Here is a 56,258-nt window from a genome sequence, read left to right as displayed (position 1 = left end):
ATGCGGCGCAAAGTTCTTCTGGCATTTTCCCAGCAAGTTCCCGATATTCATCCGTACCGACAACATCGCACGCAAAAACGGCTCCTGACGTGATGCTCGTGCACGCGCCCGCGTGCCGCGGCGTCAGAAGGCGCGCGATACGGCCCAAGCAGCGTACCCATGACTCAAAATTCACTTTGGCAACCGAGCGACATAATGAACGCAGAAACCGGGTCCGAACCGGAGGCTCCGAAGAAGCGCGGACGAATCCCCCAGTCGGCGTGGCCGCAGATTCTTGAGCGTTACCGTTCCGGCGCAACCCTGTCGGCAATCGCGCGTGAATTCGAATGCACGCCGAGCGCCATTTCCTACATCATCCGCAAGGCCGAGGCGGCCAACGAAAAGGATGCGCCGATCGAGGAGGGCGCCGCCACCGACGCCACCTCCGAGGCCGCCGCGGAAGCGCCGGCCGGAGATGCGCTGGCGGAGGAACCGCCACCTGCTCCGGAAGCTCCGGTCCCAGCCAAGCCGGCGCGGCGCAGCGCGGCACCTGCTCCGGCCCAGCCCCCCCAGTCCACGGCTCCGGCTGCAACTCCGACGACGGCGGCTCCCCAGCCCACACCGGCTCAACCCGCCGCTCCGGCTCAGACCGAGACGCTGCGCCTCAACCGTCCGGAGCCGCAGCCGGCTCCTCAGCCTGCCCCCGTCGCGCCGGCGGCGGCTGCCGCCCAGCCCGTTCCGCAGCCCGCCGCGGCGGATGGAAGCCGGTCGGCCGGCACCAACCCTCCGCCGGTCGATGCCGTCGAGGCACGGCTGCGCGACACCGCACGCGGTTGCCTGAACGCCTATCGCGGTTGGCGCCAACAGCCGGGTGAGGCGTCGATCCAGCTTCTGTCGGAAGCCGTGCACGAACTGCGCAAGGCTCTGGCCCGCATCGAGATCGATATGTCGGCCAGCCGCCGCGAAGAACAGGCGATCCGGCCCATTCCGATCCCGGCGCACCGCACCGCACGCCGCACGCCGTAAGTCAGGTCCGGTCAGAACGGGTCTTTGCGACGTTGCTTGGGTCATTGAAAAGCCCTTCCCCACGACCGGGGAAGGGCTTTTTTCATGGCCACCGGACCTTCGATCTAGGCCGTCGGAGGGCACGGCCTACCTCCAACGTCACCGGAAAAAGCCCTACGAACATCAGTGGAATAGCAGTTATAATGGAGGCAACAAAACAAGCATAATCCCGGAGGAACGCCCCATGACCTTCCGCAGGAACACCGAGCTGCCCGATTCGGTAAAGCGGTGCCTGCCGCTGCCGGCGCAGGATATTTACCGATCGGCCTTCAATCACACTTGGCAGGGCTGCCGGTCGCCGGAGGCTCGCCACGCCATGCAGCGCGAGTTGCTGGCCCATAAGGTCGCCTGGGCCGCGGTCCGGCGGCGTTACGAACCGGACGGCAGCGGGTGGCGCCCCAAGCATTGAGGCGCCACAGCCATTAGGGCGCCCGTCACCATTGCCCGGCGGGCCGCAGCAAACACCGTTATTCCTTCTCCACCACGGTGAAGCTGCTGAGGTCGCCCTTTGCCCGTTCCTCGGACGGCAGACGCCCCTGAACGATGTAACAGATGTTTTCGGCCACGTTCGTGGCGTGGTCCCCGGCCCGCTCGATGGACTTCGCCACGAACAGCAGATGGGTGCAGCCGGTGATCTGCGCCGGCGACTCCATCATGTAGGTCAGGAATTCGCGGAACAGGCTGGTGTACGCCGCATCGACCTGCCCGTCCCGATTGCGAACGGCCATCGCGCGCTCGGCATCCTGACCATCATAGGCCGCCACCACGTCGCGGATCATGCCGAGCACCGTCTCGCCCATCCAGGACAGCGAAGCGACGGGCGGCTCCACGGGCAAACCCGCCAACGTGACCGCGCGCTTGGCGACCGAACCCGCGAAATCGCCCATGCGCTCAAGATTCGAGGCGATCTTGAGCGCCGACACGATGTCCCGCAAATCCTTCGCCATCGGCTGACGCAGAGCCAGCAACCGCACGCTCAACGCCTCCAACTCAAGTTCCAGCCGGTCGATCTCGGCATCGCCCTCGATCACCCTTGCGGCCTTGCCGGCGTCCCGCTCCGCGATGGCCTGCAGCGCGGCGGCGAACTGCTCCTCCACCCGCCGTCCCATGATCACGATGATCTGGTGCAGGCGTGCCAGTTCGGCGTCGAAGGCCGCCACCGTATGTCCGCCGGTCATTCCGAGCCCTTCCCTTTGTTCCTTCGCCGTATCGCACCGGTTCAGCTTCGCGTCGCACACGGCTGCGGAACGTCATGTTAACAATTAAACCAGATTATCTTATCACACTGTCAAAGCGCTGGAGTAACCGCGCCCATCCCTTGCGCTGCGCCGGGAGCGGGCCGATCGTCGGACGGGGTCATGACGCCACATGAGTTGGTCGCCGTGCTGGAAAAGCACGAGCGTTGGCTGAAGAACCGGTCGGGCGGCAATCGCGCCAACCTGACCATGACCAACCTGGAGGGATCAAATCTCGCCGGGGTGGAGCTGACGCAAGGCAAGCTGTCGGGGGCCAACATGGCCCATTGCGACCTGTCCAACGCGAATCTCAGCCACGCCGACCTGTTTGCCGCTCATCTGACCAAGGCCGACCTGACCGGCTGCAACCTCTACCGGGCGGATCTGCGCGGCGCCCACATGCGCGGCGCCAAGCTGAAGCGGGCGATCCTGAAGGAAGCCGACCTGCGCGGCGGCGCTCTGCTGTACGGCGGGAACGGGGCGAACGGCGGCAAGGGCCTGGACTTCGTACGGTCGGATCTGTCCGGCAGCGACATGGACGACGCGATGATGTCGAACGCCAACCTGTCCGGCGCCGACCTGACCGACGTGTCGATGAACGGGGCGGACTGCGAAGGCGCGTTGATGGCCGGGGCCACGCTGATGCGCTCGACCATGAAGAACTGCAATCTTGCCCGTGCCGACCTGCGGGGCTGCAACCTGTCCGGCGTCAACCTCCAGGGCGCAATATTGCGCGACGCCAACCTGAACGGCGCGGTGCTCGCCGGCGCCAATCTGCGCAACGCCGATCTTCAGGGCGCGAAGATGGAAGGGGCCGATCTTGCCGGGGCGGACACCACCGGCGCCAATATGGCGCGCTCGGCCGAGAATTTCTCGATCCAGATCCAGGAGGCGCTGCACAACCATTACACTTGGATCAACACCAACGGCGCCATGGGATCGCGCGCCGACCTCAGCGGAGCGGACCTGTCGCACATCGACCTTCACGGCGTGAATCTGTCCGGCGCGAACCTGCGCGGGGTGCGGTTGGTCGGCGCCAAGATGCGCGATTCGCTGCTCATCATGTGCGATATCTCCGCCGCCGACCTGACCGACAGCGACTTCAGCGGCGCCATCCTTGACGGGGCCACGCTTCGCGGCGCCAACCTGTCCGGTGCCCGTTTCGACGGGGCGGGCATCGGCTGGGTCGACATAAAGGGTCCGGACGGCCGACCGACCGGGCGGCTGTGGGCAGCCAATCTGACCGGCAGCAACTTCACCGGAGCCTCCTGCATCCGCACCAACATGCGTGGGGCAAATCTGGCCGGCTGCGACTTTTCCAGCGCCGACCTGACCGGGGCGATTCTCAGCGACGCGAACATCCGCGACGCGCGCTTCACCGGCGCCAACCTGACCGGCGCCAGCCTGCCGCCGCCTCCCGATCTGGACGACTGAGCGGAGCGACCGGCGTGGGGCTCGTTCGACCGCCACGCACCCCCTACCCCAGATCGTCGTCCCCGCCGGCCGGCGGCATGCCGCCGAGATTGGCGGACACGCGGCGCAGTACGCTGACGGTCAGTTCCAATTCGCTCGGAGCGATGCCCTGGGTTGCCGCTTCCTCGATCTCCTCCACGTTGGGCAGGATGTCGGCCCGCAGCGCCTTTCCCTTTGGCGTCAGGTAGATGTTCACCTTGCGCCGGTCGTACGGGTTGCGCACCCGCTGAACGAGATCACAGCGTTCCAGGTTGTTCAGTGCGGTCACCGTGGTGGGTTCCATCATGCCGACCCGCTGGCTCAATTCGCGCTGGGTCAGTCCGTCTTCCTCCCACAGGGCGCGAAGAAAGTACCACTGCCCCATGCTGACACCATGGTCGACGATGCGGATCTGAAGTGCGCGCGCGATGGCACGATGCACCTCCCGCACGGCCCGCGGCAAGGTCACGCCGGATGGGAGGAGTGCGTCGGCACCCTCCCCTTGCGGCTCAGAGAGTATGGATTCCTGTCTCTTGAAACGGCCAACCATGACGACGATCTCTCGGCAGGCGTCCGTCAGGCCGTGGTGCGGTGCGGCGGACGAAATCAACTTGTCCGATCATATCCACTCTCGAAAAAATCGCAAAACAATTGCGGATTTAAATTTCTTGTGCATGCAATAATATGTCGCATTACCATCGCGCGATCCTTGGTGAGCGTTTTTCATATTTATGCGTATGACTATTGAGTTCTGCGACTCTCCACCGGTAATGGCTGGACCATGAAACCGCCCGGATCGGCAACGCTGATGATTCTGAAAGGTTTGTGACAGGGCGGAGATGGGGTTGCACGCCCGACCATCCGCCGACTAACACGGCACGGCACCAGGCAAGAACACAGGAGCACCAGCCTATGCGCCCCACCACCGGACGCACCGTCACCGTCGCTGCGACCCAGATGGCCTGCGGTTGGGACCGCGACGCCAATGTGAACGGCGTCGAACGCCTCGTGCGCGACGCGGCGGCGCGCGGCGCCCAGATCATCCTGCCGCAGGAATTGTTCGAAACACCTTATTTCTGCAAGGACCAGAAGCAGGATCTGTTCGCCCTCGCCCACCCGATCGAGGATCACCCGGTGATCGCGCGCATGAGCGCGCTCGCCCGCGAACTGTCCGTGGTCATCCCCACCAGCTTCTTCGAACGGGCGCGAAACGCCTATTACAATTCCTTGGCGATGATCGATGCGGACGGCACGGTTCTGGGCGTCTACCGCAAGTCCCACATTCCGGACGGTCCCGGCTATCAGGAAAAATACTACTTCAACCCCGGCGACACCGGCTTCCAGGTCTACAAGACCCGCTACGCCGCCATCGGCTGCGCGATCTGCTGGGACCAGTGGTTCCCGGAATCGGCCCGCGCCATGGCGCTGAAGGGTGCGGAGATCCTGTTCTATCCCACCGCCATCGGGTCCGAGCCACAAGACGGCGCGCTGGACAGCCAAGCCCACTGGACGCGGGTCATGCAGGGCCATGCCGGAGCCAACCTGATGCCGCTGGTCGCCTCCAACCGCATCGGCCGGGAAGAGGGTGAGACTTGCGGAATCACCTTCTATGGCTCCTCTTTCATCGCCGGACCGACCGGGGAACTGGTCGCGCAGGCCGACCGTGACAGCGAGGCGGTCCTGACCGCCAGTTTTGATCTTGACCGCATCGCCGCTCAGCGCGCGTCCTGGGGCATCTTCCGCGACCGGCGGCCGGAGCTTTATGGCCCGCTGCTGACCCTTGACGGCGAGACCCCCGTCCGCCGCTGAGAATCGGAACCGGACCGTCCGGCATCACACCATGATGCCGGCGGTGCCGCTCCGCTGGCCAATGCCGAAGGCCGACGCATAAGCCGCCGCGCCACGCGCCGCAAGGGCCGGCGCGGCGGTGTCGCTTGGCCTCGCGCCGTCATCCCCGCTGTCCCGCCCATCGGGCGCATCGCCGTTCCGCGCGCCCGCCGGCTCCGCCCCCTTCCGCCGCAACTCCTGCTGCGCCTGGATTTTCATGGCGTCAGCCTGCTGGGCGACGCGAAGGTCCTGGGCCGAGGGGTCGGACGGCGCCAAGGCTGCCGCCTTGACCGTGTCCATCTTGCGGACGGTGGCTTCGGGGTCGCTTTCCGCGCCGGCATCCACCTGCACTTCCCCGGCGGTCGCGTAGTTCTTGCCGTCCGGTCCGCGGGTGAAGGTGAAGGAGGCGCCGCCCGCATGAGGGCCGCCTGCCGCCTGATGCGCCGCCTCGTGTTGGCGGACGCTGGCGTCGATGCGCTTGAGGTCCTGGACTTGCCGCTGCTGATCGTCGGTCAGCGCGCCGGGCTGGACGGTGGCGTCCCGTTCCTTGCTTTCCTGACCGGCACTTTTCCGGCTGGTGTCCTGAACACCGTCCGGACTGCGGTCGCGCGCCGACTGGCCGGGCCGCAGGAGCGGCACGCCATAAACGCCACTGGATGATATACCCGCAACCATCGGCCGCGGCTCCTGCGCGTTCAACCCGATGTGCGCAGTCTACACGCGGCGTGACGGCGCGGCAACGCAGCTTGGCCGTTGCCTTTTCAGGTTTATGCACGCAATAGTATTCATAACTCCCGGATTTTAGTGCCGGTCGGGAACCGGGATGCGGCAAAACCACAATCCTCGTGTGACTCCTTGCGCATATTTCTCACTCTTTTGGTGCCGTTGACGGCGCTGACCGTCTGGGGGTTCGTCGTATCGGCAGCGGAACCGGCATCCCCGGCGCTCAATGCCCGCACTCCGGCGGTGGCGCCTCAAGCGAAACCCGCGCCGACCGCAGAAACTCTGTCGTCAATCGAGTCGGCATACAGCGAGCGGGCGGGCTCCGTCCTTCTCCAGTTCGGCTACGACCAGTTCGGCGAGGAGCCGCCACGGCGGGATGGATCGGGCGGCGTGCAGGCTGATTACACGCTGGGTCCGGGCGATGAGCTTCTGGTGACCCTGCGTGGCCAGAAATCCTCCAGCAAACGCCACGTCATCGACGCAACCGGGCTGCTGACCGCGGACGACGTTCGACCCGTCGTGGCGCAAGGCCTGACCCTGGCGGACTTGCGTGCCCAACTGGCGAACGCCGTGACCGCCTCCTTTCCGGACACCGAGGTGTATGTTTCGGTGACCGAAATCCGACGGATCGGTGTTCTGGTGACCGGCGCCGTGGCCCGTCCTGGGCGGCAGGAGGTCGGAGCCTTCGCCACGCTGATCGACGCGCTGACCGCCGCTGGCGGCGTCACCCGCGCTGGATCGCTGCGCCGCATCCGTCTGTTCCATGCCCACGCCGCCGGAGGAACCGTCACCGGAGGCGCCCCATCCAATGGGCTGCCCATCGACCTGTACGATCTGTTCATGACCGGGGACGGCGCGAACGCAGGTATCCGGTTGCGCGACGGCGACCGGGTCTTCGTGCCCCCGCTTGGTCCCACCGTGGCGCTCGCCGGTCCTTTTAAGCGCCCTGGTGTCTACGAGCTTCCACCCGGCGAGGATCGCCTGCCGGTCGCCGTCGCGACAGAGATGGCCGGAGGCCTTCTGCGGCCCGGCTCGCATCGGGCGCTTCGCTACGCAATCGGTCCGAACGGCGAGGAGCGGGTGGAGGAACTGGCTGAGACGGACGCCCCCCCATTGACTGACGGCGACCTGCTGCTGCTGGCCCCCCGCCGCGAGAACCGGAGCGGCGGCCTGCGCCTGGACGGCCATGTCCTGCGCCCCGGCCCAAGGGCGCTGGAGCGAACCCCGACCATCGCGACCCTGGTTACGGCGGCGGATCTGGGGCCGGCGCCCTATCTCCCCTTCGCGGTGCTGGCCTCGACCAGCCCGGACAGCCGCGCGCGCGTTCTCCGGCCAATCGACCTGAGGGCCGTGCTCAACGGCCGTGACCGCCGTCCCCTGGCCGAGAGCGACACTCTCTACGTGCTGGGCGCGGACGAGGTGGATTTCCTGACCTCCGAACCGGTGCTGGACCTGTTGCGCGGCGCGCGCGAGCCGGCTGCGAACGCGTGCCGTGGTCTGGTGGTGCTGGCCCGCGCGTTGACGGCGCAGCCGGATGGTCCGCTTGCCAACGGCCCCCAGGCCCGGGCAGCGGCTGGGCTCACCGGCGGGCGCACACCTTGCCCTCCCCTGTTTGAAGCCGTTCCCGACCTGCTCGTCTTCGCGCTGGAGCATTCCAGCCTGCTGATGGGTGGAGTGGCCCGCCCCGGCTTTTACCCCTCCGCCGCACGAGGAAGCGCCGCGGCACTGGCGCTTGCCGCCGGCGGGCCGGCGTCCGGACCTTACGACGACATACCCATGGTTGGCGGCGCAACGCAGCGCCGTCCGGCGGTGGCCGGAGCCATTCTGGAACCGGACGTCCCCGTCTACGAGTTGACCGGCCATGCCCGCCGTCCCGGCGTCCGCCCCCTGGCCGGAGGCGCCACGCTGCGCGATGCGCTGGCCGGAGGCGACGCCCTGAAGCGGGATGTCTATCCCCTGCTGGGCGTCATCGAACGCTTCGACCGGCGCACCCTCGCCCATCGTCTGTTTCCTTTCTCACCGCGGGAGGTCGCCTCCGGACAGGCCAACCGCGCGCTCGCCGACGGCGATCGGGTGTGGCTGCTCTCCAGCGCCGAGGTCCGTTTGCTGGCCGGTCCCTCGGACAAGGACAGCAAGCCCGAGCCCCCACAGGGGGACGCCGGACCACCCGACGCCGGGCCACCGCTTCCCGACAGCGTCGCGGCGCTGGTGCGGGAACGCGGGGTGCAGGTGCGTGGCGCCGTGCGCGCTCCAGGCACCTATCCGGTGGCGGAAACGGCGACCATTGACGCCCTTATTGCGACCGCCGGCGGCCTCTCCGCGACCGCGGACCTCGCCAGCCTGGAGGTCACCACCACCACCGGCCAGCGCCGCCGCCTGGATCTTCGCGATGGCGCATCCGCCCGGACGGCGTTGCATCCGGGTGACAGCCTGCGCGTCAACCCCACCCCTCGAACGCTGGAGGCGCGGGCGGTCACCATCTCCGGCGCTGTGCGCCGTCCCGGCTCCTACGACGTGGCGCGTGGCGAGACGCTGTCATCACTGATCGACCGGGCCGGCGGCTTGACGGAGGAGGCTTATCCCGCCGGGACCAGCTTCCTGCGCGACAGCGAGCGCAAGCGGGAGCGCGCCTGGTTCGACCAGCAGGCCCGCGACCTGGAACGCTGGATGGTGCAGGAGGTCGAGAAGGGCGAAGCCGCGCGCTCGGACGTGGTCGGGCTGGCCCGGCAACTCGCGACGCAACTGCGTGGGGTGGAGCCGCTGGGCCGCATCGTTGTCGAGGCCGACCCGCAGATGCTGCGCCGGCGACCGGAACTGGACGTGCTTCTGGAGCCGGACGACCGCATTCTGATCCCGAAACGCCCCCTCACCGTCACCGTGACAGGCGAGGTGCTTCATCCGACCGCCGCACAGTTCGTCAGCGGCAAGACCGCCGAAGCCTATCTGCGGGAAGCGGGTGGAGCGAGCCGCAACGCTGACGACGCCCGCATCTTCCTGATTCTGCCGGACGGGCGGGCGCAGCCGCTGTCCCTGTCCTCCTGGAACCACACCGTCACGGCGATCCCGCCCGGCTCCGCCATCGTGGTGCCGCGCGACCCGAAGCCGTTCGACCTGATGGAGTTCTCCAAGAACATCGGCACCATCCTCGGCCAGCTTGCCATTTCAGCGGCGGCCATCGCGGTGATCTCCGAGTGACGGAAGGCGGGGGAACGGTACGCTTGGCCGTGGTGACCGTGGTGCGCGACGACTTGCCCGGCCTGCTCGCCACCCGTGCCAGCCTGCGCGCCCAGACCCTGGCGGCCTACGATTGGTTCGTAGCGGACGGCGGGTCAACCGACGGGACGGCCCGCTGGCTGGCCTGCCACGGGGGCGAGGCCGTCTGGTGGCGCTCGTCGCCCGACCGCGGCCTGTATGACGCCATGAACACTGCGCTGGACGCCATAACCGAACGGGCGCCATCCTGCGGCCCGCCTTGCAGCCACGTCCTGTTCCTCAACGCCGGGGATCGGTTGGCCGACAGTCAGGTGCTGGAGCGGCTTCTTCCCATTTTGACCGCCAGTCCGGCTGCCGGCCTGTTCTACGGGGACTCGCTGGAGGAGCTTCCCGGCGGGTGTCTGGTCGTGAAGCCGGCCCGCTCGCATCGCCGCGCCCTGCTGGGCATGTTCACGCATCACCAAGCCATGGTCTACCGGTTGACCGCCTTGTCGAGCGTCCGATTCGATCTGCGCCACACGCTGGCCGCCGACTATGCGTTCACCTTGACGGTCCTCAAGCAAGGGGACCCGGCGCACCGATTGCCACTTTCGGTATGCATCTTCTCCCCCGGCGGGCGGTCCCAGCGGGAACCGGCGCGTGGCCGGCGGGAGCAGGCGGACATCCGCCGCGAGCTGCTTGGACTGGGCAGTGCTGCCAACGCAACATTGCGGGTATTACAATGGCTTGCTCTTACCGTACGCCAGACAATTCCTTGGCTTTACGCGAAATATCGTTTCTCACCAAATGAACGATCGTTTCTTTCATAAACTTTGCCGGCTGTTTCACGCATCTAGCTATTGATGCGCACGAAAAGTTGCATAGAATTTACTTTCTGAACTAACCAATTTCCCTGGTGGCGGCAACCACCTCCATACTGAGGGTCTATTATGAGTGCCACGAAATCCAAGCTATCACCCGCCCACACGCTGTCACGCCGTGGTGAAGGGCCCAACCCGATCGACATCCACGTCGGCGCCCGGCTGCGGCTGCGCCGCACCCTGCTCGGTCTCAGCCAGGAGAAACTGGGCGAGGCGGTGGGCATCACCTTTCAGCAACTCCAGAAGTACGAGCGCGGGTCCAACCGCATCAGCGCCAGCCGTCTCTTCAACCTGTCGCAGGTTCTGGGCGTCCCGGTCAGCTACTTCTTCGAAGACATGCCGTCGCCGGAGCATATCGCCACCCCGTCGCCCGACATTCCGCCGTCCGAGACGGAAGAGTTCGAGTCGATGGCCCGCCGTGAAACCCTGGAGCTGGTCCGGGCCTATTACCGCATTGAGGACTCCTCCGTGCGCAAGCGCACTTTCGACCTTCTCAAGGCGCTGGGCGGCGAGCGCGCCCTGGACGAGGCGGTGTAAGGCACGGCACCGTCATCCGACCCTCAGTCATCGGTGGACGCGGGAGGCTCGGCCCGCCGCCTCGCGTCCGCGATCTTCACACCAACCTGCCAGTAGTAGAAGGCCCGCGCCAGCGCGTGCTGGAACCCCGGACCACCGTCCAGGAAGCCCAGGCGCCAAACATAGCCATACAGAAAGACCAGAAACGGACGGGCCGGCACCACGTCGAACAAAGCCTTGAGCCATCGGCGCGCACCGCACTCCCAGGCGACCAGATCCCTCATCCGCCCATCGGACCGTAGCGCCGCCTCCCAGTCGGCGTAACGGGCGTGCCGGTCGAACCACGCAGCAACCGGCTTGTCGTCGGCATGGTCCAGGCTATGGCGCAACCGTCCGACGGTTCCGGCGATCACCGGCTGGTAATGGCCCTCGACCTCCCACATGGTGGCGACATCAAGGTCGGGCACGGTCGGAAAGTGCGCTTTCCGGCGGTCGAACAGGGCGAGTTTCCGGTTGCGCGCGCCGAAACGCAGGCGCCGGCCCAAGAACACCGGATGACCGTCGATGAAGTACCCGGTATGCCGCGGCCCCGCGGCCATCAGCGCGGCGATCTCCTCCACCAGCGCGCCGCCGAGTCGCTCGTCCGCATCGACGAACAGGACCCAATCCTGACGGAACGGCAGCCGGTCCAGACACCATTGCTTCTTCTTCGGATACCCCCCGTCCCACCGAAAAGGCACGACCCGCGCGCCCGCCGCTTCGGCAATGGACGGCGTCCCGTCGGTGCTGCCGCTGTCCACCACAAAGCGCTCGGCGAAACGCTTCAGCGCGGGCAGACAGTGGGGGAGGTTGGCCGCCTCGTTGCGGGTCATCACCACGACCGACACGGGGATCATGGAGTCGCCTCCCCACCCGCCTGCCACAGGCGCCGCAGACTGACGACGAGCGCCCCGGCCACCAGTCCAACCAGCGCCGCCACGGGAACGACCGTCAGGGGATTCGGCCAATCCGGGCGCTGCGCCGCGGCGGGCGGTTCGATGGCGTCCGCCGCCAGCGGCAAATCGACCTCGATCATCATGGCGATCCGCTCCTGCTCCGACAGCAGGTCGGCAAGGGCACGGCGATGCTCCGCCACGGTGATCCCGGCCAGACGGGCGCGGACATGGGCAATTTGTGCGGCTGTGCGCCGGGACGCCTCCGCCCGCAGATGGGCGTCGGTCGCCTGGGCCGCGGCGGAAAGAATCCGCAGCGCCATGGCGCGGTCGGGATGGCGCAGCCGCAGGCGCCGCATCGGCCCGCTGCCCACCATGTCAACAGTCAGCCGATCGCGAAGCGCGCTTGTCACCCTCTCTGCGTCTGGCTCCACCCAATCCGACCGGCCAACGAGCGCGAGGAACAACCGCTTGGCGGACGCGACTGGCCCAGGCGCGGGGCGCCAGCCACCCGTCTCCTCGCTCCAGCGGTCGGGAAACAGGCCTCGCAGCAGCGCCGGATCGGCCATCATCCGCTCCGCCACAGGGATGGAGGTGAAAAGTTGGAGGTAGCGCGCGAAGTCCGAGAGGATCTCGTCCCCCGGGCCGGGTTCCGATGCCGCCGCGGCGGTTTCCCGGCCGATCAGAACGGGCAGTCGTGCGCCCATGGCCGCCGCACCGACGCGGGCGGTTGGCCCGATCACCATCACCGCGGTGTATTGCGGAATCACCAGACGCAGGGCAGTCACGGACGCCACCACCCCCAGCACCGTCCCGATGAGCAGGATCGGCCAGCCCTCCCGCATCATCCGCAGGAACCGGCGCAGCCGCAGCCCCGACTCCATCGCCTCGATCTCCAAAGGGGAGCGGCGCAGCGGCATTCCATCAGGCATGGGGCAGACTTCGCCCCGGCAGAACGGCTGCGTTGCGCAGTTTCGTCTGACGCAGTCCATCCGCAAGTGCCGTGAAACGCCGCGCCGCCGCCGTAGCATCCCAGGCCGATGCGACGGAGAGCGCCCGCGCCCCGTGCCCCGCGCACAGGATCGGATCGCCGGCGTAGCGACGAACCGCGTCGGCCAACCCGGCTGCGTCACCCGGCGCCAGTCTTTGCCCGCAACCGTCCAGCATGACCGCCGCGTCGCTGCCCGCCGGCCCCAGGAACAGACAGGGCCGGCCGGCCGCCAGCGCGCCGGCCACCTTGCTGGGCACCAGCAATCCCTCCGCCCGTGGATCCATGGTCGCCAGATGCAGATCCGCGGCGGACAGGCTCTCGGCCAGTCGGTCCGGCGGTTGGAGCGGCAACAGCCGGACGTTCATCAGCCCACGTCGCTCCACCTCCTCCGCCACGGCAGCCCGACGACGCCCCTCGCCAATCAGCAGAATTGCGATGTCGGGATCGCTGTGCGCCAGCAGAGTCGCCGCCTCCAGAACGGCGTCCATCGGGTGGGCCAGCCCCATGTTTCCCGAATAGGCCACAGTGAAGCGGTCGCCCAGCCCGTGCTCCAGCCGGAATGGATTCTCCGCCCGAGGCGCTGACCGGATGCGCGGGTCGGGCCAGTTCGGCAGGACGGTGATCCGTTCGGCCGGCACGCCCGCCGCCGTCAAACGGCCAGCCATGCAGCGCCCGATTGCGACCACCGCGTCGTGGCGGCGAAGCGCCCGAACAGCGGCCCGCTCCGTCATTCGCATCAGCGGTTCCGGCAAGCGGATGCCGAGCACCGGCAGCAACGCCGGGAACACATCCTGGCTCCAATGAATGGCTGCCGCGCCATGGCGGGCGGCGATCAGCGGACCGGCACAAGCCAACAGCGGCGGATCGGTCATGGTCACGACGATGTCGTGCCGTGGCAGGCGCAAAGCCCGCTGAATAAGCCGAACCGCGGCGGCAAGATAGCCGCGGGCGGTCAGCCGCGGATTTCCGGGCTTCGCCCATTCATCAAGCGGAGCATCCCCGCCGGTCCGGCGGACGCTGACGCCGGGCGGCGCGTCGCTGGGGCCGCGGCCGTCCGCAACCACGGTGACCCGCCAGCCCACCGCCGCCATCCGCTCCGCCAAGTCGGACACGCAACGCCCGGTCGCCCCCTTATCCGGAGGAAATACACGGTTTACGAACAGGATGGAGGGTAAGTCCACGGATGAATGTTCTATGAAGTGGATTAACACGCATAAGTATGCATTTCCTTCAGGATGGCGGCAACCGCTTCCGGCGCTCCGCCGCCACCATCGCCAGGGTGAGCAAAAGGCCAGTGTCGAGGTACTTGAAGCTGGTGTGCGCCCCGAGCGCCATCAGCAGTGGCCCCAACACCGCCCAGCCAAGCGCAGGATCGGAGCGGAGAAGCGCCAGCACACGCGGAGCGAGGCCGCCAAGATAGGCAAGCAGCGCGCACAGACCGATCACGCCGGTCTTGGCAAGGGCGTAGGTCACGAGCGTGTGGGTGTAGGACACGCGCCAACCGCCCACCGCCGGATTGGCGAGGAGCGCCCCCCCCCCCTGCCCGAACAGAAAGGCGGCCGGGGAGGACAAGGCCTGCCCGAGTGCGGCCTCCGCCTCCTCCCAACGGGTGTTCGCCCCGGCCAGCCGGGTTTTCTCGGCCACACGTTCCAAGGCGCCAAACAGCGCCTCGGGAAACAACGCCACAAACAGCAGCGCTGCCACCCCCATCCCCAGCCCGGCCAGCGGTGCCCGGCGCAGCCACCACAGCCCCAATGCGGCGAAGGCCATGGCGGCAAGTCCCAGCGCCATCCGATGGACCGCTCCGGCCAGCGCCGCAAGACACAGCAGTCCACCCAGGATCGCAACCGCACCGGCCGCGCGCCGCAGCCACCCGCCATGCATCAGCATCCCTATCCCGAAGGCTGGCAACGCGATGGCGGCGAACAGGACCGATGGAGCGTTGAGAAGATAGACGCCACCATCCGCCATGGCTCGGACACCGACGGCGCCGAATCCCCAATCCGCCTGCCTCCACCAGCGCAACGCGAACCCCACGCCGGCTACCGCCAGACCGCCGGCCAGCAGCCCCACTGCCCGGTCGGGAGCGGCGCGCAGCATCGGCGCCAGCAGCACCGGGAGAAACAGATAAATCAGGGGCACCACGTCGCGCACCATGTCGCCGGGCGCCCAATCCAGCCACACGCCGCGCATCAGCGGGCACCACAACAGCACCGCCAGAGCCAGCACCGCGGGCGTCTCCCACGGCGGCGAATCACACTCCAGCAACGTCTGGCCCGTCGCCACGCACAGGGAACGCAGCAACCCGACACCCAGCACCAGCAGCGCACCAATGGCCGCCTCCGCCAAGCGGATCTCTGCCGGTGCCGGTGCGCTCAGCAGACCATAGAGAACGAGCACCAGGAACAACCCGGCAGCACGCCACAGAGCCATATCCCTTCCGGCCACGTGTTTCCCGCCACCCGTCCGACTCGAACGCATGGCAGGATTTCACGACTCGCCAAAAAAAGGAACGGCCAATCCGAACCGCAGCTATCAGGCGTAGCGCAGCTCAGCCCGGTCGAGACGGTAGAACAACCCTTCCAGAGGATTCAGCCGCAGCGTGCCGGTGATCAGCATCGGGGCCTGGGACTCGCGGACTGGAATCTGGCTGTGGACGTGCAGCATCGTGGACGGGCTGGGCCTATGGCAGGCCGAGCAGGAGATGGGATTGGCGGCGAGGATGAAGCGGTTGTGGGACGGGGCATCACTCAACGGCACCATGAAGCCGCGCACCGTCACCAGCTTTCCCTCCAGCGCCCTGACGCGGGTCGGAAAGACCGGATTGGCAGCAGGCCCTTCCATACGGACCTGCACCAGATCCCGCCACAGCGCCGTAGTGTCATCCAGCGGCAGATGGAACGGCCCGGCGGGATGCGTGGGTTCGCTGGCGTTGGTGGCCCAGATCGCCCAGCCGGCCACCGGGGCCAGCGCGAGCGGCAGCAAAACCTGTCGACGCGACGTCATGGCGGTCCTCCCCCTCGATCCTGCCCGTTTCGGTCGTTCGTTCGACCGTTCATTCGATCGTTGAAGGCGTCCTATGCGGCCTTGTCCCAGACCGCCGTACTTGTGGCCGAATTGTTCCCGAGCCTTCGCCCAAGGTCAACAGGCGAGCGTTAGGCCATACGTAAGATGCCGTCACCCGGCGACTTCGGGCATCGCTTTGCCGACCTATAGGATTGACGCGGCCGCTGACCTATACTTTGTAAGAGCGGCAACCACCGATAAAAACTTTACGAGCGGGAATCAACGCGGCATGCAAAAAGGGTCAGCACCGAAGGACAAGCCGGCGCATCTCCGCCTGTCCGAAGACCAGACCACCGAACTGGCCGACATGTTCCGCCTGATGAGCGATCCCAGCCGGCTGCGCATCATTCTGGCCTGCCTGGACACCTCGACCTCGGTCGGCGACATGGCGGCGGCGCTGGGCCTGTCGCCATCCCTGGTCAGCCATCATCTCCGCCTGCTGCGGGCGGGACGGCTGATCCAGGCGGAACGGCGCGGCAACCGCGTCTTCTACCTGATCACCGACGAGCACATCCGGCGCGTCCTCTCGGACATGGTCGACCATGTGGCGGAGGAAAGCGAAGGCGACCTGGAAACCTGAGGCGGTTCCGGTTGCGGCGGCTTCGGCCGCCACAACCCTTTGAAGCCTTTATAACAAATACGCAATAGGATTTGACCGCCATGCCGGTTGCGCCGCATAGTTCCGATTATGCTGCGGCGCATCAAACCGTTGTTACACGAATGGCCTGAAGGATCGGGCCAGGAAACAAGGGGTGTTGGCATGGAGACGTTCCGCTTCCAGCCGGGGGAAACCCCTGTACTGCTCAGCATCCCGCATGTCGGCACCGTCGTGCCGCCGGACATCGCAACCACCATGACCGACTCCGCGCTGGCGGTGCCGGACACCGACTGGCATCTCGACCGCCTCTATCACTTCGCCCCGGCGCTGGGCATCGGCTTCCTGAAGCCCCTCCTCTCGCGCTATGTGATCGACCTCAACCGCGATCCCGAGGGCGCCATTCCCAATCCCGGCACCAGCAACACCGAGCTCTGCCCCCTCACCACCTTCGATCATCAACCGGTCTATCGCCCGGGGCAGGAACCGGATGCGGCGGAGGTGCAGCGGCGGATCGATGCTTATTGGCGCCCCTATCACGAGCAGCTCAACGGCGAGCTTCAGGCGCTGAAGGAGCGCTTCGGCGTGGCGGTGCTGTTCGACGCCCATTCCATCCGGTCGCGCGTGCCGCGTTTCTTCGACGGGCAGATTCAGGACTTCAGCTTGGGCACGGCGGAAGGGGCCAGCGCCTCGCCGGCTCTGGTCGGCCGGGTGATGAACGTGCTCACCGCGACCGGGCGTTTCTCCTCGGTGCAGAACGGACGCTTCAAGGGCGGCTTCATCACCCGCCGTTACGGCAACCCCGCCGACAACATCCACTCGATCCAGCTCGAACTGTCACAGGCCACCTATATGGATGAGGAGGCTCCCTTCGGCTTCCGCGAGGAGCCGGCGCGTCAGCTCCGTCCGACGCTGGAGCGGCTGCTGAGCCTCGTCGTCGAGTGGGCGTGGGAGAACGCCGCCGGCCGGCGACGCAGCGCTTTCCTGTAACGCCCTGCCCGGCCCTCAGACCATGGGCGGACACGGCAGATCAATGCGAGAGCATTGATTGAAAGGGTGATACGGACGAAGCCTTCAGGCGCCGTCCGTATCAGACCCAGACACCCCGCACATACGGCGTCAACTGCGTATCCTGCATGATGATGTGGTGGACCAGCCAATCCGCCGTAAAAGTGTAGATTCGCTCGGCGTTCTGATGGGTCGGGTCCCGCGTGAAGACCGCGGACAGTTCGCTCAGGGTCCGGACCGCTTCGTGATGCTGGCGGACATGCTCCTCGAATTTCGGATAATGCACGGCCTGCATGATCTTCTCTTCTCGGGCGAAGTGCTGCTGGGTGTATTCCAACAGTTTCATAAGGATCTTCGCAACGCGCACCGGCATGAAGCTGCGCGCATTCAGCGCAGCATCCAATTCGTTCAGATACTCGATCAGGTGCTTGTGATCTTCATCGATGGACGGCTGGCCGACGCTGAGCTGCCGCCTCCACGTAATGACACCCATGAACCCTCCGCACCCTGTCTTCCGCGGCCACCGGGCAATCCTGCCGAAAGCCACCGCATTGAAGGGAAGCGCGCCGCACTTGCGCAACTGAAGATGAAGGTGCGCAACCCGTCAAGGAACCGTAAATACCGGACGCCGCGACCCTTGTTACCGCCGACTCCGCAACCGGCGGCCTTTGCCTGCATTATGAGCGCATTTTCTACAAAACGAACGCATACGATCGTCACATGGCATTTTGCCGCACCAAAACAAAGACGCGAAAAGGCAGGGGAAACGTCATGTTTCCGCCTGCCTTCGCATCGACTTTATGAAGATGAGGCGATGATCGGCCGCCCCAACTTACCTGTCAAACAACGTCCGATCAGCCGACGATCGAATAGCCACAATCCACGTAGGTGGTGCTGCCGGTGATGCCCTTGGCACCGTCCGTCGCCAGGAAGGCGGTGGTGTAACCGACCTCTTCGATGGTGACGAGGCGCTGCTCCGGCGCGCGCTCCGCAGCCTTCTCCATCAGCTCATCGAAATGGGCGATGCCGGAGGCGGCGCGGGTCTTGATCGGGCCGGGGGAAATGGCGTGGACGCGAATGCCCTTCGGGCCCAGCTCCGCCGCCAGATAGCGCACGCTGGCTTCCAGGGCAGCCTTGACCGGACCCATGACGCCGTAATTGTCGATCACGCGGTTGGCGCCGAAATAGGACATGGTGAACAGCGAACCACCGTCCTTCATCAGCGGCTCCGCGTAGCGGGCCATGCGGATGAAGGAGTGGCAGGACACGTCCATCGCCATCTGGAAGCCTTCGCGCGAGCAATCGACGACGCGGCCGTGCAGATCGTCCTTCGGGGCGAAGGCGATGGAATGCAGCGCAAAGTCCAGCTTGCCCCACTTCTGCTCGATCTTCTCGAAGATGGCCTTCAGCTCACCCTCGCCGGTGACGTCCACCGGCTCGAAGATCTCCGCTTCGAGCTGCTGGGCCAGTGGCTCGACGAAGCGCTTCGCCTTGTCGTTGAGGTAGCTGACCGCGAGATCCGCGCCCAGAGCGCGGAAGGCGCGGGCGCAGCCCCACGCGATCGACTGATCGTTGGCGATGCCGAGCACGAGGCCCTTCTTGCCTTCAAGAGTGGCGGCGGCGGGGATGATCGTGGTCATAGGCTGGCTTTCCCGGATTGCAAAGTGGCCGGATTCAGAGTGCGCCAGATCGGATCACTCGAATTGTGCAACGCACCATAATGCAATCGAAGGTCATAGGCAACTTGTTAAAGTCGCAATATATCCGACATTATCGCTTTGTTTATCCGTAACACAGCCTTCACACAGCGAAGACGCGAAGTCCGCAGCGGTAATCCATACCTCTTTCTTGCGTATCCATACCGAGGACCGCAACAAAAACAAAGGCCCCACCTTTCGGAGGGGCCTTTTCGTAGAATCGGCTTCTATGGAACCGCACACGATCAAACGGCGCCGGGCGTGAAGGACGGCGGATCGCTGGCCGGGAAAGATTCCATCGACGCCTCGTCCACCTTCTCCTTCTCGTCGGCGTCATCGTAGATGTCGCCGGGATGGCGGGAGTACCGGTGGACACCCTGATCCACATCCTCGGCAGGGGTGCCCGCCCCGTGATGGCCGCCCAAGTCCTCCATCATCGCCTTGGCCGGGCAATAGCCGGTCAGACCGCGGGCGACCAGGGCGCCACCGGCCAAAGCCAGCGCCGCCCCACCGACGGTCGGACGGCGCAGCCCGAGCACGGCGAGAAGCCCGCCTCCGACCAGCGACACCAGGCGTTCGGTGTGCCCGACGTTGATCATGCGTTCGAGATCGTCCGGCAGGGCCGCGTCGCGGCTGCCCATGCCCTTTTGGCTCGTCATCGCCATCGCTGCTCTCCTCGATCTTTTTCTACAGTCACTGCTTCGGGGGTCACTGCTGCGGAGCGGGCGGCGTGGACCCGCCCTGGCCCGGCGCCGGTTCAGCGCCAGTCGAACCGGATGAGCCCGGCTGCGCCGTCCCGTCGGGCTTGCGGGCGGTATCGGCCAGCGTGCGGGCCTGCGACAGCTCGCGGTTCAGCCGGTCCACCTCCTGCGACAGGCGTTGCACCTCCGACTGAAGCTGCGGCGATCCCGCAGCACCACCCTCCGGCATACCAACCGCGGCGAGGGCCGCACCGTCGCGCATCCAATAGGGCTGGACTCCGTAATAGGTGTGGAGCGCCACCGCCCATTGCCGGTCCGACATGTCCGGGCGGTTGGAGCGGGTGAACTGGGGCGCCGCGGTCAGCCGGTCCTTGGTCACGTTCAGGACATAGCCGTCACCGGCCTGCGCCGGCTGGACCAATGCCCAGGGAACCGGGAAATTGCGTTCGCCCAGCCCCAGGAAACCGCCGGCCTCGACCACGGCGTAGGCGACGCGCCCGGTGTTGGGATCGACCACCAGTTCGGAAATGGAGCCCATCTCCTCGCCGCTGGCGTTGTGCAGCTTGGCCTTCGACAGATCGTCGGCGGCGACCACGCGCGGATGCTCGACCGAGCGCAGCAGCGCGTCGGCCTCGCCCAGGATGGTCTGGCAGGCCGGCTCGCCGCCCCGCTGCCCGGCGCGCTCGGCGGTCTGGCGCAGGGCGCGGAGCTGGCCAAGCTCCTGCGGGCTGATGGAGGCGGGGGTCTGGTTTCCGGCGGCCTCCAGCGCGCCGATGCGCTGGCCCAGCCGGTTCACCCCCTCCGGGCAGGTCTCGGCGAGCGCCGGCCAAGGCCCGAGCGCCCCCGCGATCATGGCGGCGCTGAGGAGCAAACGTTTCATCGTGGGTGCCTCCGGCTTGGTTTCCGTGCGTGTGGTTCTCACGCATGGAAAACAGCACGGCCAAGACGGAGGTTCCGCGCCTGCTTCTTCCGCGAAGCAGTCAGCCCGGAAGCGGCAACCCACCCCGCTGAACGATGAAGGACTGGACCGCGTCCACCCCCTGCCCCGTCTTGATGTTGGTGAAGACGAAGGGCCGGTCACCGCGCATCTTCCTGGCGTCGCGGTCCATCACCTCCAGGCTCGCGCCGACCAGCGGGGCGAGGTCGATCTTGTTGATGACCAGCAGGTCCGACCGGGTGATGCCCGGCCCGCCCTTGCGCGGGATCTTGTCGCCCGCCGATACGTCGATGACGTAGATGGTCAGATCGGCCAGTTCCGGCGAGAAGGTGGCCGCCAGATTGTCGCCGCCCGATTCCACGAAGATCAGGTCGAGGTTCGGGAACTTGCGGTTCATTTCGTCGACGGCGGCAAGGTTGATCGAGGCATCCTCGCGGATCGCCGTGTGCGGGCAGCCGCCGGTCTCCACTCCCATAATCCGGTCCGGCTTCAGCGCGCCGGAGCGGGTGAGGAATTCGGCGTCCTCCTTGGTGTAGATGTCGTTGGTGATCGCCGCGACCTCCCAATCGTCGCGCATGCGCTTGCACAGCGCGTCGGTCAGCGCCGTCTTGCCGGAGCCGACCGGCCCGCCGATGCCCACACGCAGGGGGCCACCATGGCTCTTGGAAATCGGGGCGGTCATGAGCGGAACAACCTCGTGTATTGGGTTTCGTGGATCATGGAGGTCCAATCGACGGCCATGGCGCGGCTGCCCAGATCGTCGAGCGGGGCGGTCAGCGCGGCCTCCGCCGCAGAGTGCACCACGGAATCGAGCGCCGCCAGGGCCTTCTGCCCGTCGGTCTGGCCCAGCGGCACCAGCCGCACCCCGGCGGAGACGAGGTTGGCGGCGACGGCGTGCAGATAGGCCGACAGGGCGGGTCCCTCCGGCACGCCGATCAGCGCGGCGGCCAGCGCCACGGCGACGGCGTAAGCGACCGGGCGGCCGGTGTCGGCGATCACCCGGTCCCAGCGTTCCATCCCCTCCAGCGGCCAGGCGGCGCGCACGGCGATGAGGAAGGCCTGCCCCTGCGCGCGGCTCTCCAGGGCGGTTTCCGAGGAAGCGCGCATGGCATCGGCGCGCTCGACCGCCCAGGCGAAGGCCGCCTCGTCGCCGGCCAGCACGGCGCGGTGAGCGGCAACGAAAAGCATGCCGTCGGTGCGCCCGGCCCCGTGGCGCAGGATGCCGTCCATCCAGCGCGCCAGCGTGTCGCGGTCGCGGACGAGGCCTTGCTCCACCGCCGCCTCGATGCCGTGGCTGTAGGAGAAGCCGCCGACCGGGAAGGACGGCGACAGCCATGCGAGGAGCTTGGTGAGGTGGGTTGCCGAGACGGGCCCCCACCCCGACCCTCCCCCGCTGCGCGGGAGAGGGTGCCTATCCTCGCCCAAGTCCCCTCCCTCGCGAGGCGGGGGAGGGTTAGGGTGGGGGCAAGCGCCCTCAGTCATGCGAATGACCGTGGGAATGGTAGTGCCCATGAGAATGGGAATGGGAATGGCTGTGGGAATGCGAATGATCGTGGTCGTGATCATGCCCATGGCCATGCCCGTGCGAGTGGCCATGCCCCTGCCCCGAATAGGCCCCGCCCTCCGGCGCGAACGGCGCGTGGATGGCGGCGACGCTGGCACCCAGCCCCTTCAGCATGTCCTCGATCACATGGTCGCGGCGCAGGCGGATGGTCTCGCCGACGATCTGCACCGGCAGGTGGCGGTTGCCGAGGTGCCAGGCGATGCGGGCGAAGCCCTCCGTCCCGCCGCCGCAGCGCACCTCCATCAACTCCTCGTCGGCGGCGACCACGCGCAGATAGGCGCCGTCGCCCAGCTCCAGCCCGTCTCCGTGGTCGAGCGCGACCGCGCGCGGCAGATCCAGCAGGAAGTCGGCCCCCGCGTCGTCCGTCATCACCATGCGCCGCCGATGGCGGTCGTCGAAGGCGAGGGTCACCGTGCCGGCCTCGCGCTCGGCCGGCCAATGGCCGCGGGCGTGGACTCGGGTGGCGCGGCGGAGCGTGTCGGTCATGGAGAAAGCCGTTCGAAGGGTGTGGGCCGGCCGAAGAAACGTCCCGCGAGGGCGCCGACCGGTTCCGCCGCTCCCGTGGTGAAGAAATGAAGCCTCCCCGCCGCCTCGCCCGCAGCGGGGACGTATTCGGGGTGGCGCTCCAGGTAGTTGTCCAGCGAGCGGGCGACCAGACTGGGCTGGCACAGCACCTCCACCCCCGGCGGCAGCGCCTCCGCGAACAGATGCGCGACCAGCGGGTAATGGGTGCAGCCGAGCACCGCCGCGTCCAGCGGGCGTCCATCCAACTGCGCCAGCAGCGCCCGCACATAGCCGCGTACCGCCGGAGCTAATTCCGCGTCTCCCGCCCCCCGCTCGATCAGCGGGACGAGGTCCGGGCAGGCCTGCTGCACCACCTGGACGTCGGGCGCGCGCTTGCCGATCTCGCGCGGGAAGGAGCCCGACGCGACGGTGGCCGGGGTGGCGAAGACGCCGACCGTCCGCGGCTCCGGGCGCCAGTCGGCGGCGGGGCCGTCCTGCATCCAGGGCACGCGGGTGATCGCCTCGACCATCGGCACCAGGACGCCCAGCACGTTGCGGCCCGGATGGGCCACGGGCAGCCACGTCCGCTGCATCCGCCGCAGGGCCACCGCCGCCGCCGTGTTGCAGGCCAGGACGACCAGCCCGCAGCCCTGAGCGAACAGCCGTTCCACCCCTTGGACCGTCAGGCGGTAGATGTCCTCTTCGCTGCGCGGACCATAGGGAGCGGCGGCATGGTCGCCGAGATAGACGAAGGGACGCCCGGGAGCGGCGGCCACCAGTGCGCGCAGCACCGTCAGACCGCCATGCCCGGAATCGAAGACACCAATCACGAACCCGTCACCCCACACTCAGAACAGGAAGTACCGCTGCGCCATGGGCAGCACGTCCGCCGGCTCGCAGGTCAGGAGCTGGCCGTCGGCGCGCACCTCGTAGGTTTCCGGATCGACCTCGATGTGGGGTGTGGAATCGTTGTGGATCATCTGCTTCTTGCCGATGGCCCGCACGCCCGTCACCGCCACCAGCTCGCGCCGCAGGCCGAGCGAGCGCAGCGCCTCGTTCTCCAGCGACAGCTTGCTGACGAAGGTCAGGGAACTGGCCTGCATCGCGCGGCCGTAGGCGCCGAACATCGGGCGGTAATGCACCGGCTGTGGCGTCGGGATGGAGGCGTTGGGGTCGCCCATCAGCGCCGCCGCGATGGTCCCGGCCTTCAGCACCATGTCCGGCTTCACGCCGAAGAAGGCCGGCGACCAGACGACCAGATCGGCCAGCTTGCCGACCTCGACCGAGCCGACGACATGGGCGATGCCGTGCGACAGGGCCGGGTTGATGGTGTATTTGGCGACGTAGCGCTTGACGCGGAAGTTGTCGTTCTCGCCCGTCTCCTCGGCCAGACGCCCGCGCTGGACCTTCATCTTGTGCGCGGTCTGCCAGGTACGGATGATCACCTCGCCGACCCGGCCCATGGCTTGGCTGTCCGAGCTCAGCATCGAGAAGACGCCGAGGTCGTGCAGGATGTCCTCCGCCGCGATGGTCTCGCGCCGGATGCGGCTTTCGGCGAAGGCCACGTCCTCCGGAATGCGGGGCGACAGGTGGTGGCAGACCATGAGCATGTCGAGATGCTCGTCCACCGTGTTCACCGTGAAGGGCCGCGTCGGGTTGGTGGAGCTGGGCAGCACGTTGGGCAGGCCGGCCACCTTGATGATGTCCGGCGCGTGGCCGCCGCCCGCCCCCTCGGTGTGGAAGGCATGGATGTTGCGGCCCTTGAAGGCGGCGATGGTGTTCTCCACGAAGCCCGACTCGTTCAGCGTGTCGGTGTGGATCGCCACCTGAATGTCCGTCTCCTCCGCCACCGTCAGGCAGGTGTCGATGGCGGCGGGGGTGGTGCCCCAGTCCTCGTGCAGCTTCATGCCGCAGGCCCCGGCGGCGATCTGCTCGATCAGCGCGTCGGGACGGCTGGCGTTGCCCTTGCCGAAGAAGCCGAGGTTGATCGGCAGCCCCTCGGCCGCCTGGAGCATGCGGGCCATGTGCCACGGCCCCGGCGTGCAGGTGGTGGCCGACGTGCCCGCCGCCGGGCCGGTGCCGCCGCCCAGCATGGTGGTGACGCCGCTGTTCAGCGCCTCGTCGACCTGCTGCGGACAGATGAAGTGGATGTGGGCGTCGATGCCGCCGGCGGTGACGATCTTGCCCTCGCCCGCGATGACCTCGGTCCCCGGCCCGACGACGATGGTCACGCCCGGCTGGACGTCCGGGTTGCCGGCCTTGCCGATGCCGGCGATGCGCCCGCCGATGATGCCGATGTCAGCCTTGACGATGCCCCAATGGTCGATGATCAGCGCGTTGGTGATGACGGTGTCCACGGCGCCGCCCTGGCGCGAGGTCTGGGCCTGCCCCATGCCGTCGCGGATCACCTTGCCGCCACCGAACTTGACCTCCTCGCCGTAGACGGTGTGGTCCCTCTCGACCTCCACGATCAGGTCGGTGTCGGCCAGCCGGACACGGTCGCCCACGGTGGGGCCGTAGAGAGCCGCGTATTCGGCCCGGTCGATGCGATGCGCCATTGTCTGATGCCCTCCGCTGGCGCCCTTTACAGGCTGCCGTTGACCTTGCCGTTGAAGCCGATGACCACGCGGTTGCCGGCGTAGGCGACCAGCCGCACGCGGCGTGTCTGCCCCGGCTCGAAGCGCACCGCCGTCCCGGCGGGGATGTCCAGCCGGAAGCCGCGCGCCTTTTCGCGATCGAAGGTAAGCGCCCCGTTCGTCTCGGCGAAGTGATAGTGCGAGCCGACCTGGATCGGGCGGTCGCCGGCGTTGGCGACGTCCAGCTCCACCGTGTCGCGGCCGGCGTTGAGTTCGATCTCGCCCGCGGCGGGGATGATTTCACCGGGTTTCATCGGGGCTCCCCTTAGCGAATCGGCTGGTGGACGGTGACGAGCTTGGTGCCGTCGGGGAAGGTGGCCTCGACCTGGATCTCGTGGATCATCTCCGGGATGCCGTCCATCACCTGATCGCGGGTGATCACCGTCGCGCCGTCGCGCATCAGCTCGGCCACGGTGCGCCCGTCGCGCGCGCCCTCCACCACATAGTCGGTGATGAGGGCCACCGCCTCGGGATGGTTCAGCTTCACGCCACGCTCCAGCCGGCGGCGCGCCACCATGGCGGCCATGGCCACGAGAAGCTTGTCCTTCTCGCGCGGTGTCAGGTTCATGGGGCTGTCTCTCCGCCTTCCCAATGGATTGGCGGGATTATGCCACGTTGCTGCGGTGCGCCAATCCCGTTTTGCGGGCAGCGGTGCGCTTTCGCGCCGGTCAGACCTCCCACAGCCGCGGCAGGCGCGTCGGCAGGCCAGCCGCCGCCGCGCGCAGATGCGACCACAGCGCCGCGTAGGCGCCGCGCACCGCCCGCGCCTCGCCGCCCAGGATGCGGACGACCAGCAGTCCGTCGAAGGCGGTGGCACCAACCCGCACGCCCTCCAGCCCCTCCGCCGCGTCGCGCAGCGCCTCCAGCCGGCTCGCGGCATCGGATGCGGCGTAAAGCAGCGTGGCGCAGGCCCCGGCCCCGCCGAAGCCCGCCGGGTGGGCCAGCGTCTCGGCGAGGTCGTCGTCCATGTGCAGGGCGTCGGCCCAGGCGAGGCGGCCGTCGCGCACCACCTCCCAGGCGTCGCGGACGAGACCGCGGGTGACCGTCTCGCCGAAGGCGGCGCGCCCGAAGACCAGCATCTCACCGGCGATCAGACGGGCGTCGCCCTCCAGCTCCAGCCGGGTCAGGCGGCGCAGGCGGGAGCCCTCGAAGACGATGGCCTCCTGCGGCATCCATTCCAGCCAAGCGCCGGCCTCAACCGTCACGCGGGTGTCGATGCGGCAGTCCGGCCCGGCGGAGCGGTAGACCTTCTCCGCCGCCTGCGTCGTCACCAGCGCCGCCGCCCCCGGCCCCGCCGAGAGGGCGACGTCCAGCCGGTCGCCGCCGACCAGTCCGCCTGAGGTGGTGACCAGCACCGCGATGGGCAGGTCTCCCGCCCGCGGGTCGGGCAGCAGCACCCGCAGCGGGTCGTGGTGGTAGAGCGTGGCGAGGCGCGTGGCCCCATGGCGATGCTCGAACCGCACCGTCGCCGCGCCGTGGACGGCGACCTTCTTCATCAACGCATCAGCCACCAGCGGAACCCATTCTTGTCTTCACATCCTCGACGGCCAACAGCACGCGCTCCGGCGTCGCGGGCGCGTCGAGGCGCACGGGCAGCCGGTGGCCGCCCACCGCCGCGACGGCGTCCTTCAGCGCTAGCCACGCCGAGATGCCGAGCATCAGCGGCGGCTCCCCGATCGCCTTGGAGCGGAACACCGTGTCCTCCCGGTTGGGGCGGTCGGTGTAGAGCGCCACCCGGAAATCCTCCGGCAGCGAGCGCGAGGTCGGGATCTTGTAGGTGCTGGGCGCGTGGGTGCGCAAGCGTCCCTCGCCGTCCCACCACAGCTCCTCCGACGTGACCCAGCCCAGCCCCTGGACGAAGGCGCCCTCCACCTGCCCCAGGTCGATGGCCGGGTTGATGCTGCCCGAGCAGTCGTGCAGCACGTCGGCGCGGGGGAAGCTGTACTCGCCGGTCAGCGTGTCGATCAGCGCCTCGGTCACCGCGACGCCGCAGGAGAAGTAGAAGAAGGGCCGCCCTTCGCACTTCTCGCGGTCCCACCAGATCTTCGGCGTGGCGTAATGGCCGGTGGAGGACAGCGACACCCGGTTCAGATAGGCGAGCTTCGCCACCTCCGCGAAGGTCATGGCGTGGTTGCCGGCGAAAACGGCGTTGTCGCGGAACTCCACCTTGTCCGGCGTGGTGTGGCAGTGCTGGGCGAGGAACGCCACCAGCCGGTCGCGGATGGTCCCCACGGCGATGCGCACCGCCATGCCGTTCAGGTCGGTGCCGGCCGATGCGGCGGTGGGCGGCGCGTTCGGCACCTTGTCGGTGGCGCTGGCGGTGACCCGCACCCGCTCCACGTCGATCTGGAACTCCTGGGCGGCGATCTGGGCCATCTTGGTGTGGATGCCCTGCCCCATCTCCGTCCCGCCGTGGTTCACCTGGATGGAACCGTCGGTGTAGACATGGACCAGCGCCGCCGCCTGGTTCAGGTGCTTGACGGTGAAGGAGATGCCGAACTTCACCGGGGTCACCGCCAGCCCCTTCTTCAGCACCGGGCTGCGGGCGTTGAAGGCGTCGATCTCCGCGCGGCGGCGGCGGTAGTCGCCGTCCCGCTCGATCCGGTCCATCAGCTCGGCCAGGATCTCCGGCTCCTCCACCGGCATCCCGTAATGGGTGGTGTCGCGGCCCGGCCCGCCATAGAGGTTGGCGCGGCGCACGTCGAGCGGGTCCTTGCCGAGAGAGCGGGCGATCTCGTCCACCACATGCTCGATGGCGATGACGCCCTGCGGCCCGCCGAAGCCGCGGAAGGCGGTGTTGGACACCGTGTTGGTCTTGCAGCGGTGCCCGGTCACCCGCGCCGCCGGCAGGTAATAGGCGTTGTCGGCGTGGAACATGGCGCGGTCGACCACGCCGTTGGACAGGTCCAGCGACACGCCGCAGCGCCCGGCGAGGTCCATCTCCAGACCCTGGATGCGCCCTTCGCCGTCGAAGCCGACGTCGTAGCGCACGAAGAAGTCGTGGCGCTTGCCGGTCATCAGCATGTCGTCGTCGCGGTCCAGGCGGAACTTCACAGGACGCTTCGTCGCGTTGGCCAGCAGGCCGGCGATGGCGGCGATCTGCGCCGGCTGGCTCTCCTTGCCGCCGAAGCCGCCGCCCATGCGCCGGCACTCCACGGCGATCCCGTGCATCGGACGCCCCAGCACCTGGGCGACGGCGTGCTGGACCTCCGCCGGATGCTGGGTCGAGGAATGGACCAGCAGGTCGCCGTCCTCCTTGGGGATGGCGTAGGCGATGTGGCCTTCCAGGTAAAAATGGTCCTGCCCGCCGACCTCCAGCGTGCCGGTCAGCCGGTGCGGCGCTCCGGCGACCGCCGCCGCCGCGTCGCCGCGCCGGAAGGTCAGCGGCGGCGAGACGAAGCTGCCCTTCTCCAGCGCCGCCTCGGCGGTCAGCACCGCCGGCAGGTCCTCGTAATAGATCTCCACCAGCCGGGCGGCGGCGCGGGCCTGCAGCAGCGTTTCCGCCGCCACGGCGACCACCGCCTGCCCGGCGTAGGTCACCAGATCATCGGCCAGGATGGGATCGCCGCGCTGGATGGTGCCGATATCGCCGTCCCCCGGAACGTCGGCGTAGGTGAGGACCGCGTGGACGCCCGGCGCCTGCTTCGCCCGCGCCAGGTCCATGCCCAGGATGCGCGCGTGCGCCCGCTCGGACAGCCGCACCGCGACGTGCAGCGTGCCGGGCAGTTCCGGAATGTCGTCTGTGTAGGCCGCGGCGCCCGTCACATGCTTGCGGGCGCTTTCATGCTCGATGCCGCGGTGGACGCCGCCGCGGATCGGTTGGATGGTGCCGCCGTCAGCCATGCACGGCCTCCAGGGAGGGCAACTCGGCCCCGGTCGTGTGAAGAAGGAAGCGCATCAGCAGGTTCTTCGCCACCAGCGCCCGGTAGCGGTCGCTGGCCCGCATGTCGGTCATCGGGCGGAAGTCGCGGTCGAGCGCCGGCAGGGCCGCCGCCACAGAGTCCGCCGTCCAGGGCTGCCCGGCCATCGCCGCCTCCAGCGCCGGGGCGCGGGCCGGGGTCGCCGCCATGCCGCCGTAGCCGGCGCGCAGCTCCGCCACCCGCCCCTCTCCGTCCAGCGTCAGCAGGAAGGCGGCGCAGACGGCGGAGATGTCCTGGTCCCGCCGCTTGGACACTTTCCAGGTGGCAAAGCGCTGGCCCTCGCGCGGCAGGGGGACGCGGATGCGCTCGACGAACTCGCCCGGCTTCAGGTCGTTCTTGCGGTAGCCGTGGTAGAAGCGGTCCAGCGGCAGCTCCCGCCGCACCCCGCCCCGGTTCAGCACCAGCGAGGCGCCCAGCGCCAGCAGGGCCGGCATGCTGTCCCCGATGGGCGAGCCATTGGCGATGTTGCCGCCCAGCGTGCCGGAGTTGCGCACCTGCGCCGCACCGATGCGGGTGATCAGGGCGGCCAGTTCGGGCAGCCGGCGCTCCAACACCGGCAGCAGGTCGGTGTAGGTCACGGCCGCGCCGATCTCCAGCGCATCGGCCCCCTCGTCGATCCGGTAAAGCTCCCGCACCTGGGCGAGATGGATCAGCGTGGGCAGGCTGCGTCCCTGCTTGGTCACCCACAGCCCGACGTCGGTCGCCCCGGCCACCAGCGTGGCGTTCGGATGCGCCGCGAACAGGGCGGCCAGTTCCTCGACGCTCCACGGCGCATGGAAGCTGGCGGCTCCCTGGGTGACGGTAAAAGACCCGTCGCGCTGGATCGAGCGCAGCAGGGTGGCGATGCCCTCCTCGGCCCGGTCGAAGCGGTCGTCGCTCCGCTCCGCCGCCATGGTCCGGGCGGCGTCGAGGATCGGGCGGTAGCCGGTGCAGCGGCACAGGTTGCCGGCCAGTGCGTCGTGGATCGACCCGTCGCTCAGGCCACCCGCCGCGGTGCGCCCGTCATGGTGGAGCGCGAACAGCGCCATCACGAAACCGGGGGTGCAGAAGCCGCATTGCGAGGCGTGCTTGTCCACCATCGCCGCCTGGACGGGGTGCAGTTCACCGTCCGCGCCGGCCAGATCCTCGACGGTCAGCAGCAGTTTGCCGTCGATCATCGGCAGGAAGAGGATGCAGGCGTTGACCGCGCGGTAACGGACGCGCCCGTCCGCGGCAAGATCGCCCAGAACCACGGTGCAGGCGCCGCAATCCCCCTCGGCGCAGCCCTCTTTCGAGCCAGGGCGCCCGTTGGCGCGCAGCCAGTTCAGCACCGTGGTGGTGGGATCGGCGTCGCGCACCTCCACCACCCGTCCGCCGAGCACGAAACGCACAGAGCCCGTCATTGTCCCTCCTGTCGGGCGTTTCCGTCATAGTGCCGGAAAGTCTCCGCAGGCCGCAATGGCGGGCCGGCCGTCTAGCCATAAAGGCATGGTCCGGATGGATAAACGGCTCCGAAAGGCGTCAGGCGTCCTCCGGGAAGCAGCCGCTGCGGGCGGCCACGACGGCAACCTGGGTGCGGTTGCGCACGCCCAGCTTCTGCATGATCGCCCGCACATGGACCTTCACGGTGCCTTCCAGCACGCCAAGTTCCCGCGCGATCTCCTTGTTCGAATGACCCGCCAGCAGAAGCTGGAACACGTCGCGCTGCCGGTCGGTCAGCCGACCGAGGATCTGGCCCGAGGGGCGTGCCACCTCCGCCGCGACATTGCCGGACAGGACGGCGCGCGGCAGCGGCAGGAAGGTTTCCCCGGTCAGCGCGAGGGAGATCGCGTGCTCAAGGACGGCCGTGGAGCTGGTCTTCAGAATGTAGCCCCTGGCCCCCAGCCGCACGCTGTCCACGATGTCCGCCACCTCGTCCGACCCGGAGATGACCAGAAGCGGGCGGTTTCCCAGCACCTCGACCATGCGGCGCACCCCGTCGCGCCCGCTACGGTCGCCCAGATTGAGGTCGAACAGGACCAGCGTCAGATCCGGCGTGCGGTCGGCGATGGCCATCGCCTCGTCCAGCGAGCCAGCCTCCAGCACCTGCGCGTCCGGGTGGATCTCCCCCACCGAAAGGGCAAAGCCGTGCCGCACCAGGGGATGGTCGTCCACCACCAAAAACTTTTGCGCCCTGCCGGCCACCGACCGCTCCTTGCCGCGCGTCTGCAGCTGAACTTCCATTGCTTTGCTACCTCATCAAACCGCTGAAAGCCGTTCTGGAAAACAAAGACACCCCAAACCAGCCCGGCCTTCTGTCCAGCGGAAAAGTATAAAGATACCTCTTTTGGACTTTGCAGAAGCAGCGCCATGCGAATTTCTGTCGTTTGGAAGCCATTTATGATTCATTCGTATCGAGCTTCTTCCAAGCATCTTGCGCCACTCCCTGCCCATCCGTATAAATCATCGGGACAACCAGCGTAAAGCACGCTTTTTCGATACAATAAAGACGGCTTTTTTCCCTTTTCCCAGGCGAAAACGGACAACGATTGGCGTTGTGCGCTGCTCGTCACGGGTGGCGTCACGGAGGAGTTTCGATGAGAACCTGGAACGTCATGCTCGTGGACCATGATCGACTGTTTTCGGCGGCGCTGGGAACGCTCATCAGCGGCGGCCCTTTCCGCGTTTGTCATCACGCCACGACGGTGGAGGATGCCGAGGCGGCCATCGCGCAGGGTGTGCAGCCCGACCTGATCGTGGTGGCCCTGGGGGACGCGACGAACGACGAGGCCGGCGGGGTGAAACGCCTGCGCGCCGCCACCAGCGCCCGCATCGCCGTGCTGGCCGACGCCATCGCCGACCGCACGCTGTCGCTGTCGCTGAAGGCGGGCGCCGACGCCTATCTGAACAAATCGATGTCGAGCGAGTCCCTGCTGCGCGCCCTTCAACTGGTCATGCTGGGCGAGGTGGTCTATCCGACCCATGTCGCCAGTCTGCTGATCGCCAACGCCAACAGCGAGCGCCCGCAGCCGGAGCGCGCCCAGCCCGCCAGCAACGAGTTGTCGAAGCGCGAGGTTCAGATCCTGCGCTGCCTTCTCGCCGGGCAGTCGAACAAGGCGATCGCGCGCAACCTGCACATCACGGAATCGACCGTGAAGATGCATTTCAAGAACGTGATGCGGAAGATCAACGCCCAGAACCGCACGCAAGCCGCGGTGTGGGCGATCCAGAACGGTCTGTCGCCACTGGCGTCCGTCTAGAGAGTGGTCCCCTCTCCCGGCGCAGGGGAGAGGGGACGGTGCATCGTCACTCCGCCGCGTGGCGGTGGGCGCCGTGGCGGCCTTCGGCGAACTCCTCCACCATCTTGCGGCAGAAGGCCGGCAGGTCGTCCGGCTTGCGCGAGGTCACCAAGCCTTGGTCGGTGACGACCTCACTGTCCTCCCAATTCGCCCCGGCATTGCCAAGATCGACCTTCAGCGACGGCCAGGAGGTCATGCGCTTGCCCTTCGCGCCGCCCGCGTCGATCAGCGTCCAGGGGCCGTGACAAATCGCGGCGATGGGCTTGCCCGACTGGACGAAGCTGCGCACGAAATCGATGGCCTTCGGCTCCAGCCGCAACGCGTCGGGGTTGATGACGCCGCCCGGCAGCACCAGCGCGTCGAAGCGGCCGGCGTCCGCCTGATCGAGCGTGACGTCCACGTCCACACGGTCGGCCTTGTCGTGGTGGTTCCAGCCCTGGATCTGGCCGCCCTGGGGCGCCACGATCCGCACCTCGGCGCCTTCGTTGCGCAGCGCCTTCACCGGCTCGGTCAGTTCGACCTGCTCGAAGCCATCGGTCGCCAAAACGGCGACGGTCTTCTTCTCGAGTTTTCCTGCCATGGGATCACCTCCTCGGTTGGCCTGTCCGGTCAGCAACCGGCGTACCTCTGGGGAGTTCCCTCCGGAACCGCCACGCACCTCCCATGTTCCCTTTGACGGACCGCGCGTCACAATCGGGAGCACAGACCCATGCGTTACAGCGGCACTTCGGCGGGCATCCTCGCCGCGTTCGCCATCGCCACGTCCCTGACTTTGGGCGTTCCTCAACCTGTCCACGCCGCGGACGCCGTGCGAACCACGGAGGCGTCCTACCCCCGGCTCTACCAGGGCTGGCGAGCCGGCGTGATCGTCGGAACCGAGGTCGAAGGACTGCTCGGCGAGGAGCTTGGGCAGGTGGTGGATCTCGTCGTCGGCGCGGACGGACGGCTGGAAAGCGCGGTGATCGAGGCCAGCGGCATGCTGGACGTCGGCGAGGCGCGCTTCACCGTGCCCTGGCACCAGCTCATGCCCGGATCGGTGGACGGCGTCCTGGCCTATCCCGTTGCCGGCCCCGACACGCTGGACCTGATCCGGCGCCAGCAGCAGGCGGCCAGCCGCCCCGGCGACTGGCGCGTCTCCGCCCTGATCGGCCAGCCGGCCAACACCGCGGGCGACGCGACCGAGGCCGGTTTCTTTGGCACGGTGGAGGATCTGGTGTTCGACCGCAACGGCGCGCTCAAAGCCGTTGTGGTGACGCCGGAGCCGGAGGGCGAAGGCCCCTACGCCGTCGCCTGGAAAGCGGCGGCGCTGGAGCCGGGCCTGACCTCCATCACGCTGCAGGCAACGCCGGAGCAGGTGAAGGCGCTCGGCTCCTTCGACGCGGCGCGCATGAAGGAGTTCAACACCGCGCGCCTGAACCAAGGTGCCCAGGCGCGCCAGGAGTAAACCCGCGCGAAAACGCGCTTATCGGGCCGCCGGGCGGGCCACGCCGCCGATCGTCGGGCGGCTGGCCGCGGCGGCGGAACGGCCATAGCGGGCAACGGTCAGCCCGTCCATGTCAATCTCCGTCTGGCGCCCGCCGACCACGTCGGCGACCACCCGGCCCGAGCCGGCGGCCATCGTCCAGCCCAGCGTGCCGTGGCCGGTGTTGAGGAACAGGTTGCGTACCGGGGTCGGCCCGACGATGGGGGTGCCGTCCGGTGTGTTCGGGCGCAGGCCGGTCCAGAACTCCGCCTTCGACAAGTCGCCGCCCGTGGGGAAGAGGTCGCTCACCACATGGTCGAGCGGGCCGCGGCGCCCCGCACGCAGCGTCAGGTCGAAACCGGTCAGCTCCGCCGTGCCGCCGACGCGGATACGGTCGCCCAGGCGGGTCACCGCGATCTTGTGCGTCTCGTCCATCACCGTGGATTCCGGAGCGCCCGCCGGGTCGACGATGGGCAGAGTCAGCGAGTAGCCCTTCACCGGATAGACCGGCAGGTCCAGCCCGAACGGCTTCACCAGCGTCGGGGAATAGCTGCCCATGGCGACCACGTAGGAGTCGGCGGTCAGCGTGCCGGCGTCGGTGACCACGCCGGTGACCCGGCGCCCGTCGCTCTCCAGCTTGCGGATGGCAGTGTTATAACGGAACTCCACCCCCATCTCCGTCGCCATGGCGGCCAGCGCGTTGGTGAAGCGGAAGCAGTCGCCCGTCTCGTCGCCGGGCAGCAGCAGGCCGCCGACGATCTTCTCCTTGACCAGCCGCAGCGCCGGCTCGACCGCCGCGCAGCCCTCGACGTCCAGCAGGCTGTAGGGCACCTTGAAGCGGTCCAGCACGGCCATGTCGGTGGCGGCGGCGTCCACCTGCTTCTGGGTACGGAAGACCTGGAGCGTGCCCTTGGCGCGCTCGTCGTAGCGGATGCCGGTCTCGTCGCGCAGAGCGCGCAGGCAATCGCGGCTGTATTCGGCCAGCCGGACCATGCGGCCCTTGTTGATCTCGTAGGAACGCTCGTTGGCGTTGGCCAGCAGCTTCAGGCACCAGGACCACATGGCCGGGTCCAGCTTCGGCCGGATCACCAGCGGCGAATGCTTCATCATCATCCACTTCACCGCCTTCGCCATCAGGCCCGGCGCCGCCCAGGGGGCGGAGTAGCCCGGCGACACCTCGCCCGCGTTGGCGTAGCTGGTCTCCAGCGCCGGGCCGGGCTGCCGATCCACCACCGTGACCTCGTGCCCGGCCTTCGCCAGGAAATAGGCGGTGGAAACGCCGATGACGCCGCTGCCGAGGACGATGACGCGCATGTGGAGGCTCCCGAGATCACGGATTTGTTCGCATCCCATTCGCAAACGCGATGCCAAGTGCCGGAAGCCGCGGAAACACTGGGGCGGACAGCCGGGTGCCGGACAAGGCCGTACACAAATCGTTACACATCACCCGACCCGTGCTTCCTTTACTCTTGGAAAATCTATTGGAAACAATGGATTGCCTGATCCGTACAGAAATCGTTACAGCGTACACGATTGTTTACGGATGCGCCCATCGTGGTACACTCGCCCCTCTACCGGGGAGAACCATGCGCATCGACGTCCTGTTCGCCGACCGGGTCGGCATCGCCCATGAGATCCTGGCCGTGCTCGCCAAGCGGCGCCTGAACGTCGTGGCGGTGGAGGTGGACCCGCCGCACATCCACATCGACGCGCCGGAGCTGGACGTGCCGGGATTCGGCGCGCTCGACGCTGCGCTGCGCGCCGTGCTGGGGGTGGAATCCGTCACCCCCATCGACATCCTGCCCGGCACGCGGCGACGGCTGCATCTGGACGCCCTGCTGGCCGCCCTGCCCGACCCGGTTCTGGCGGTGGACCGCGCGTGCCGCATCGTGTTGGCGAACGCCGCCGCCGCGACGGTCGCCGGGCGCAGCGAAGCCGCCTTGACCGGCGCCGACTTCGGCCGGCTGTTCGGTGACGCCGAACTGTCCGACCTGTTGGTCGACAACGGCTTCCGCCTCGCTGCCGGGCAGGAGGTGATGTTGAACGGCCAGCCCTTCCTGCTGGATGCCACCCCCATCGTGGAGGACGGGCGTTCCGCCGGCGGGGTGGTCACCCTCTTCGCGCCGAGCCGGCTGGGCGAGCGGCTGAACGCGCTGCAAAATTTCGATGAGGGCGGCTTCGACCGCATCCTCGGCGAATCCGCTCCAGTCCGCTCGCTAAAGGCGCGGGCGGCGCGGGTCGCGGCGGTGGACGCGCCGCTGCTGATCCTGGGCGAGACGGGCACCGGCAAGGAGCTGATCGCCCACGCCTGCCACCGCGCCAGCCCGCGCCGCGACAAGCCCTTCCTGGCGCTGAACTGCGCCGCCGTGCCGGAGAGTCTGGCCGAGAGCGAGCTGTTCGGCTACGCCCCCGGTTCCTTCACCGGAGCGCAGCGCGGCGGCAAGCCCGGCCTTCTGGAACTCGCCCATGGCGGCACCGTCTTCCTCGACGAGATCGGGGAGATGTCGCCCTACCTCCAGGCCAAGCTGCTGCGATTTCTGAACGACGGGCGCTTCCGCCGCGTCGGCGGCGACCGCGAGCAGACGGTGGACGTGCGGGTGGTCAGCGCCACCCACCGCGACCTCGACGTCATGGTCGCCGAACACAGCTTCCGCGAGGATCTGTTCTACCGACTGAACGTGCTGTCGCTCCAGGTCCCGGCGCTCCGCGAGCGCGGCGACGACATCCTCCTGCTCGCCCGGCACTTCATCGCCCGCGCCTGCGCCCAGGCCCGCCGCCCGCCCTGCCGGCTGACCGTCGCGGCCAGCGCCGCCCTGCTCGCCAACCCCTGGCCGGGCAACGTCCGCCAGTTGGAAAACGTCATCTTCCGCGCCGTGACGATGAGCGACGGCGCCTATCTCGACGCCGCCGACCTGGAACTGGCCGGGGCGCGCATGGACGCCGAAACCGGCGGCGAGCCCGCCGAGCCGTCCAGTTGGGACGAGGCGGCGGCGGCGTTCGAGCGCGGCCTGCTGCGCCGCCTCTACCCGCGCTACCCGTCGAGCCGCAAGCTGGCCGCCCGCCTCCACACCTCGCACACGATGATCGCGAACAAGCTGCGCAAGTATGGGATTCCGGACGGGACCTGAATTCCGCGCGCTAGATGCGCGAGCGTTCCGCCTTGCTGTAGTTGCTGAAATGGCCCTCCGCGGCGGCGGCGCGGCGGGCGGTGTTCAGGAACTTGTCGGCCTTGGTGTCCGGCGCGATGCGCGCCACCTTCCGCTCCAGCGCCGCCGACCCGCAGGAGGCGCAGACGGGCGTGTCCGACGAGCGCACCAGCGCTTCGAAATCGTGGTCGCAGGCGGTGCAGTGGTAGGAATAGAGCGGCATGGGAGTCCTCACACGGGTCGGGAACCAGGCGCATCCATCATATCACGCAATTTTCCTATGGGTATAGCGCAGTGCAGCATTCTCACGCCGCCGATCCGTTCCGCGTTAGGATGCCCACACGAAGGCCCACACGAAGAATAAAGGAGGAACGGGTGATCTACGCCTTCAACGACAAGGTCCCGCAGCTGTCCCCCAACTGCTGGGTGGCCCCCAGCGCGACCGTGGTCGGCGACATCCTTCTGGAGGAGGACGTGTCCGTCTGGTGGGGCGCGGTCATGCGCGCCGAGGAGGAGCGCATCCACATCGGCGCCGGCAGCAACGTCCAGGACAACGCCGTCCTCCACGTCGATCCGGGCTTCCCTCTGCTCATCGGACGCAACGTGACCATCGGCCATCTGGCGATGGTGCACGGCTGCACCGTCGGCGACGGCAGCCTGATCGGCATCGGCGCCACCGTCCTGAACGGAGCCCGCATCGGCTGTGACTGCCTGATCGGCGCCCATGCCTTCATCGCGGAGGGCAAGGAAATCCCCGACCGCTCGCTGGTGCTCGGCGCGCCGGGCAAGGTGGTGCGCACGCTGTCGGACGAGGATGTGGAGCGGATGCGCGCCCCAGCCGCCGTCTACCAGGAGCGGTGGAAGAGCTACGCCAAGGGGCTGCGTCCCATCGCCGCTCCCGGCCAGCCCTGACAAGACCCGGTGTGGGGCGCTCTCAGGCTCCGGCGCCCTTGATGAAGAAGTACAGGGTCAGCCCCACGCCGATCGACACCACCACCCACTTCATCACGTCGCGGCTGACCCGCTTCGCCGCATGGGCGCCGACGTAGCCGCCGGCGATGGCCGACACCGCCATGACGGCGGTTTCCGGCCAGGACACGGCGTCGGACAGGCAGAAGGCCGCCACCGCCGCTCCGTTCATCAGCGCGGCCAGCAGGATGCGCAGACCGTTCATGGCGTGGATGTCGCGCAGGCCGAACAGGGTCAGCGCCGCCAGCATCAGGAAGCCGATCCCGCCGCCGAAATAGCCGCCATAGATGGCGATGACGAACTGCACGACCAGAACCGAGTGACCGTTCAGCCGCAGCCGGGCGGCCAGCGCCGGCATGAAGCTGCCGACCGCGAAGACCGCCGTCGCGAACAGCAGCAGCCACGGCACCAGCCCGGCGAAGGCGCGGTCCGACGTGGTCAGCAGCAGGACGGCCCCGACGACCCCGCCGACGAGGCTGACCACGGAGAAGGCGGTGACGCTGACCTCCGTCACGCCCCGGATCTCGTTGCGGTAGGCCCAGGCGCTGGCCATCTGGCCGGGGAACAGGGCGACGGTGCTCGACACGTTGGCGCTGACCGGCGGCACTCCGGCGAACAGCAGCGCCGGAAAGGTGATGAAGGCCCCGCCCCCGGCGACCGCGTTGAGAACGCCCGACGCGAACGCCGCGACCATCAGCAGCACCATGGCAAGCATCGCACCCCCACCCTCAGTCTTCCAAAGTATTTGGCATGCCAGCTATCGTTGTGGGCACCCTGACAAAAGCCATAGAGTCGAGCGGCCGCCATGAATGCGGTCCCGCAGTTCAGCGATGCCTCCGCACAAAAATGCGATTTTGCTGATTGTTTGCTACATTAGCCATTGACGCTCTGTGGCATCTGGTATACCAAATATCCATCGCCTGCCACTGCCCGATGCCCAGGTGCCGCCGACGGCCTTCGACCGGCCCGACGCGGTCCCACCGGTCACACTCCGGTCCCCCGCGGGGGTCTCCGTGCAGGGCGCGCTTACGCAAACCGCTGTCTGGTGGAGGGCTCGCCATGAAAGTCGCCGACATTCTTCGGACCAAGGAATCCCGCGTCGTCACCGTGCGTTCCGGCGAAACCATCGAGGAGGCGATTCGGCTGATGAAGTCGGAGAACATCAGCGCCCTGGTGGTCAAGGACGTCTGCCGGACCGAGGGCAACGCCGTCGCCGGCATGCTGTCGGAGCGCGACGTCGTTTACGCGCTGCTGGAGCGCGGCGCGTCGGTCCTGAAGACGCCGGTCTTCATGCTGATGTCGCGCGCCCCGCAGACCTGCTCGCCCGACGACAGCGTCGTCCACGCGCTGGAGCTGATGGACCGCCATCACATCCGCCACCTGCCGGTGCTCGACGGCGCCACGCTGGTCGGCGTGGTCAGCGCCCGCGACTTCACCAAGCTTCAGCTCACCGAGATGATCACCCACACCCAGCCGTCGACGCAGGAAACCCCGGTCTACGCCCACTGACCGCGGCCCGGCGAAAGCGGAAGGCCCCCAACCGGAAGGCCCGTCGTCCCATCGGACGGCGGGCCTTTCTTCGTGCCTCAAACCGTCAGTCGCCGCCGCCCTCGTCGTCCGCCTCGGCCCAGCGCAGCAGCAACGCCACGACCTCCGGCGGCTCGGGGCGGATCATCGGCACGCTGCCCAGGATCACATGGCCGGCCCCGCCGTCCACGGTGATGATCTCACCCGCCCGGACGGTCACCTCCCCCACGGTCATCACGCCAGCCGCCGGATCGACGCGCAGCATGCGGGCTCCTGTGACGCAGGGCAGCCCCATGGCGCGGGCGACGGTGGCGGCGTGACTGGTCGCTCCGCCGCGGGCCGTCACCACGGCGCAGGCCACCTGCATGCCGTGCACGTCGTGGGGAGAGGTTTCCGGCCGGCACAGCACCACCGCCACGCCCTCCGCCGCCAGCCGCACCGCCTCGTCCGACGTGAAGACCGCGGCACCCGTGGCAGCGCCGGAGGAGGCCGGCAGACCGCGGGCGATCACCTCGCGGGGCGCGTTCGGATCGGGGATGGGGCGCAGGCTGTCCGCCAGCGCCGGCAGGTCGGCTCGCTGCACCGCCTCGGCCCGCGAGATGATGCCGGCCTGCGCCATGTCCGTGGCGATGCGCACCCCGGCCTCCGGCGTCCGCTTGCCCGCGCGCGACTGGAGGATGAACAGACGCCCCTGCTGGACGGTGAACTCGATCTCCTGCATGTCGCCGAAATGGCGTTCCAGCCGGTCGGCGATGCGGCCAAGCTCGGCGAAGGCCTCGGGGGCGACCGCCTCCAGGGAGGTGTCGGCGCCGGCCAGCGGCCCCGGCGTGCGCAGGCCGGACACGATGTCCTCGCCCTGGGCCTCGGCCAGGAACTCGCCGCACAGCGCGGCCTCGCCGGTGGACGGGTCGCGGCTGTGGGCGACGCCGGTGCCAGAGGCGCTGCCGCGGTTGCCGAACACCATCGCCTGCACGGTCGCCGCGGTGCCCCAATCGTCGGGAATGCCGTGCACCGCCCGGAAGGCCACGGCTCGGGGGTTGCTCCAGGAGCGGAAGATGGCCGCGATGGCGGCGAAGAGCTGGGTCCGCGCGTCCTGCGGGAAGGGCTCCCCCGCCTCGCGCTCGATCACCGCGCGGTAGGCGGCGGCCACGGCGCGCCAGTCGGCGGCGTTTAGGTCGGCGTCGCGGGTCAGCCCGCGAGTCTCCTTGTAGGCCTCCAGCGCCGCGTCGAAGATATGGGCACCCACCCCCTGCACCACCGTACCGTAGGTCTGAATCAGCCGGCGGTAGCAGTCGTAGGCGAAGCGGGCGTCGCCGCTGCGCGCCGCCAGCCCCTTCACCGTCGCGTCGGTCAGGCCCAGATTCAGGATTGTGTCCATCATGCCGGGCATCGAGGCCCGCGCGCCGGAGCGGACCGACACCAGGAGCGGATTCTCCGACCCGCCGAAGCGCGCGCCCGCCATGGCTTCCAGCCGGGCCAGCGCCTCCTCGACTTGGGCCGTCAGCCCGGCGGGAAAGCCGCCCTGCCCGGCGCGGTGGCGGCGGCTGGCTTCCGCCACGATGGTGAAGCCCGGCGGCACCGGTACGCCCAGCCGCGCCATCTCGGCCAGCCCGGCGCCCTTGCCGCCCAGCTCGGCCAGCATGCCGCCGTGCCCTTCCGCCCCGCCGCCGCCAAAGGCGTAGACCCACCGCTGTCCACTGGCTGCCTGTCCATTGAGCGCCTGTCCATTGGCCGCCGGCAGCGCCGCGTGCCCGGCAACCACGGCGGCACCGACGGCGATGGCGCCGCTGGTGTCGGTGGAGCCTTGGATGATGGACTGGTGGAGCATGGACCTATCCTCGCGTCGGCGTGGTGTTCAGGCACCCTATGGACATGAACGGAAAATTTCTCCGGTCAAACCGATATCTTATTTCCTTATAATGCCACTTCGCGAACTGAGTGCAATGCACAAATAGTCGCATTTGCGACGATAACGCTTCGGCGGCGAAAAAAGGCACGGGAAATTCCGCATAGCGGAATTTTAGGCGAATTGTTCACCAGAAATTCGGGTTGGAAATGCGCGACGGCCTCAGGCGATCAGCCCAGCCGGGCCTGCTCCAGAAGGACACGCGTCAGGGGGTAACCGAGCCCTTCCGGGATGCACAACGCTGGCCCCTCCGGGGTGTCGGCGGGACGGGGCAGGATGGGGGTTAGGGGGTGGAAGCGCACGGCCTCCTCCATCGCGTGGCGGACCGTGCGACAGGCGGCCAGACGCAGCAGGGTCATGCGGGTGGCGAAGACCAGCGACAGCCTTTCCGCTTCCGCCTCGGCCAGGATGGCCCGCGGCGTGCCCCAGAAGCCGGCGACCGCCTCCATTCCGTCGACCACCGCGGTCTGGCGCGGCGGCGCCTTGGCGAGGAAGAACAGGGTGTCGTAGCGCCGCCACACGCTCTCCGGCGTGACCCAGCGGGCGAAGGGCACCAGCGCCGCCAGGTCCGGCTCCAGCCCCGCCGCCAGCAGCCGGTCCAGGAAGGTCCCGCCCGACGCGCTGCGCAGCCCGTCGAGAACAGCCGTATCCACCGTGCCGCCGGTCAACAGCAGCCCGCACTCCTCGAACGCCTCGCGGATCGCGGCCATCCGCTGCGGCATGTCGTCGGTCAGCGGCAGCGACAGCTCCCGCCAGGGCAGTTCGCTGTCCTCCGCGTCCAGCCGCCCGCCGGGAAACACCGTGGCGCCGGGCGCAAAGCGAAGGTCGCGGTGGCGCTGGATCATGAAGACCTCCAGCCCGTCCACGCTGTCGCGCAGAAGGATCAGGCTGGCGGCGGAAAGCGGCTCGACAGGCGTGTTCATGGCATCGTCCTGGCTGATCGCGGGCGTCCAGTGTCCGCCCAGGGGTCACCCCCGGTCAAACCAACCGTGTGACTTCCCGCTATGTGGAAAAGCCATAGCGGCGGTTTGACCCCCGCCCCACCCCGGTCGCAGCATCACCCCAAGCACCACCCAGTCATTGTCAAGTCATCGCCCTCTCAGGAGGCCCGCGCCATGCAGCGCAACCGCAGCACCAAGATCGTCGCCACTCTGGGGCCGGCCAGCTCGACCTACAGCCAGATTTTCGCCCTCGCCGAGGCCGGCGTGGATGTCTTCCGCCTGAACGCCAGCCACGGCACGCAGCGCGACCACGCCGAACGCTACCGCCAGATCCGCGCGGTCGAGGAGACGGTCGGGCGCCCCATCGGCGTGCTTCTCGATCTTCAGGGTCCGAAGCTGCGCGTCGGCACCTTCAAGGAGGTGGCGGTGATCCTGGCCGGCGGTGACCGATTCCGCCTCGACCTCGACCCCACGCCGGGCGACCGCACCCGCGTCTGCGTCCCGCATCCGGAGATCTTCGCCAGCCTGGAGCCGGGCCACGAGCTTCTGTTGAACGACGGGCGCATGCGCCTGCGCGTGCTGAGCTGCGGCCCCGACCACGCCGAGACCGAGGTCATGGTCGGCGGCACACTGTCCGACCGCAAGGGCATGAACGTCCCCGGCACCACGCTGGCCCTCAGCGCCCTGTCGGAGAAGGACCGCAGCGACCTGCAGTTCGGCCTGACGCTGGGCGTGGACTGGATCGGCCTCAGCTTCGTGCAGCGGCCGGAGGACATTCTGGAGGCGCGCGCCCTGATCGGCGACCGCGCCCACATCATGACCAAGGTGGAGAAGCCCGCCGCCCTGCCCCGGCTGGAGGAGATCATCGCCCTGTCGGACGCGGTGATGGTGGCCCGCGGCGACCTCGGCGTGGAACTGCCGCCGGAGGACGTGCCCGGCCTGCAGAAGCGGATGATCCGCCTCAGCCGCGCCGCCGGCAAGCCGGTGATCGTCGCCACGCAGATGCTGGAATCCATGATCACCGAGCCGACGCCGACGCGCGCCGAGGCGTCGGACGTGGCGACCGCCGTCTATGACGGGTCCGACGCCGTGATGCTCTCGGCGGAATCCGCGTCGGGCAAGCATCCGGTGGAAGCCGTGGCGATGATGGACCGCATCATCCGCCGGGTGGAGCGCGATCCCCTCTACCGCCGCATCATGGATTCCGAGCATCCGAGCCCGGAGGCGACCACCCCGGACGCCCTGTCCGCCGCGGCGCGCCAGATCGCCGAGACCATCTCGGCCGCCGGCATCGCCACCTTCACCAGCACCGGCTCCACCGCGCGGCGCGCCTCGCGCGAGCGGCCGACCGTGCCGATCCTCGGGCTCAGCGCCGAACGCGGCACCGCCCGCCTGCTGTCACTGGCCTGGGGCGTGCACCCGGTCTGGACCGCCGACGTGGCGAATTTCGCGGAGATGGTCGAGCGGGCCAGCCTCGTCGCCGCCCAGGAGGGCATCGGCGCTCCCGGCCAGTCACTGATCGTGACGGCGGGCGTCCCCTTCGGAACGCCCGGCACCACCAACAGCCTGCGCGTGGTCACGATCACCGCGAACGGTCTGAACAGCGTGACGACCGCGAAGCTCCACGAGCCGGTCTGACCACCCGTGCGTGCCCTTCCCCTCACAGGGGGCGGGGCACCCTTACTCCAGGAAGTCGCAATGCTTCTCGACGTGCGCCGCCAGACCCAACGTGTGGTCGCGGATCAGGTGTTCGGCCTGATCGACGTCGCGGCGTTCCAGGGCCTTGATGATTTCCTTGTGGTCGTTGATCGACCGCTCCACCCGGTTGTCCTGGCCGATGGTCAGCTTGCGGATCGCGCGGATGTGGATGAACAGGTTGTCGGTCATCTCCTGGATCAGCTTGGACCCGCTGAGCCGGATGATGCTCTTGTGGAAGGCGATGTTGGCGTCGGAGTATTCGTTGACATGCTCCTTGGGGTTCCGCATCTCGAAGTTGCGGAAAAGGTCCCACAGGGTGCGGATGTCCTCGTCGGTGGCCTGCGTCGCGACCATCCGCCCGGCCATGCTTTCCAGCGCCGCCCAGACCTGGATCATCTCGACGATCTCGGCCTTCGTCTTGCGGATGACGAAGATGCCCCGGCGGGGCTGGAGGCGGATGAACCCCTCCTGCTCCAGCAGGGTCAGCGCCTCGCGGATCGGCGTCCGGCTGACACCCAGCAGCTCGCTGAGCTGCCGCTCCTCAAGCCGGATCTCCTCGTTATGGTCGTAGATGTCCATTTGCGAGATGGCTTGCTTCAACGCGTGATACGCCTGAGCGCGGAAGGTCGATCCGGTGTCGAGCGGCTGGACGTTGATCGGCGGAGGGTTCATGGTCGGCACCGTTCCTCAATGCTGGCCGTCCGGAAGCACCCCACTGTGCGCCGGCCCGGTCGTGCGAAAGGCATCGCATCGTTTTCGTATATGAGATACCAGATGCACATTTTGGGCTGAAAAGTCCAGGATTACGATAAAGATAGGGTGGCTCCGCCGGCCCTTTGTCCTTACGGTTGTCCGCCTTTCAATGCCTTGAGAAGATCGGGCAGGCGGTCCGGTGTCCGCATCACCGTGCCCATGACCGCCACTCCGGCGGCTCCCGCGGCCAGACAGTCTCGGATATTGCCCGACTCCACGCCACCGAGCGCGATGATGGGCAGACCGGCGTCCGCGGCCAGGCGTCCCAGCCCCTCCGTCCCAAGCGGCGGGCCGTAGCCCGGCTTGCTCGGCGACGGAAAGATGGGCGACAACGTGACGTAGTCGGCCCCGCCCGCCGCGGCCCGCCGAATCCCTTCCGCGTCGTGGGCAGAGAGCCCGACCACCGCGCCGGGGCCGAGCCGCCGCCGCGCCGCCGCGACATCGGCCCCCTCCGGCAGATGCACGCCGTCCGTCCCGGCGGCCAGCGCCAGATCCGGGTCGCCATGCAGCGTGATCACCGCCCCCCAGGGCCGTGCCCGCTCCACCAGCGCGTGGGCCAGGGCAATCTGCCGGGACTCGTCCAGATCCTTTTCGCGCAGCGACAGCCAGCGCAGCCCGCCGGCGAACAGGCGTGCCGCCAGATCCGGCAGGGGCTGCGCCGCCTGCCGCCGGTCCGTGATCGCCAGGAGGCGGGGACTCGGGATCGCCATCATCCGCTCACGATGACAGCGCCATCGGGACTGTGCAAGTGCAGCATAATTGTCCGCAGAGCCGTGAAGGACTGCCCCGTTCGGCGCGATTTCCATCACGCGGAAAGGATTCGCCAACACTTTGCCAATAGCCGCCCTGCTGATGAAAGCTCAATCCAACGCAACAGCGACCCGTTACGCGAGGGAGGAGACCAAGCCATGGCTAGGATGATGGCGATTGAAGCGGCGGTGCATGTCCTGGAAAAGGAAGGCGTGTCCGTTTGCTTTGGCGTCCCCGGAGCGGCCATCAATCCGTTCTACGCGGCGCTGCAACGCAACGGCCGCATCGGCCACGTTCTTGCGCGCCATGTCGAAGGCGCGTCGCATATGGCCGAAGGCTACACGCGCGCCAAGGCCGGCAACATTGGCGTGTGCATCGGCACCTCCGGCCCCGCCGGTACCGACATGATCACGGGCCTCTATTCGGCCTCCGCCGACTCCATTCCGATCCTGTGCATCACCGGCCAGGCGCCGCGCGCCCGCCTGCACAAGGAGGATTTTCAGGCTGTGGACATCCCGTCCATTGCCAAGCCGGTCGCCAAGTGGGCGGTCACCATCCTGGAGCCGGGGCAGGTCCCCTACGCCTTCCAGCAGGCCTTCCACCTGATGCGCTCCGGCCGGCCCGGCCCGGTGCTGCTCGACCTGCCGATCGACGTGCAGATGGCCGAGATCGAGTTCGATCCCGACGCCTACGAGCCGCTGCCCACCTACAAGCCGGCGGCGACCCGCGCCCAGGTGGAAAAGGCGCTGGCCATGCTGAACGCGGCGGAGCGTCCGCTGCTGGTGGCCGGTGGCGGCATCATCAACGCCGACGCCAGCGACCGTCTGGTCGAGTTCGCCGAGGTCGTCGGCCTTCCGGTCATCCCGACCCTGATGGCCTGGGGCGCCATTCCGGACGACCATCCGCTGATGGCCGGCATGGTCGGCCTGCAGACCGCCCATCGCTACGGCAACGCCGCCATGCTGGCGTCCGACTTCGTGCTGGGCATCGGCAACCGCTGGGCCAACCGCCACACCGGCTCGGTCGACGTCTACACCAAGGGCCGCAAGTTCGTGCATGTGGACATCGAACCGACCCAGATCGGCCGCGTCTTCGCGCCGGACCTGGGCATCGTGTCCGACGCCGGGGCCGCGCTCGACCTCTTCATCGAGGTGGCGAAGGAGTGGAAGGCCGCCGGCAAGCTGCGCGACTGGTCGGAGTGGGTGAAGACCTGTCAGGTCCGCAAGCGCTCCATGCTGCGCAAGTCCGATTTCGCCAACGTGCCGATCAAGCCGCAGCGCGTCTATCAGGAGATGAACAGCGCCTTCGGCGAGGACGTCTGCTACGTCTCGACCATCGGCCTGTCGCAGATCGCCGGCGCGCAGTTCCTGCACGTCTACAAGCCGCGCCATTGGATCAATTGCGGTCAGGCCGGTCCGCTCGGCTGGACCCTGCCGGCGGCGCTCGGCGTGCGGGTGGCCGATCCAAAGCGCAAGATCGTCGCCCTGTCCGGCGACTACGACTTCCAGTTCCTGATCGAGGAGCTGGCGGTGGGCGCTCAGTTCAAGCTGCCCTACATCCACGTTCTGGTGAACAACAGCTACCTCGGTCTGATCCGGCAGGCGCAGCGCGCCTTCCAGATGGACTTCCAGGTCCAGCTCTCCTTCGAGAACATCAACGCCCCGGAGATCGGCGTCTACGGCGTCGACCACGTCGCGGTGGCCGAAGGTCTCGGCTGCAAGGCCATCCGCGTCACCGACCCGGACAACCTGCAATCCGCCTTCGCCCAGGCGCAGCAGTGGATGGACGAGTTCCAGGTTCCGGTGGTCGTCGAGGTCATCCTGGAGCGGGTCACCAACATCGCCATGGGCACGGAGATCAACAACATCACCGAGTTCGAGGACGTGCTGGACGTGCCCGCGGACGAGCCGGAGCTGGTGCGGGTCTGATCAACACGCCGCGCGCCCAATTCCCCTCTCCCGCCCAGCGGGGGAGGGTCAGGGTGGGGGCAAGCGGCTCCGTCAGATCCACAGTTCCGCAGGGTGAAAAAAGGCGGCTGTCGCGTTGACGCCCCCACCGTCACCCTTCGATCCTGACCGCCAACCGGCCAAGCCTGTAACGAACATCCGGCCCGAAACGAACATCCGGGAGAGAGACATGCCCAAATTCGCCGCCAATCTGACGATGCTCTACAACGAGCTGCCCTTCCTTGATCGCTTCGCCGCGGCGGCGAAGGACGGCTTCACCGGCGTCGAGTACCTGTTCCCCTATGCCTTCGAGAAGAACGCGCTGGTCGAGCGGCTGGCCGCCAACCGGCTGACCCAGGTCCTGCACAACCTGCCGGCGGGCGACTGGGACGCGGGCGAGCGTGGCATCGCCGTCCTGCCGGACCGCGTGGGCGAATTCCAGGACGGGGTGGGCCGCGCCATCGAATACGCCACGGCGCTGGGCTGCAAGCAGATCAACTGCCTCGCCGGCAAGGCCCCGGCGGGCGTGGCGGCGGACGCGCTGGAGCGCACCTTCGTCGACAACCTGTCCTTCGCCGCCAAGGCGCTGAAGCAGGCCGGCATCCGCTTCCTGATCGAGCCGATCAACACCCGCGACATTCCGGGCTTCTATCTGACCAACACCGCGCAGGCGGAACGGATTCTGGAGGCCGTCGGCTCCGACAACCTCTTCATCCAGTACGACGTCTATCACATGCAGATCATGGAGGGCGATCTCGTCCCGACCATGCAGCGCCTGCTGCCGAAGATCGCGCATGTCCAGATCGCCGACAATCCGGGCCGCAACGAGCCGGGCACCGGCGAGATCAACTACCCCTTCGTCTTCGCAGCGCTCGACCGGATCGGCTACGACGGCTGGGTCGGCTGCGAGTACAAGCCGGCCAAGGGGACCAGCGAAGGGCTGGGCTGGATGCGCGCCGCCACCCCCGGCGAGACCGTCGCCGCCTGATGGCCGCCGCCTGATCGCCCACCCTGTTTCGACCGCCCGAACACAGAAGATTTGAGGACACAGCCATGAACGTTGGATTCATCGGTCTCGGCATCATGGGCCGCCCCATGGCCGGTCATCTGGCCGACGCCGGCCACACCCTGTTCGTCTACGACATCAACCCGGCCCCGGAAGACCTGCTCGCCAAGGGCGCCACGGCCTGCGGCTCCAGCCGCGAGGTGGCGCAGAAGGCCGACATCGTCTTCACGATGGTCCCCGACACCCCCCATGTGCAGGCCGCCCTGTTCGGCCCGAACGGCGTCGCCGAGGGTCTGTCCGCCGGCAAGATCGTCGTGGACATGTCCTCGATCTCTCCGATCGAGACCAAGGCCTTCGCCCAGCGCATCAACGAGCTGGGCTGCGACTACCTCGACGCCCCGGTGTCCGGCGGCGAGGTCGGCGCCAAGGCCGCCTCGCTGACCATCATGGTCGGCGGTCCGGACAAGGCCTTCGAGACGGTGAAGCCGCTGTTCGAGAAGATGGGCAAGAACATCACGCTGGTTGGCGGCAACGGCGACGGCCAGACGACGAAGGTCGCCAACCAGATCGTCGTCGCGCTGACCATCGAGGCGGTGGGCGAAGCCCTGCTGTTCGCGTCCAAGGCCGGCGCCGACCCGGCGAAGGTCCGTCAGGCCCTGATGGGCGGCTTCGCCTCGTCGCGCATCCTGGAAGTGCATGGCGAGCGCATGGTGAAGCGCACCTTCGATCCGGGTTTCCGCATTGAGCTGCACCAGAAGGACCTGAACCTCGCCCTGTCCGGCGCCCGAGCGCTCGGCGTGTCGCTGCCCAACACGGCAACCTGCCAGGAGCTGTTCAACGCCTGCGCCGCGCAGGGTGGCAAGGCGTGGGACCACTCCGGCATGGTCCGCGCGCTGGAGCTGCTCGCCAACCACGAGATCGGCCAGAACCACCGCGTGACCGAACCCGCGGAGTGAGGCTGTTTCGTTCTCCCACTCCCGCCCCGGGAGAGGGAGTGGCCGATGCGCCGCATGCAAGGGTGAGGGTGCCGCCAGGAATACGGGACTGATCCTCGGCCACCTTCACCCGCCCGCTTTGCGGGCCCCCTCTCTCATGATGTGAGAGGGGAAAGCACTCCCCATTGCCCCCTGCGCCAATTTCGTTAGCATTCCCAGCACATGAGGACCGGCGCCGACGAACGGCGCGGCTCAGGGAAGGGACAGAACCGAACCATGACGACCACCGATCCCCGCGCGCTCCTGACCGACATGTTCCGCGCCGCCGTCGCTTCGGCGCAGCCGGCGCTGTGCGTGCCGCCGCATCTTCCGGAACCGCCCAAGGGCCGCACGGTCGTCGTCGGTGCCGGCAAGGCCGCGGCCTCCATGGCGAAGGCGGTTGAGGATCACTGGAAGGGTCCGCTGTCCGGTCTGGTCGTCACGCGCTATGGCCACAACGTGCCCTGCGAGCGGATCGAGGTGGTCGAGGCGTCGCACCCCGTCCCCGACGAGGCCGGCCAGCAGGCGGCAAAGCGCATCCTCGACATCGCCGCCTCGCTCGGCCCCGACGACCTGATGCTCTGCCTGATCTCCGGCGGCGGCTCCGCCCTGCTCGCTCTGCCGGCGCCGGGCATCAGCATGGCCGACAAGCAGGCGGTGTCCAAGGCGCTGCTTCGTTCCGGCGCGAACATCACCGAGATGAACTGCGTGCGCAAGCATCTGTCCGCCATCAAGGGCGGGCGGCTGGCCGCGGCGACCAAGGCGCGGGTGGTCTCGTTGGTCATCTCCGACGTGCCGGGCGACGACCTGTCGGTGATCGCCTCCGGCCCCACCGTGCCCGACCCGACCAGCTACGCCGACGCGCTGGCCGTGCTGGAGAAGTACGGCATCACCCCGCCGCAGCCGGTGATGGACCATCTGCTGGCCGGCCGCGACGAGAGCCCAAAGCCCGGCGACCCGCGGCTGGAGCGCGTCAGCACGATCCTGGTCGCCACCCCGCAGATGGCGCTGGAGCGTGCGGCGGAGGTCGCCCGCAAGGCCGGTGTCACCCCCGTCATCCTCGGCAACGCCCTGGAGGGCGAGTCGCGCGAGGTGGCGCTCGTCCATGCCGGCATCGCCCGCCAGATCGTCGAGCATGACCAGCCGGCGGCGAAGCCCTGCGTCCTGCTGTCCGGCGGCGAAACCACGGTGACCGTGCGCGGCAAGGGCCGCGGCGGGCGCAACGCCGAATTCCTGCTGGCCCTGACCGTGGCGCTGGACGGGATGAAGGGCGTCCACGCCCTGGCCGCCGACACCGACGGCATCGATGGGACGGAGGACAACGCCGGCGCCCTGCTCTCCCCCGACACGCTGTCCCGCGCCGCCGAGGCTGGCGTCAACGCCAAGGAACGGCTGGCCGACAACGACGGCTACAGCTTCTTCAGCGCGCTCGGCGACCTGCTGGTGACCGGGCCGACCCTGACCAACGTCAACGACTTCCGCGCCGTTCTGGTCCTGTGACGGGTGGGGCGCCGCCAGCCGATTTAATATATCACTTATGGCCAGAGCGGCGCCCGCTCACGAAAATTTGTTGATGACTCCACGGATTATCCGCCACACTCACCGTCAAGGCATCACGAATACGGCGTCTGGCATGCCACAGGCATCCAACCGGACAGCCCCGTTCGAAGGATAAAGCGAAGCGGTCGGGCACCGAACGCACCCCGCGCGCGCCAGGACAAGAACGAGATCGCGGACCATCCGGGAGGAACCATATGCGCCAAACCGGTGCGCAAAGCGCCCTGCCTGTCGGCGGGCGTTGGATGCAGTTGCTTGCCGGCGTCATCTGCATGTCGATGATCGCCAATCTCCAGTACGGGTGGACCCTCTTCGTCGAACCCATCGACGACAAGCACGGCTGGGGCCGTGCGGCCATCCAGGTGGCCTTCACCATCTTCATCGTCACCGAAACATGGCTGGTGCCCGTCGAGGGCTGGTTCGTCGACCGCTTCGGCCCGCGGATCGTCGTGCTGTTCGGCTCGGTGCTCTGCGCCGCCTCCTGGGCGTTGAATGCGGTGGCGGATTCGCTGCTCGTGCTCTACGTCGCGGCGGCCATCGGCGGCATCGGGGCGGGCGCCGTCTACGGCACCTGCGTGGGCAATGCGCTGAAATGGTTCCCCGACCGGCGCGGTCTGGCCGCCGGGATCACCGCGGCGGGCTTCGGAGCCGGTTCCGCCCTGACGGTGGTGCCCATCGCCACGATGATCGAGACCTCGGGCTACCAGGCGACCTTCATGGCCTTCGGTCTGGGACAGGGGCTGGTGGTCTTCGCGCTCGCCTGGCTGCTGGTCGCCCCGCCCTCCGCTCCCCTCGCCCGCGGCGGCTTCGCCGCCCCGCCCGCGCAGCGGCAGTACACGCCGAGCCAGATGGTCCGCACGCCGGTTTTCTGGGTCATGTACGCCATGTTCGTCATGGTGGCCGGCGGCGGGCTGATGGCGACGGCCCAGCTCGGCCCGATCGCTCAGGATTTCGGGCTGGCCCACGCGCCGGTCAGCATCCTCGGCCTGACCCTGCCCGCCCTGACCTTCGCCCTGTCCATCGACCGGGTGCTGAACGGGTTGACGCGCCCCTTCTTCGGCTGGGTGTCCGATCACATCGGGCGCGAGAACACCATGTTCATCGCCTTCGCCATCGAGGCGGTGGGCATCGTCGCGCTCAGCCTCTACGGCCGCGACCCGGTGGCCTTCGTGCTGCTGACCGGTCTGGTCTTCTTCGCCTGGGGCGAGATCTACAGCCTGTTCCCGGCCTGCTGCGCCGACACCTTCGGGTCGAAGTTTGCGGCGAGCAACGCCGGACTGCTCTACACCGCCAAGGGCACCGCGGCGCTGCTGATCCCCTTCGCCAACATCATCGCCGACGCGACGGGAAGCTGGCACGCCGTCTTCCTGCTGGCCGCCGGGGTCAATGCCCTGGCCGCGGTGCTGGCGCTGTTCGTGTTGCGCCCGATGCGCCACCGCATGGCCGCCGAGTCGCTGGGTACGCACAGCGGCCGGAGCGTGACGGCAACACCCTGACGCTCACTTCCCCACCCCCCGCCGGGGAAGGAGCCGAAGCGAGGGGGCGTCCGCAAGGGCGCCCCCTTTTCGATTCGGACGCTACTCCGCCGCCTGCCCCTCCTCCAGATAGATCTCCCCGCCCTTGGCGCGGAAACTCTCCGACATCTCGGCCATGCCGGAGTTGGCATACTCCCGCACCTCCTGCGTGATCTTCATCGAGCAGAATTTCGGCCCGCACATCGAACAGAAATGCGCGACCTTCGCCCCCTCCGCCGGCAGGGTCTGGTCGTGGAAGCGCTCCGCCGTCTCCGGGTCGAGCGACAGGTGGAACTGGTCGCGCCAGCGGAACTCGAAGCGGGCGCGCGACAAGGCATCGTCGCGTTCCTGGGCGCCGGGATGGCCCTTGGCGAGGTCGGCGGCGTGGGCGGCGATCTTGTAGGTGACCACCCCCACCTTGACGTCGTCGCGGTCCGGCAGCCCCAGATGCTCCTTCGGCGTGACGTAGCAGAGCATCGCCGTGCCGAACCAGCCGATCATGGCGGCGCCGATGGCGCTGGTGATGTGGTCGTAGCCCGGCGCGATGTCGGTGGTCAGCGGCCCGAGCGTGTAGAAGGGCGCCTCGCCGCACAGCGCCAGCTGCTTGTCGACATTGGCCTTGATCTTGTGCATGGGCACATGGCCCGGCCCCTCGATCATCACCTGCACGTCGTGCTTCCAGGCGATCTTGGTCAGCTCACCCAGCGTCTCCAGCTCGGCGAACTGGGCGGCGTCGTTGGCGTCGGCGATGGAGCCGGGGCGCAGGCCGTCACCCAGCGAGAAGGCGACGTCGTACGCCTTCATGATCTCGCAGATCTCCTCGAACCGCTCGTAGAGGAAGCTCTCGCGGTGGTGGGACAGGCACCATTTCGCCATGATCGAGCCGCCGCGCGACACGATGCCGGTGGTGCGCTTGGCGGTCAGCGGGATGTGCGCCAGACGGATGCCGGCGTGGATGGTGAAATAGTCCACCCCCTGCTCCGCCTGCTCGATCAGCGTGTCGCGGAAAATCTCCCAGGTCAGGTCCTCGGCCTTGCCGCCGACCTTCTCCAGCGCCTGATAGATCGGCACGGTGCCGATGGGGACCGGGCTGTTGCGCAGAATCCATTCACGGGTGGTGTGGATGTTGCGGCCGGTGGACAGGTCCATCACGGTGTCGGCGCCCCAGCGGATCGACCAGACCATCTTGTCGACCTCCTCCCCCACCGAGGACGCGACGGCGGAGTTGCCGATGTTCGCGTTGATCTTGGTGAGGAAGTTGCGGCCGATGATCATCGGCTCCGATTCGGGGTGGTTGATGTTGGACGGGATGATCGCCCGCCCGCGCGCCACCTCGTCGCGGACGAACTCCGGGGTCACGTGGTCGGGGATCGAGGCGCCGAAGTCGTCACCGTCCCGCGCCGCCGCTTCGGCCAGCCGCTGGCGGCCCAGATTCTCGCGGACGGCGATGTACTCCATCTCCGGCGTGACGATGCCGGCGCGGGCGTAGGCCATCTGCGTCACCGCCCGGCCCGGCTTGCCGCGCAGCGGACGGCGCCCGGCGCGGTCGAAGACGGGCACGGCGCGCGTCTCGCCGACGCGCAGCCCGTCGTCCTCCGGCCGGACCTCGCGGCCCTCATAGGCCTCGACGTCGCCGCGCGCCTCGATCCAGGAGCGGCGCAGTTCCGCCAGGCCGCGGCGGATGTCGGTCTGCACGGCGGGGTCGCTGTAGGGGCCGGAGGTGTCGTAGACGCGCACCGGCGGCTCGCCGCCGCCCACATGGATGTCGCGCATCGCCACGCGCAGGTCGGGGAAGCGCTCCCCAGCCACATGGACCTTGCTGGACGACGGCAGCGGGCCGGTCGTCACCGAGAAATGGTCGGACGGTGCGGCTTTCTGGGAAGCGGGGGGAAGAGTGTCGGGCATCTGCTGTGGATCTCCATCGCACATAGGATCGTTGGAGACCCGGGTGTGACGGAGCGGCAGAACGGACGACCGGAGCGGTCCCCATAAAGGGGTGCGCGATGGGGATGCGCGTGACCGTGGCCCGTTTGTTCCTGTCCCTACGCCGGTACGACCCGGATCAGGTTCAAAGGGTTCGGCGCCTTACGGCATCATCTCAGCCCCGTGCTATGGGGCTCCCCTTGGAACGTCGCCATGCTGAACCATCCGCCCCACCCACGTCAATGCGATTCCGGGCGCGATTCACGGCGAAGCCCACCCGATCAATGCACTCGACGCGAGTCTGGTATCCATTATCTGGTATACAAAATCCTATTGCTCAGCCCGAGCCGGGCCGTTACGATGCATCACAACAACAAGAAGCAACGCCCCCTCCCGAGTGCCTGGAGCCCGTCCCATGCTCGAATCCCAACTGATCGCCTTTGTCGCCTTGGCCGGCCTGATGGGCCACGGCCTGACCCTCCTGATGCGGGAGGACGACGAGTGGAATGCCGATTCTCGGGACGAGCAGCCAGACGGCCTCTGGTCGTCGGACCGCTTCAACCAGTCCGGTGAAGGCCACAACCGTCCTTTCTTCCTCGAATAAAAAGAAGGCCGCCGCGCGGGGTGCGCGCGGCGGCCATCATCCGAGATACGAAACCGAAGGGGCTTTTGGTGACCGATCAGTGCCCGGTCTGCACCGCCAGCCCACCCGTACCCTGCTGGGCGGCAAGCTCGGCGTTGCGGGCATGGTGCCGGCGCAGCATGGGCCGCAGGATCGCTATGGCACAGAAGGCCGCGATGAGGTCCATGGTGGCGCAGATGTAGAGCACGGTCGCCCAGGTGCCGGTGGCTTCCATCAGCAGGTTGCCCAGCGGGACCAGGAGGGCCGCGACGCCCTTGGCGCAGTACAGCACGCCGTAGATCTTCGCCGCATGCTTGGTGCCGAAGGTGTCCGCCGAGGTGGCGCTGAACAGGCTGTACACTTCGCCCCAGGCCAGGAACACCAGACCCGACAGGATCAGGAACATGATCGGGTCGTGGCCGAAGCGGCTGAGCATCAGGATGCCGAGGCCTTCGAAGGTGAAGGCGATGAACATCGTCGCTTCACGGCCGATGTGGTCGGAGACGAAGCCGAACAGCGGACGGGAGATGCCGTTCATCACGCGGTCGAGCATCAGCGCGAAGGGCAGAGCCGCCATGGTGATGCCGAACAGGCTGATCGGGGCTTCCTTCACGCCCAGATCGTGGGCGATCACGCCGAGCTGGGCCACCGCCATCAGACCGCCCGAGACGGTGCAGATGAACATGACCATCATGACCCAGAAGACCGGCGTCTGCAGCGCTTCCTTCAGCGTGTAGTCGCGGCGGGACTGCAGGACCTTGGTCGAGGCCTTCACCTGATCCTTCTGCGGGGCGCGCAGGAAGTAGGCCGCGATGAGGATGATCGTGCCCTGCAGCAGGCCGAACCAGAAGAAGGTCGCCTGATAGCCGGACGAATGGATCATGTT

Annotated in this window: 54 protein-coding genes and 1 riboswitch (1 of these 55 cut by a window edge); of the genes, 21 read left to right on the top strand and 33 right to left on the bottom strand. The window is 68.0% G+C overall.

From position 1 onward, the window contains the following. Positions 1-195 precede the first annotated feature (195 nt). A complete protein-coding gene (locus AMK58_RS07210; protein ID WP_059398771.1) occupies positions 196-1,005 on the top strand; it encodes a hypothetical protein in 810 nt (269 codons plus the stop codon). A 223-nt stretch (positions 1,006-1,228) separates the two neighbouring features. Next, positions 1,229-1,453, top strand: a complete 225-nt coding sequence (locus AMK58_RS07205) for a ChaB family protein (RefSeq protein ID WP_035673540.1) — start codon at positions 1,229-1,231, stop codon at positions 1,451-1,453. Between the two features lie 58 nt (positions 1,454-1,511). On the opposite strand, the gene phoU is transcribed toward AMK58_RS07205, so the two are convergent. Beyond that, the gene (phoU, locus tag AMK58_RS07200; protein WP_035673537.1) at positions 1,512-2,222 is read right to left on the bottom strand and encodes a phosphate signaling complex protein PhoU; all 711 of its coding nucleotides are present in this window, start codon (positions 2,220-2,222) and stop codon (positions 1,512-1,514) included. Between the two features lie 180 nt (positions 2,223-2,402). Between phoU and AMK58_RS07195 the strand changes: the two genes are divergently transcribed. Next, the gene (locus AMK58_RS07195) at positions 2,403-3,713 is read left to right on the top strand and encodes a pentapeptide repeat-containing protein (protein WP_035673534.1); all 1,311 of its coding nucleotides are present in this window, start codon (positions 2,403-2,405) and stop codon (positions 3,711-3,713) included. A 43-nt stretch (positions 3,714-3,756) separates the two neighbouring features. On the opposite strand, the gene AMK58_RS07190 is transcribed toward AMK58_RS07195, so the two are convergent. After that, on the bottom strand, positions 3,757-4,281 hold the full coding sequence (locus AMK58_RS07190; RefSeq protein ID WP_035673531.1) for a MarR family winged helix-turn-helix transcriptional regulator: 525 nt from the start codon (positions 4,279-4,281) through the stop codon (positions 3,757-3,759). A 362-nt stretch (positions 4,282-4,643) separates the two neighbouring features. Here AMK58_RS07190 and aguB point away from each other — a divergent pair, with 362 nt between their 5' ends. Continuing rightward, entirely contained in the window at positions 4,644-5,540 is an 897-nt protein-coding gene (gene aguB, locus AMK58_RS07185) for an N-carbamoylputrescine amidase (RefSeq protein ID WP_035673529.1), read from the top strand. 24 nt (positions 5,541-5,564) lie between these two features. On the opposite strand, the gene AMK58_RS29430 is transcribed toward aguB, so the two are convergent. Continuing rightward, a complete protein-coding gene (locus AMK58_RS29430) occupies positions 5,565-6,197 on the bottom strand; it encodes a putative metalloprotease CJM1_0395 family protein (protein WP_236778070.1) in 633 nt (210 codons plus the stop codon). A 474-nt stretch (positions 6,198-6,671) separates the two neighbouring features. On the opposite strand from AMK58_RS29430, the gene AMK58_RS07175 reads away from it, so the two are divergent. From AMK58_RS07175 to AMK58_RS07165, 3 genes are all read left to right on the top strand, one after another. After that, positions 6,672-9,476, top strand: coding sequence for an SLBB domain-containing protein (locus tag AMK58_RS07175; RefSeq protein ID WP_236778069.1), 2,805 nt, complete (start codon positions 6,672-6,674; stop codon positions 9,474-9,476). Between the two features lie 29 nt (positions 9,477-9,505). After that, positions 9,506-10,303, top strand: coding sequence for a glycosyltransferase family protein (locus AMK58_RS07170; protein ID WP_236778201.1), 798 nt, complete (start codon positions 9,506-9,508; stop codon positions 10,301-10,303). Between the two features lie 120 nt (positions 10,304-10,423). Continuing rightward, on the top strand, positions 10,424-10,891 hold the full coding sequence (locus tag AMK58_RS07165) for a helix-turn-helix domain-containing protein (protein WP_035673523.1): 468 nt from the start codon (positions 10,424-10,426) through the stop codon (positions 10,889-10,891). A 23-nt stretch (positions 10,892-10,914) separates the two neighbouring features. Here the strand turns inward: AMK58_RS07165 and AMK58_RS07160 are convergent, their stop codons facing one another. The 5 genes from AMK58_RS07160 to AMK58_RS07140 form a co-directional block, all read right to left on the bottom strand. Beyond that, positions 10,915-11,766 carry a glycosyltransferase family 2 protein gene (locus AMK58_RS07160; RefSeq protein WP_035673521.1) on the bottom strand — a complete coding sequence of 284 codons (852 nt, stop codon included), beginning with the start codon at positions 11,764-11,766 and terminating at the stop codon, positions 10,915-10,917. Continuing rightward, entirely contained in the window at positions 11,763-12,734 is a 972-nt protein-coding gene (locus AMK58_RS07155; RefSeq protein WP_035673639.1) for a hypothetical protein, read from the bottom strand. The genes AMK58_RS07160 and AMK58_RS07155 overlap by 4 nt, the downstream gene beginning before the upstream one ends. After that, positions 12,727-13,974 (bottom strand): glycosyltransferase family 4 protein, encoded by a 1,248-nt coding sequence (locus tag AMK58_RS07150; RefSeq protein WP_338128665.1) that lies wholly within the window; start codon positions 13,972-13,974, stop codon positions 12,727-12,729. Before AMK58_RS07150 ends, AMK58_RS07155 begins: the two co-directional genes overlap by 8 nt. A gap of 49 nt (positions 13,975-14,023) precedes the next feature. Beyond that, entirely contained in the window at positions 14,024-15,193 is a 1,170-nt protein-coding gene (locus AMK58_RS07145) for a hypothetical protein (protein ID WP_236778067.1), read from the bottom strand. A 135-nt stretch (positions 15,194-15,328) separates the two neighbouring features. After that, a complete protein-coding gene (locus AMK58_RS07140) occupies positions 15,329-15,799 on the bottom strand; it encodes a DUF3299 domain-containing protein (protein ID WP_035673515.1) in 471 nt (156 codons plus the stop codon). Between the two features lie 289 nt (positions 15,800-16,088). Here AMK58_RS07140 and AMK58_RS07135 point away from each other — a divergent pair, with 289 nt between their 5' ends. Further along, a complete protein-coding gene (locus tag AMK58_RS07135) occupies positions 16,089-16,439 on the top strand; it encodes an ArsR/SmtB family transcription factor (RefSeq protein WP_051140220.1) in 351 nt (116 codons plus the stop codon). Between the two features lie 180 nt (positions 16,440-16,619). Next, complete coding sequence (gene hutG / locus AMK58_RS07130; RefSeq protein ID WP_035673512.1) at positions 16,620-17,444, top strand: N-formylglutamate deformylase; 825 nt, start codon at positions 16,620-16,622, stop codon at positions 17,442-17,444. A gap of 100 nt (positions 17,445-17,544) precedes the next feature. On the opposite strand, the gene AMK58_RS07125 is transcribed toward hutG, so the two are convergent. The 15 genes from AMK58_RS07125 to AMK58_RS07055 form a co-directional block, all read right to left on the bottom strand. Continuing rightward, on the bottom strand, positions 17,545-17,955 hold the full coding sequence (locus tag AMK58_RS07125; protein WP_035673510.1) for a bacteriohemerythrin: 411 nt from the start codon (positions 17,953-17,955) through the stop codon (positions 17,545-17,547). Between the two features lie 361 nt (positions 17,956-18,316). Then, complete coding sequence (gene fabI, locus AMK58_RS07120) at positions 18,317-19,102, bottom strand: enoyl-ACP reductase FabI (RefSeq protein WP_014240318.1); 786 nt, start codon at positions 19,100-19,102, stop codon at positions 18,317-18,319. A gap of 302 nt (positions 19,103-19,404) precedes the next feature. Continuing rightward, the gene (locus AMK58_RS07115) at positions 19,405-19,824 is read right to left on the bottom strand and encodes a YgaP-like transmembrane domain (protein WP_079285464.1); all 420 of its coding nucleotides are present in this window, start codon (positions 19,822-19,824) and stop codon (positions 19,405-19,407) included. A 43-nt stretch (positions 19,825-19,867) separates the two neighbouring features. Next, positions 19,868-20,740 carry a PRC-barrel domain-containing protein gene (locus AMK58_RS07110; RefSeq protein ID WP_035673508.1) on the bottom strand — a complete coding sequence of 291 codons (873 nt, stop codon included), beginning with the start codon at positions 20,738-20,740 and terminating at the stop codon, positions 19,868-19,870. Between the two features lie 100 nt (positions 20,741-20,840). Beyond that, on the bottom strand, positions 20,841-21,479 hold the full coding sequence (gene ureG, locus AMK58_RS07105) for an urease accessory protein UreG (protein WP_035673506.1): 639 nt from the start codon (positions 21,477-21,479) through the stop codon (positions 20,841-20,843). After that, a complete protein-coding gene (locus AMK58_RS07100) occupies positions 21,476-22,222 on the bottom strand; it encodes an urease accessory protein UreF (protein ID WP_404801051.1) in 747 nt (248 codons plus the stop codon). The genes ureG and AMK58_RS07100 overlap by 4 nt, the downstream gene beginning before the upstream one ends. Positions 22,223-22,271: 49 nt before the next feature. Further along, positions 22,272-22,847 (bottom strand): urease accessory protein UreE, encoded by a 576-nt coding sequence (gene ureE / locus AMK58_RS07095; protein WP_035673503.1) that lies wholly within the window; start codon positions 22,845-22,847, stop codon positions 22,272-22,274. Continuing rightward, the gene (gene murI, locus AMK58_RS07090) at positions 22,844-23,695 is read right to left on the bottom strand and encodes a glutamate racemase (RefSeq protein ID WP_035673627.1); all 852 of its coding nucleotides are present in this window, start codon (positions 23,693-23,695) and stop codon (positions 22,844-22,846) included. Before murI ends, ureE begins: the two co-directional genes overlap by 4 nt. Positions 23,696-23,713: 18 nt before the next feature. Beyond that, on the bottom strand, positions 23,714-25,423 hold the full coding sequence (gene ureC, locus AMK58_RS07085) for an urease subunit alpha (RefSeq protein WP_035673500.1): 1,710 nt from the start codon (positions 25,421-25,423) through the stop codon (positions 23,714-23,716). Positions 25,424-25,449: 26 nt separating this feature from the next. Continuing rightward, a complete protein-coding gene (locus AMK58_RS07080; protein WP_035673497.1) occupies positions 25,450-25,755 on the bottom strand; it encodes an urease subunit beta in 306 nt (101 codons plus the stop codon). Positions 25,756-25,766: 11 nt separating this feature from the next. After that, entirely contained in the window at positions 25,767-26,069 is a 303-nt protein-coding gene (locus AMK58_RS07075; RefSeq protein ID WP_014240308.1) for an urease subunit gamma, read from the bottom strand. Between the two features lie 100 nt (positions 26,070-26,169). Continuing rightward, positions 26,170-27,012 (bottom strand): urease accessory protein UreD, encoded by an 843-nt coding sequence (locus AMK58_RS07070; protein WP_236778066.1) that lies wholly within the window; start codon positions 27,010-27,012, stop codon positions 26,170-26,172. Continuing rightward, on the bottom strand, positions 27,005-29,344 hold the full coding sequence (gene xdhB, locus AMK58_RS07065) for a xanthine dehydrogenase molybdopterin binding subunit (RefSeq protein ID WP_059398768.1): 2,340 nt from the start codon (positions 29,342-29,344) through the stop codon (positions 27,005-27,007). The genes AMK58_RS07070 and xdhB overlap by 8 nt, the downstream gene beginning before the upstream one ends. Next, entirely contained in the window at positions 29,337-30,803 is a 1,467-nt protein-coding gene (xdhA, locus tag AMK58_RS07060; RefSeq protein ID WP_035673489.1) for a xanthine dehydrogenase small subunit, read from the bottom strand. The genes xdhB and xdhA overlap by 8 nt, the downstream gene beginning before the upstream one ends. 118 nt (positions 30,804-30,921) lie before the next feature. Further along, entirely contained in the window at positions 30,922-31,623 is a 702-nt protein-coding gene (locus AMK58_RS07055) for a LuxR C-terminal-related transcriptional regulator (protein WP_035673487.1), read from the bottom strand. A 353-nt stretch (positions 31,624-31,976) separates the two neighbouring features. On the opposite strand from AMK58_RS07055, the gene AMK58_RS07050 reads away from it, so the two are divergent. Beyond that, entirely contained in the window at positions 31,977-32,639 is a 663-nt protein-coding gene (locus tag AMK58_RS07050; RefSeq protein ID WP_035673484.1) for a LuxR C-terminal-related transcriptional regulator, read from the top strand. A gap of 46 nt (positions 32,640-32,685) precedes the next feature. On the opposite strand, the gene AMK58_RS07045 is transcribed toward AMK58_RS07050, so the two are convergent. Further along, positions 32,686-33,258, bottom strand: coding sequence for a type 1 glutamine amidotransferase domain-containing protein (locus AMK58_RS07045; protein ID WP_035673481.1), 573 nt, complete (start codon positions 33,256-33,258; stop codon positions 32,686-32,688). Between the two features lie 129 nt (positions 33,259-33,387). On the opposite strand from AMK58_RS07045, the gene AMK58_RS07040 reads away from it, so the two are divergent. Further along, positions 33,388-34,122 (top strand): PRC-barrel domain-containing protein, encoded by a 735-nt coding sequence (locus AMK58_RS07040; protein WP_035673478.1) that lies wholly within the window; start codon positions 33,388-33,390, stop codon positions 34,120-34,122. An 18-nt stretch (positions 34,123-34,140) separates the two neighbouring features. On the opposite strand, the gene AMK58_RS07035 is transcribed toward AMK58_RS07040, so the two are convergent. Further along, a complete protein-coding gene (locus AMK58_RS07035) occupies positions 34,141-35,574 on the bottom strand; it encodes a D-amino acid dehydrogenase (RefSeq protein ID WP_107685982.1) in 1,434 nt (477 codons plus the stop codon). A 152-nt stretch (positions 35,575-35,726) separates the two neighbouring features. On the opposite strand from AMK58_RS07035, the gene AMK58_RS07030 reads away from it, so the two are divergent. Then, on the top strand, positions 35,727-37,268 hold the full coding sequence (locus AMK58_RS07030) for a sigma-54-dependent transcriptional regulator (protein WP_035673475.1): 1,542 nt from the start codon (positions 35,727-35,729) through the stop codon (positions 37,266-37,268). A 10-nt stretch (positions 37,269-37,278) separates the two neighbouring features. On the opposite strand, the gene AMK58_RS07025 is transcribed toward AMK58_RS07030, so the two are convergent. Beyond that, the gene (locus tag AMK58_RS07025) at positions 37,279-37,509 is read right to left on the bottom strand and encodes an FmdB family zinc ribbon protein (RefSeq protein ID WP_035673472.1); all 231 of its coding nucleotides are present in this window, start codon (positions 37,507-37,509) and stop codon (positions 37,279-37,281) included. Between the two features lie 152 nt (positions 37,510-37,661). Here AMK58_RS07025 and AMK58_RS07020 point away from each other — a divergent pair, with 152 nt between their 5' ends. After that, the gene (locus AMK58_RS07020; protein ID WP_035673470.1) at positions 37,662-38,198 is read left to right on the top strand and encodes a gamma carbonic anhydrase family protein; all 537 of its coding nucleotides are present in this window, start codon (positions 37,662-37,664) and stop codon (positions 38,196-38,198) included. 22 nt (positions 38,199-38,220) lie between these two features. On the opposite strand, the gene AMK58_RS07015 is transcribed toward AMK58_RS07020, so the two are convergent. Next, on the bottom strand, positions 38,221-38,970 hold the full coding sequence (locus AMK58_RS07015) for a sulfite exporter TauE/SafE family protein (RefSeq protein ID WP_035673468.1): 750 nt from the start codon (positions 38,968-38,970) through the stop codon (positions 38,221-38,223). Between the two features lie 344 nt (positions 38,971-39,314). Here AMK58_RS07015 and AMK58_RS07010 point away from each other — a divergent pair, with 344 nt between their 5' ends. Next, positions 39,315-39,764: a CBS domain-containing protein gene (locus tag AMK58_RS07010; protein WP_059398766.1), complete on the top strand. Its 450-nt coding sequence runs from the start codon at positions 39,315-39,317 to the stop codon at positions 39,762-39,764. An 85-nt stretch (positions 39,765-39,849) separates the two neighbouring features. Here AMK58_RS07010 and AMK58_RS07005 read toward each other — a convergent pair whose 3' ends face one another. Then, positions 39,850-41,610: a pyruvate, phosphate dikinase gene (locus AMK58_RS07005; protein WP_059398765.1), complete on the bottom strand. Its 1,761-nt coding sequence runs from the start codon at positions 41,608-41,610 to the stop codon at positions 39,850-39,852. Positions 41,611-41,858: 248 nt separating this feature from the next. After that, positions 41,859-42,611 carry an NUDIX hydrolase gene (locus AMK58_RS07000; RefSeq protein ID WP_051140217.1) on the bottom strand — a complete coding sequence of 251 codons (753 nt, stop codon included), beginning with the start codon at positions 42,609-42,611 and terminating at the stop codon, positions 41,859-41,861. Between the two features lie 192 nt (positions 42,612-42,803). Between AMK58_RS07000 and pyk the strand changes: the two genes are divergently transcribed. Beyond that, positions 42,804-44,267 carry a pyruvate kinase gene (gene pyk / locus AMK58_RS06995; RefSeq protein ID WP_059398764.1) on the top strand — a complete coding sequence of 488 codons (1,464 nt, stop codon included), beginning with the start codon at positions 42,804-42,806 and terminating at the stop codon, positions 44,265-44,267. Positions 44,268-44,309: 42 nt separating this feature from the next. Here the strand turns inward: pyk and AMK58_RS06990 are convergent, their stop codons facing one another. Both AMK58_RS06990 and AMK58_RS06985 read right to left on the bottom strand, forming a co-directional pair. Continuing rightward, complete coding sequence (locus AMK58_RS06990; protein WP_035673456.1) at positions 44,310-44,999, bottom strand: GntR family transcriptional regulator; 690 nt, start codon at positions 44,997-44,999, stop codon at positions 44,310-44,312. 170 nt (positions 45,000-45,169) lie between these two features. Next, the gene (locus AMK58_RS06985; protein ID WP_035673453.1) at positions 45,170-45,793 is read right to left on the bottom strand and encodes a thiamine phosphate synthase; all 624 of its coding nucleotides are present in this window, start codon (positions 45,791-45,793) and stop codon (positions 45,170-45,172) included. A 195-nt stretch (positions 45,794-45,988) separates the two neighbouring features. On the opposite strand from AMK58_RS06985, the gene gcl reads away from it, so the two are divergent. The 5 genes from gcl (at position 45,989) to oxlT (AMK58_RS06960) (ending at position 52,809) form a co-directional block, all read left to right on the top strand. Next, positions 45,989-47,758: a glyoxylate carboligase gene (gene gcl, locus AMK58_RS06980; protein WP_035673450.1), complete on the top strand. Its 1,770-nt coding sequence runs from the start codon at positions 45,989-45,991 to the stop codon at positions 47,756-47,758. 208 nt (positions 47,759-47,966) lie between these two features. Continuing rightward, positions 47,967-48,764: a hydroxypyruvate isomerase gene (hyi, locus tag AMK58_RS06975; RefSeq protein ID WP_035673448.1), complete on the top strand. Its 798-nt coding sequence runs from the start codon at positions 47,967-47,969 to the stop codon at positions 48,762-48,764. A 65-nt stretch (positions 48,765-48,829) separates the two neighbouring features. Beyond that, complete coding sequence (glxR, locus tag AMK58_RS06970) at positions 48,830-49,738, top strand: 2-hydroxy-3-oxopropionate reductase (protein ID WP_014240287.1); 909 nt, start codon at positions 48,830-48,832, stop codon at positions 49,736-49,738. Positions 49,739-49,993: 255 nt separating this feature from the next. Next, on the top strand, positions 49,994-51,256 hold the full coding sequence (locus AMK58_RS06965) for a glycerate kinase type-2 family protein (RefSeq protein ID WP_035673446.1): 1,263 nt from the start codon (positions 49,994-49,996) through the stop codon (positions 51,254-51,256). Between the two features lie 254 nt (positions 51,257-51,510). Further along, the gene (gene oxlT, locus AMK58_RS06960) at positions 51,511-52,809 is read left to right on the top strand and encodes an oxalate/formate MFS antiporter (RefSeq protein ID WP_059398763.1); all 1,299 of its coding nucleotides are present in this window, start codon (positions 51,511-51,513) and stop codon (positions 52,807-52,809) included. Between the two features lie 81 nt (positions 52,810-52,890). Here oxlT (AMK58_RS06960) and thiC read toward each other — a convergent pair whose 3' ends face one another. After that, positions 52,891-54,732, bottom strand: coding sequence for a phosphomethylpyrimidine synthase ThiC (gene thiC / locus AMK58_RS06955; protein ID WP_051140216.1), 1,842 nt, complete (start codon positions 54,730-54,732; stop codon positions 52,891-52,893). Between the two features lie 116 nt (positions 54,733-54,848). Beyond that, positions 54,849-54,961: riboswitch (TPP riboswitch) on the bottom strand. A gap of 204 nt (positions 54,962-55,165) precedes the next feature. Between thiC and AMK58_RS06950 the strand changes: the two genes are divergently transcribed. Beyond that, positions 55,166-55,354, top strand: a complete 189-nt coding sequence (locus AMK58_RS06950; RefSeq protein ID WP_035673440.1) for a hypothetical protein — start codon at positions 55,166-55,168, stop codon at positions 55,352-55,354. A gap of 76 nt (positions 55,355-55,430) precedes the next feature. Here the strand turns inward: AMK58_RS06950 and oxlT (AMK58_RS06945) are convergent, their stop codons facing one another. After that, a protein-coding gene (gene oxlT / locus AMK58_RS06945) for an oxalate/formate MFS antiporter (RefSeq protein WP_082413732.1) crosses the window boundary here: on the bottom strand, positions 55,431-56,258 show its 3' portion. 435 nt of this gene lie beyond the right edge of the window; the window shows 828 of its 1,263 coding nt (coding positions 436-1,263); its start codon lies beyond the right edge, outside the window; the stop codon is at positions 55,431-55,433.

It is taken from the genome of Azospirillum brasilense (assembly GCF_001315015.1).
In the GTDB taxonomy this organism is placed as follows: Bacteria; Pseudomonadota; Alphaproteobacteria; order Azospirillales; family Azospirillaceae; genus Azospirillum; species Azospirillum brasilense.
Note: the sequence above shows the minus strand (reverse complement) of the source record. Positions and strands in the feature narration are given on the sequence as shown.

What these genes read in the sequence shown, in the direction of transcription:
- AMK58_RS07210 (WP_059398771.1), top strand. Translation starts at nt 196, where the DNA reads ATGAACGCAGAAACCGGGTCCGAACCGGAGGCTCCGAAGAAGCGCGGA.
- AMK58_RS07205 (WP_035673540.1), top strand. Translation starts at nt 1,229, where the DNA reads ATGACCTTCCGCAGGAACACCGAGCTGCCCGATTCGGTAAAGCGGTGC.
- phoU (WP_035673537.1), bottom strand. Translation starts at nt 2,222, where the DNA reads ATGACCGGCGGACATACGGTGGCGGCCTTCGACGCCGAACTGGCACGC.
- AMK58_RS07195 (WP_035673534.1), top strand. Translation starts at nt 2,403, where the DNA reads ATGACGCCACATGAGTTGGTCGCCGTGCTGGAAAAGCACGAGCGTTGG.
- AMK58_RS07190 (WP_035673531.1), bottom strand. Translation starts at nt 4,281, where the DNA reads ATGGTTGGCCGTTTCAAGAGACAGGAATCCATACTCTCTGAGCCGCAA.
- aguB (WP_035673529.1), top strand. Translation starts at nt 4,644, where the DNA reads ATGCGCCCCACCACCGGACGCACCGTCACCGTCGCTGCGACCCAGATG.
- AMK58_RS07165 (WP_035673523.1), top strand. Translation starts at nt 10,424, where the DNA reads ATGAGTGCCACGAAATCCAAGCTATCACCCGCCCACACGCTGTCACGC.
- AMK58_RS07160 (WP_035673521.1), bottom strand. Translation starts at nt 11,766, where the DNA reads ATGATCCCCGTGTCGGTCGTGGTGATGACCCGCAACGAGGCGGCCAAC.
- AMK58_RS07155 (WP_035673639.1), bottom strand. Translation starts at nt 12,734, where the DNA reads ATGCCTGATGGAATGCCGCTGCGCCGCTCCCCTTTGGAGATCGAGGCG.
- AMK58_RS07140 (WP_035673515.1), bottom strand. Translation starts at nt 15,799, where the DNA reads ATGACGTCGCGTCGACAGGTTTTGCTGCCGCTCGCGCTGGCCCCGGTG.
- AMK58_RS07135 (WP_051140220.1), top strand. Translation starts at nt 16,089, where the DNA reads ATGCAAAAAGGGTCAGCACCGAAGGACAAGCCGGCGCATCTCCGCCTG.
- hutG (WP_035673512.1), top strand. Translation starts at nt 16,620, where the DNA reads ATGGAGACGTTCCGCTTCCAGCCGGGGGAAACCCCTGTACTGCTCAGC.
- AMK58_RS07125 (WP_035673510.1), bottom strand. Translation starts at nt 17,955, where the DNA reads ATGGGTGTCATTACGTGGAGGCGGCAGCTCAGCGTCGGCCAGCCGTCC.
- fabI (WP_014240318.1), bottom strand. Translation starts at nt 19,102, where the DNA reads ATGACCACGATCATCCCCGCCGCCGCCACTCTTGAAGGCAAGAAGGGC.
- AMK58_RS07115 (WP_079285464.1), bottom strand. Translation starts at nt 19,824, where the DNA reads ATGGCGATGACGAGCCAAAAGGGCATGGGCAGCCGCGACGCGGCCCTG.
- AMK58_RS07110 (WP_035673508.1), bottom strand. Translation starts at nt 20,740, where the DNA reads ATGAAACGTTTGCTCCTCAGCGCCGCCATGATCGCGGGGGCGCTCGGG.
- ureG (WP_035673506.1), bottom strand. Translation starts at nt 21,479, where the DNA reads ATGACCGCCCCGATTTCCAAGAGCCATGGTGGCCCCCTGCGTGTGGGC.
- ureE (WP_035673503.1), bottom strand. Translation starts at nt 22,847, where the DNA reads ATGACCGACACGCTCCGCCGCGCCACCCGAGTCCACGCCCGCGGCCAT.
- ureC (WP_035673500.1), bottom strand. Translation starts at nt 25,423, where the DNA reads ATGGCGCATCGCATCGACCGGGCCGAATACGCGGCTCTCTACGGCCCC.
- AMK58_RS07080 (WP_035673497.1), bottom strand. Translation starts at nt 25,755, where the DNA reads ATGAAACCCGGTGAAATCATCCCCGCCGCGGGCGAGATCGAACTCAAC.
- AMK58_RS07075 (WP_014240308.1), bottom strand. Translation starts at nt 26,069, where the DNA reads ATGAACCTGACACCGCGCGAGAAGGACAAGCTTCTCGTGGCCATGGCC.
- xdhB (WP_059398768.1), bottom strand. Translation starts at nt 29,344, where the DNA reads ATGGCTGACGGCGGCACCATCCAACCGATCCGCGGCGGCGTCCACCGC.
- xdhA (WP_035673489.1), bottom strand. Translation starts at nt 30,803, where the DNA reads ATGACGGGCTCTGTGCGTTTCGTGCTCGGCGGACGGGTGGTGGAGGTG.
- AMK58_RS07055 (WP_035673487.1), bottom strand. Translation starts at nt 31,623, where the DNA reads ATGGAAGTTCAGCTGCAGACGCGCGGCAAGGAGCGGTCGGTGGCCGGC.
- AMK58_RS07050 (WP_035673484.1), top strand. Translation starts at nt 31,977, where the DNA reads ATGAGAACCTGGAACGTCATGCTCGTGGACCATGATCGACTGTTTTCG.
- AMK58_RS07045 (WP_035673481.1), bottom strand. Translation starts at nt 33,258, where the DNA reads ATGGCAGGAAAACTCGAGAAGAAGACCGTCGCCGTTTTGGCGACCGAT.
- AMK58_RS07040 (WP_035673478.1), top strand. Translation starts at nt 33,388, where the DNA reads ATGCGTTACAGCGGCACTTCGGCGGGCATCCTCGCCGCGTTCGCCATC.
- AMK58_RS07030 (WP_035673475.1), top strand. Translation starts at nt 35,727, where the DNA reads ATGCGCATCGACGTCCTGTTCGCCGACCGGGTCGGCATCGCCCATGAG.
- AMK58_RS07025 (WP_035673472.1), bottom strand. Translation starts at nt 37,509, where the DNA reads ATGCCGCTCTATTCCTACCACTGCACCGCCTGCGACCACGATTTCGAA.
- AMK58_RS07015 (WP_035673468.1), bottom strand. Translation starts at nt 38,970, where the DNA reads ATGCTTGCCATGGTGCTGCTGATGGTCGCGGCGTTCGCGTCGGGCGTT.
- AMK58_RS07010 (WP_059398766.1), top strand. Translation starts at nt 39,315, where the DNA reads ATGAAAGTCGCCGACATTCTTCGGACCAAGGAATCCCGCGTCGTCACC.
- AMK58_RS07005 (WP_059398765.1), bottom strand. Translation starts at nt 41,610, where the DNA reads ATGCTCCACCAGTCCATCATCCAAGGCTCCACCGACACCAGCGGCGCC.
- AMK58_RS07000 (WP_051140217.1), bottom strand. Translation starts at nt 42,611, where the DNA reads ATGAACACGCCTGTCGAGCCGCTTTCCGCCGCCAGCCTGATCCTTCTG.
- pyk (WP_059398764.1), top strand. Translation starts at nt 42,804, where the DNA reads ATGCAGCGCAACCGCAGCACCAAGATCGTCGCCACTCTGGGGCCGGCC.
- AMK58_RS06990 (WP_035673456.1), bottom strand. Translation starts at nt 44,999, where the DNA reads ATGAACCCTCCGCCGATCAACGTCCAGCCGCTCGACACCGGATCGACC.
- AMK58_RS06985 (WP_035673453.1), bottom strand. Translation starts at nt 45,793, where the DNA reads ATGATGGCGATCCCGAGTCCCCGCCTCCTGGCGATCACGGACCGGCGG.
- gcl (WP_035673450.1), top strand. Translation starts at nt 45,989, where the DNA reads ATGGCTAGGATGATGGCGATTGAAGCGGCGGTGCATGTCCTGGAAAAG.
- hyi (WP_035673448.1), top strand. Translation starts at nt 47,967, where the DNA reads ATGCCCAAATTCGCCGCCAATCTGACGATGCTCTACAACGAGCTGCCC.
- glxR (WP_014240287.1), top strand. Translation starts at nt 48,830, where the DNA reads ATGAACGTTGGATTCATCGGTCTCGGCATCATGGGCCGCCCCATGGCC.
- AMK58_RS06965 (WP_035673446.1), top strand. Translation starts at nt 49,994, where the DNA reads ATGACGACCACCGATCCCCGCGCGCTCCTGACCGACATGTTCCGCGCC.
- oxlT (WP_059398763.1), top strand. Translation starts at nt 51,511, where the DNA reads ATGCGCCAAACCGGTGCGCAAAGCGCCCTGCCTGTCGGCGGGCGTTGG.
- thiC (WP_051140216.1), bottom strand. Translation starts at nt 54,732, where the DNA reads ATGCCCGACACTCTTCCCCCCGCTTCCCAGAAAGCCGCACCGTCCGAC.
- AMK58_RS06950 (WP_035673440.1), top strand. Translation starts at nt 55,166, where the DNA reads ATGCTCGAATCCCAACTGATCGCCTTTGTCGCCTTGGCCGGCCTGATG.